Raw genomic sequence first — 56,309 nt, 5'->3', positions numbered from 1 at the left:
GGCGCCATCTCGCGCATCGCCTGTTCCAGGCTGTCGATCCCGCAAAGGCCGCAGCCCACCGGTCCCGCCATGACCCGGCGGCGTTCCTTCAGCCGGGCCTCGGCGGCGTCGCAGACCCAGAGTTGCACGTCGAGGCCCTTCTCGGTCTCGACCACCTCCAGGCTCTCGATCTCGTCGGGTTGCGCCAGACCTTCGGTCAGCGCGAACCCATAGGCAAAATCCTCGAGGTCATCGGGTGTCGCCATCATCACCGCCTGCGTCGAGCCGTTGAAGGTCAGCGCGACGGCGACCTCCTCGGGCAGGACGCGTTCGCCCGGCACGATCCCCCCCTGGGGGGAGGTGCCGAACGCCAGGCGGGGACGGGAGCGGGCACCCAGCATGACCTTACTCGGCGGCCGGCAGGATGCGGCGGGATTGCTCGGCCTGGGCCGCGTACTCCTCCTGCCATTGCGAGGGCCCGTTCGAGGGCGAGACCTGCACCGCCGTCACCTTGTATTCCGGGCAGTTGGTGGCCCAGTCCGAGAAATCGGTGGTGACGACGTTGGCCTGCGTGTCCGGGTGGTGGAAGGTGGTGTAGACCACCCCAGGCGAGACCTTGTCGGTGATCGTCGCGCGCAGCGTGGTTTCCCCCGAGCGCGAGGCGAGCCGCACGTAATCCCCGTCCCGGATGCCGCGATTCTCGGCGTCGTGGGGGTGGATTTCCAGCAGGTCCTGGTCGTGCCAGACGACGTTGGCGGTACGCCGCGTCTGGGCGCCGACGTTGTACTGGCTGAGGATCCGGCCGGTGGTCAAGAGGAGCGGGAAGCGCGGTCCGGTCTTCTCATCCGTCGCCACGTATTCGGTGCGGATGAACTTGCCCTTGCCGCGGACGAAGCCGTTCACGTGCATGGTCGGCGTGCCCTCGGGCGCCTTTTCGTTGCAGGGCCATTGCACCGAGTTCTTTTCCTCGAGCACGTCATAGCTGACCCCGGCGAACGAGGGCGTCAGCAGCGCGATCTCGTCCATGATCTGGCTGGGATGGGCGTAGTTCCAGTTGGCGCCCATCGCATTGGCCAGCATCTGGGTGACTTCCCAATCCTCGTAGCCGTTCTTCGGCGCCATCACCTTGCGCACCAGGTTGATGCGGCGCTCGGCGTTGGTGAAGGTCCCGTTCTTCTCGAGGAAGGTCGAGCCCGGCAGGAAGACATGCGCGTAATTCGCCGTCTCGTTGAGGAAGAGGTCATGCACGATGACGCAATCCATCGCCGCAAGGCCCGCCGCCACATGCTTGGTGTCGGGGTCGGATTGCAGGATGTCTTCGCCCTGGCAATAGAGGCCCTTGAAGCTGCCCTCGACCGCCGCGTCCAGCATGTTGGGGATGCGCAGGCCCGGCTCGTTGTCGATCTCGACGCCCCAGGCCCCTTTGAAAAGCGCGCGCACGTCGTCGTTCTTGACGTGGCGATAGCCCGGCAGTTCGTGCGGGAACGAGCCCATGTCGCACGAGCCCTGCACGTTGTTCTGGCCGCGCAGCGGGTTCACGCCGACACCCGGCCGGCCGATGTTGCCGGTCAGCATGGCGAGGTTGGCGATGCCGATGACGGTGGTCGAGCCCTGGCTGTGCTCGGTCACGCCCAGCCCGTAATAGATCGCACCGTTGCCGCCGGTGGCATAGAGCCGCGCGGCTTCGCGCACCGTCTCGGCCGGAACGCCGGTCAGCGATTCGACCGCCTCGGGCGCATGATGCGGCTGGCTGACGAATTCGGCGTAATCTTGGAATTCGTCCCAGTCGCAGCGCTCGCGGATGAAGGCCTCGTTCATCAGGCCTTCGGTCACGATCACATGCGCCAGCGCGGTCACGACGGCCACGTTGGTGCCCGGGCGCAGCGGCAGGTGATGCGTCGCATTGGCATGCGGCGCCTCGACCGTTTCGGTGCGGCGCGGATCGACGACGATCAGCTTGGCACCGGCGCGGATGCGTTTCTTCATCCGGCTGGCGAAGACCGGGTGCGCGGCGCTCGGGTTGGCGCCGATCACCATGATCACGTCCGAATGCTCGACGCTGTCGAAGTTCTGCGTCCCGGCCGAGGTGCCATAGGTCTGGCCCAGGCCGTAGCCGGTCGGCGAATGGCAGACGCGAGCGCAGGTATCGGTGTTGTTGTTGCGGAACACCGCGCGGGTCAGCTTCTGCACGAGGTAGGTTTCCTCGTTGGTGCAGCGGCTGGAGGTGATCACGCCCACGGACTGGCGCCCATGTTCGGCAATGATGCCCTTCATGCGGTTGGCGGCAAAGCCCAGCGCCTCGTCCCAGCTGACTTCGCGCCAGGGATCGGTGATCTTGTCTCGGATCATCGGGTTGAGGATCCGCTCCTTGTGGGTGGCATAGCCCCAGGCGAAGCGGCCCTTGACGCAGCTGTGGCCGCGGTTGGCCTTGCCGTCCTTGTGCGGGACCATGCGCACCAGCTCATCGCCGCGCAGCTCCGCCTTGAACGAGCAGCCGACGCCGCAATAGGCGCAGGTGGTGATGACCGAGCGTTCGGGCGTGCCGATCTCGACCACCGATTTTTCCACCAGCGTCGCCGTCGGGCAGGCCTGCACACAGGCGCCGCAGCTGACGCAATCCGACGATAGGAAGGTATCGCCCGACATGCCCGCCGAGACGCGGCTGTCAAAGCCCCGGCCCTGAATGGTAAGCGCGAAGGTGCCCTGCACCTCTTCGCAGGCGCGCACGCAGCGCGAGCAGACGATGCATTTGGACGGATCGTAGTCGAAATAGGGGTTCGACGTGTCCTTGGCCATGTATTGCGGGTTGGCCTCGCCGTTGTGGCGCGGGCGGAAATGGGTGTCGACGGCGTCATAGCGCACGTCGCGCAGGCCCACGGCCCCGGCCATGTCCTGCAATTCGCAATCGCCATTGGCGGCGCAGGTCAGGCAGTCGAGCGGGTGGTCCGAGATGTAAAGCTCCATCACCCCCTTGCGCAGCCGCTTCAGCGTCTCGTTCTGGGTGTGGACCTTCAGCCCCTCGGCCACCGGCGTGGTGCAGGAGGCGGGGGTGCCGTTGCGGCCGTCGATCTGCACCAGGCACAGGCGGCACGAGCCGAAGGCCTCGACGCTATCGGTGGCGCAGAGCTTGGGGATCTGGATCCCGGCCAGCGAGGCGGCGCGCATGATCGAGGTGCCTTCGGGCACCGTCACGTCGAAACCGTCGATGGTCAGCGTGACCTGCTTTTCCGACCGCGAGGCAGGGGTGCCGTAGTCGCGATCGTCCCAGGGAATGATGAAATCCTTCATGGCGTGGTCTCCCCTTGGGGTTTGGCTTTTGGCTTGGGGCAGCGGGCGATCAGCTCGCCACGCAGGAGGGTCAGAAGGTCTTTGGGGTCGGGAGGGGTCATTGGCTCCCCTCCTTTTGTGCCTTGGCATGGGCGACGATGGCATTGGCATGGCCGTGGCCCAGACCGTGCTTGGCCTTGAGCGCCCCGACCACCGCCATGTGCGGCTGGTCCTTCAGCCCCTCGCGGGCGATGGCCAGCCAATGCTCGACGGGCTTGCCATAGGTCTTCTCGATCGACGGGAAATAGGACGCAGGGCCCTTGACCTTATCGCTCATGACCAGCCCTCCGCCGCGCCGTGCCGGACGGGTTTCATTCCGCGGCCGCCTTGGCGGTGGCGAAATCGTCGGGGAAATGCGTGAGCGCCGACATCACCGGATAGGGGGTGAACCCGCCCAGCGCGCAGAGCGAGCCCGCCTTCATCGTGTTGCACAGGTCCGCCACCAGCGGCAGGGCCGAGGGATCGCCCGCCGCCACCCGGTCCAGCGTCTCGACGCCCCTCACCGCGCCGATCCGGCAGGGGGTGCATTTGCCGCAGCTCTCGATGGCGCAGAATTCCATCGCGAAACGGGCCATCTTCAGCATGTCGGTGCGGTCATCGGCGATGGTCAGACCGGCGTGGCCGATGAGGCCGTCCTTGGCCGCGAAATCCTCATAGGTGAATGGCGTGTCAAACAGCGAGGTCGGGAACCAGGCACCCAGCGGCCCGCCCACCTGCACTGCCTTGACCGGACGGCCCGAGGCCGTGCCGCCGGCGATCTCGTTGACGATCTCGCCCAGCGAAAGGCCGAAAGCGGTCTCGAACAGGCCGCCGAATTTCACGTTCCCGGCGATCTGCAGCGCCATGGTCCCGTGCGAGCGGCCCATGCCGAAGTTCTTGTAGAAGGCGGCACCGCGATCCATGATCACCGGCACCGAGGCCAGCGAGATGACGTTGTTCACCACGGTGGGCTTGCCCATGAACCCTTGCAGCGCGGGCAGCGGCGGTTTGGCGCGCACGACGCCGCGCTTGCCTTCCAGCGAGTTCAGGAGCGAGGTCTCTTCGCCGCAGACATAGGCGCCCGCGCCGACGCGGACTTCCATATCGAAGGCGTAATCCGAGCCCAGCACGCGCGGACCCAGCACCCCGGCCGCGCGGGCGACCTCGATGGCCTTCTGCATCTGGGTGATGGCGATGGGATATTCCGAACGGGTATAGATATAGCCCTTGGTCGCGCCGACCGCGATCCCGGCGATGGCCATGCCCTCGATCAGGGTGAAGGGGTCGCCTTCCATCAGCATCCGGTCGGCGAAGGTGGCGCTGTCGCCCTCGTCGGCGTTGCAGACGATGTATTTCTGGCTGGCCTTGGCGTCGTGGACGGTCTTCCACTTGATGCCGGTCGGGAAGCCCGCGCCGCCCCGGCCGCGCAGGCCGGAATCGGTCACTTCCTGCACGATGGCGGCGGGCGTCATGCCCAGCGCGCGCTTCAGGCCCTTGAGGCCGTGGTGCAGTTCGTAATCATGCAGGCTGGTCGGATCGACGATGCCGCAGCGGGCAAAGGTCAGCCGGGTCTGGCGCTTCATCCAGTCCAGCTCTTCCGTCAGGCCCAAAGCCTTGGGATGCGCCTCGAGGTCGCCGAAAAGGCCCGGCACGTCCTCAAGCGTCATCGGCCCGAAGGCGAGGCGCCCGTCTTCGGTCGCGACCTCGGCCATCGGCTCAAGCCAGACCATCCCGCGCGAGCCGTTGCGGATCAGGGTGATCGCCACGCCGCGCTTCTGGGCTTCGGCGGTGATCGCCTCGGCGATGTCGTCGGCGCCCAGCGCCACGGCGGCCGAATCGAGGGGGAGGTAGATCTTCATCAGCGCGCCCCTTCCAGAATGCGGTCCAGTTTCGCGGCATCGGCCCGACCGACCAGCTTGCCGTTGACCATCGCGGCCGGGCCGCAGGCGCAAAGCCCGAGGCAGAAGATCGGCTCCAGCGTCACCGCGCCATCGGCGGTGGTCTCGTGCCAGTCGATGCCCAGCTTGCCGCGGGCGTGATCGGCCAGCGCATCGGCGCCGACCGACTGGCAAGCCTCGGCCCGGCAGAGTTTCAGCACGGTGCGACCGGCCGGATTCTCGCGGAAATCGTGATAGAAGCTCATCACGCCATGCGCTTCGGCGCGGGTGATGTTCAGGTCCTTGGCGATGACCGGCAGCGCCTCTTGCGGGACATGGCCGAAGGCCTCCTGCACCGCGTGAAGGATCGGCAGCAACGCGCCTTCCATGCCGCGGTGGGCGTTCAGGATCTCGTGCAGGGTCTCAAGACCCGCATCGCCGAATTCTGGTGTGGCTGACATTGGCTTCTCCGGTCGGTTCATCACGGGATACCGACGAGTCGATTGCCAATCAAATTGTAAATTCCGTGGTTTGATAGAGTGTATCTATCAAACCTCCTGGGCGATGCTCTCGATGAAGGCATCGAGCAGCAGCGTGCGCCGACCCAATGGCGGCAGCAGCAGCGCCACATCGGCGATGCCCGAGACACCGCCGGTCAACGGGATGCAGACCAGATCGCGGCCGGTGGCATAGAAGACCGCGGTGCGCGAGGGCAGGATCGTGGCGCTGTGATGCTCGGTGACGTGGCTGACCAGCCCGATGATCGAATTCGATTCAAGCCGCGGCGTGACCGTGACGCCCGCGCGCTTGAGGTTGCGGTCGATGATCCGGCGGTTCTGCATGTCGGGGGTCAGGAGCCCCAGTTCGTAGCCCGCGACATCGGCCCAGGCCATGCTGGCGGGCAGGTCGGGATGCTTGCGGGTGACGAGCGCGTAGCTTTCCTCGTAAAGCGGCATGGTGGTGTAGCCGGGCAGCCGGTCGGCGGGCAGATCGGCGCTGGCATAGCTGAGGCCCGCGTCGATTTCGAACTCGGTCAGCTTTTCCACGATGAGATGGCTGTTGAGCGACAGGATCCTGAGCCGCACCCCCGGATGGCTGTCCAGAAACGGCCGCGTCAGGTCATGGACCGAGGCCAACGCGGTCGGGATCACCCCCAGCCGCAGCGTGCCAGACAGACCCTCGCGCGCCACAGCGACGTCGGATTTCAGCGCCCGCGCCTCGGCGACGATGGATTTGGCGCGGGCCAGCACCCGCTCGCCCTCGGGCGTCAGGCCGATGAACCGCGCGCCGCGCTGCACCAGCTGCACGCCCAGCTGATCCTCCAGCGACTTGATCGCCGACGACAGCGTCGGCTGCGTCACATGGCAGGTCTCGGCCGCGCGGCCGAAGTGACGTTCACGCGCCAGCGCGATCAGCATTTCGAGTTTGTCGATCATCCGGGCATCCTGCGCCAAAGCGGCGTCGGCGGAAAGGTGTCGATAGCGCCGGTTTGGGCTTCCCGAGCGGATATGTCGTATTACACTCACCCCCTGAAGGATCGGAGGAGCAGAATGCGGATCGAACCGTTCGGGGTCGAAATCTGGATGAATGAATGGGAGACGCGCTGCGAGTGGAACCTCGCCGAGACCTGCGTCGAAAGCCTGACCATCCGCGAACTGCTGCGCCTCGCCGGGCGCAATGACGAGGATCTCTCGGCGCTGCTGCCGATGCAGATGACCTATGGCGCCATCGAAGGGTCGGACCGGCTGCGGCAGGCGATTGCCGCGCTCTACCGCCGTCAGACGCCCGGGAACATCATCGTCACCCATGGCACGATCGGCGCCAACATGCTGGTTCACAAGGCGCTGGTGGAGCGGGGCGACCGCGTAGTCGCGGTGGTGCCGACCTATCAGCAGCACTACTCGATCCCCGCCAGCATCGGCGCCGAAGTCCACCCGCTGCACCTGCGGGCCGAGGACGGCTGGCTGCCGGACCTCGACCGGCTGCGGGCGCTGGCGGTGCCGGGCACCAAGCTGATCGCGCTGACCAATCCCAACAACCCCACCGGCGCCCTGATCCCCGAGGCGATGCTGCGCGAGATCGCGGGCATCGCCCGGGCCGTGGGGGCCTGGGTCCTCTGCGACGAGGTCTATCGCGGCACCGATCAGGAAGGGAGCGGGCGCACCGCCTCGATGGCCGACCTCTATGAGAAGGGGATTTCCACCGCTGGCATGTCCAAGGCCTTTTCGCTGGCGGGGCTCAGGCTGGGCTGGATCGCCGGACCCGAGGCGCTGTTGCGCGCCGTCTCGATCCACCGCGATTACGACACGATCAGCGTCGGCCGGATCGACGATCATTTCGCCACGCTGGCACTGGAAGCGGCCGATGCGGTGCTGGAGCGCTCGCGCGCCATCACCCGGGGCAATCTGGCGATCCTGTCGGATTGGATCGACAGCCAGCCCTTGCTCAGCTGGGTGCGTCCGCGCTCGGGCACCACGGCCTTCGTGCGCTATGACGCGCCGATGACCTCGCGTGAGTTCTGCGTGGATCTGTTGCAGGCGACCGGGGTGCTCTTCACCCCCGGCTCGGCGCTGGGGGTCGAGGGGCATCTGCGCATCGGCTATGCCAATGCGCCCGGGATCCTGCGGGAAGGCCTCAGGCGGACGGGCGATTTCCTCGCCCGCCTGCCCGCGCCCGGGGTGCTCTACACCCTGTGACGGATCACGAGGCCAGCGCCTCGCGCCGCGGCACCGACAGCACCGCGGCGAGCCAAGCCAGCACGCCGCAGAGCGCGATCGCCGCGGTCATGCTGGCGGCGGAATTGTCCAGCAGCAGGCCGGTCACGACGATCATCACCCCGCCGGTCAGCATCTGGATCGTACCGCCGAGCGACGAGGCCAGCCCGGCGATATCGGGATGGGGGTCCATCGCCATGACCATCGCCGTGGGGATCACCAGCCCGAGGAAGGCGTTGGCGATCAGCAGACCCGCCACCACCACCACCAGCGAGGCCAGCCCCGCCCAGCCCAGGATCGCCAGCAGCACCGTCGAGGCGCCGAAACCGGCCACCGCCACGGCGATCACCCGCTGCATCCCGAACCGCGCCGACAGCCGACCCGCCAGCTGCGAGGCGCCGAAGAAGCCCACGGCATTGATCGCGAAGGCGACGGAGAAGCCGGTCGGCGACAGGCCGAATTCGCGCGTGTAGACGAAGGCGCCGGTGGCGAGGAAGACGAAGAACGAGGCCATGCCGAAGCCGCCGATCATCGTCAGCCCCATGAAGCGCCGGTCGCCCAGCAGCCGCTTCGCCCCGGCCAGCAGCGCGCTGACGCGGACCGGGCGGCGGTCCTCGGGTTGCAGGGTCTCGGGCAGGACCAGCGTGATCAGCAGCAGGCTGACGACCGAGGCCGCGGCAAGCACGCCGAAGATCTCGCGCCAGGTGCCGAAAGCCAGCACCAGCGAGCCGGTGATCGGCGCCAGCATCGGCGAGACCGAGATGACGATCATGATCGCCGCCATCATCCGCGCGGCCTCGGGCCCCGAGGCCATGTCGCGGATTACCGCGCGCGGCACCGCCATCAGCGTGGCCGCGCCCAGCGCCTGCAGGGCGCGGGCGGCGACCAGCGTGCCGAGGTCGGGCGCCAGCGCCGCCAGCACCGAGGCGGCGAGGAAGATCGCCACGCCGATCAGCAGCGGCTTGCGGCGGCCGATGGCATCGGCCATCGGGCCCCAGATCATCTGCGCCACGCCGAAGGTCAGGAAATAGGCGGTCAGCGTCAGGCCGGCCCCGGCCTCGGTCGTGCCGAGGTCATGGGCGACCTGCGGCAGCGCCGGCAGGTACATGTCGATGGCGAAGGGCCCGACAGCGGAGAGAAGGCCCAGAACGAGGGCCATGCGGAACAGGGGATCGCGCATCGGGAAACCTATGAAGCGAATTGGAAATTGCGCCGCAGGCCCCGGGCGGGGCGGCGACAGCCGAAGGGAAATCGTCTTTTCCGGGCCGGGGTCAAGGGGCGCAGGCGAAAAAGCGCCCCGGGGGCGGGCGTTGACCTGGCCTCGCCGCCTCTGCCGCTGGGCGGACGGCCGCGCATTTCCCCCTTGCACCCCGCCGCCCGGCCGGGTCACTTGGGGCCGCGCGAAACGGTAGCCGGGAGGAGCCTGCATGCGATCCATGCCGAAAACGGCGGCCTCCGGTGCCGCGCCGACCCTGCGGGTCCCGGGCCGCGCTGAGCCATTCCCATACGACGAGGCAGTATCATGACGACCGACGGTGACATTCTGTGGCAGGCCGGGGCCGAACGGCTTGAGGGGGCGATTGCGACGCGGTTCCTGCGGTTTCTGGCCGCGCGGGGCTTGTCGTTCGATGGCTATCCCGCGCTGCATGCCTGGTCGGTCGAGGATCCCGCCGCCTTCTGGCTGGCGCTGCGCGATTTCTTCGGGATCGAGATGGACGGCACGCTCGATCAGGTGATGACCGACGCGCCGATGCCCCGGACCCGCTGGTTCACCGGCACGCGGCTCAACTACGCCGAGCAGGTGCTGCGCCATGAGGGCACCGGCGATCCGTCCCGCCCGATGCTGCACCATTGCTCGGAAACCCGGCCCGAGATCGCCTCGATGTCCTGGGCCGAGGTCGGCGGCGCGGTGCGCAAGCTGGCGACGAAACTGCGCGCGCTGGGCGTGAAGAAGGGCGACCGCATCGTCGCCTATATGCCCAACATCCCCGAGACGGTGATCGCCATGCTGGCCTCGACCGCCATCGGCGCCACCTGGGCCACCGCCGCGCCGGAATTCGGGCCGCAGACGGTGATCGACCGGTTCAGCCAGATCGAGCCCACGCTGGTCTTCGCCGTCAACGGCTACCGCTATGGCGGCAAGGATTTCGACCGGACCGGCGATCTGGCGAAGATCCTGCCGAACCTGCCGACCGCCAAGACGCTGGTCATGCTCGACTACCTGCCGGGCGCGGCCAAGGCCCCGGAATTCCACGGCGAAACGCTGAACTGGGACGACCTTTTCACCGGGTCCGAGGTTCCGCGCGAGGCTTTCAGCTATGAGCGCGTTCCCTCGGACCACCCGCTCTGGACGCTTTTCTCCTCGGGCACCACGGGGCTGCCGAAGCCCATCGTGCAGGGCCATCATGGCATCGTGCTGGAGCATCTGAAGAACGGCGGCTTCGCCATCGACATGGGCGAGGGCGACACCTACTTCTGCTATTCCACCACCGGCTGGATGGTCTGGAACACGCTGATGACCGGGCCGCTGCTGAACGGCAAGGTCACGCTCTATGACGGGCACCCGACCTACCCGGATGCGGGGGCGCTGTGGCGGATCATCGAGGCGACCAAGGTCAGCCATTTCGGCGTCTCGCCCACCTTCATGACCATGGTCCGGCAGGAGGGCATCGTCCCGGGCCGCGATTACGATCTGTCGGCCATGCGATCCATGCTGCTGACCGGCTCGCCCGCCACGCCGGAAATCCTGGCCTGGGTGCATGAGGCGGTGAAGGAAGACCTCTTCTCGACCACGCAATCGGGGGGGACGGAGCTGTGTTCGGGGATCCTCGTGGGCTCGGTCCTGATGCCGGTCCGCGCGGGCGAGATCCAGGCGCCGGCGCTGGGCTGCGACGCGGCGGCCTTCGACGAGGACGGCAAGCCGGTCATCGGCGAAGTGGGCGAGCTGGTGATCCGCAAGCCGATGCCCTCCATGCCGCTCTTCTTCTGGGGCGACACGGATTACGCGCGCTATCTCGACAGCTATTTCGACATGTACCCCGGCATTTGGCGCCACGGCGACCGGGTGCGGTTCAACGACCACGGCGGCAGCGTGGTGCTGGGCCGCTCGGACGCGACGCTCAATCGCTTCGGGGTGCGCATCGGCTCGGCCGAGATCTACCGCACCATGGAGGGGATCGAGGGCATCGCCGACAGCCTGATCGTCTGCATCGAGGACGGCAAGGGCGGCTATTACATGCCGCTCTTCGTGCAGATGCAGGCGGGTGCGGCCTTTGACGAGGCCAAGCGGGCCGAGATCGTCAAGCGCCTGCGCACCGAGCGCAGCCCGCGCCACGTCCCCGACGAGATCGTGCCGGTGCCCGAGATCCCGACCACGCTGACCGGCAAGAAGATGGAAGTGCCGATCCGCAAGCTGCTGCTGGGCGCGCCGCTGGAAAAGGTCGCCAGCCGCGATGCGACGAAGAACCCGGCGGCGCTGGACTGGTTCGCGGATTTCGCCCGCCAGCGGGGCTGAATGTCGGAAATGTGAAAGGCGGGGCCTCCCGCCTTTCGCGCCGCAGGGGGGCGGTGCGGCCGGAATCGGCCCCGCCACCTTGTTTTGCACGGCTTGCGGGCAGTCACGAATTTTCTGCCCGCTTTTCAGTCGCCTGACCGGCGCGCTGCCGGTTCCTCATGCCGATGGCGATATTCCGCTGCGCGGGTTTCTGCCGTGCAGCATCCCCCTTGTCTTTTCTTTCGCAAAAGCAAAAGCATCATCGCCCTGAGAGGCCCCGATTCTCTCTTGGAGCTGCCATTTGAAGACCCTGTCGCGCCCTGCGCCCCGCGTTCCTGTTTCGTCGTCCCTGACCCGTCGCCGCCTGTTTGCCGCTTTGGCAGGCAGCGTTGCGGCGGCTGCGCTGTTGCCTGCCTCGCGCCTGAGGGCCGAGGAGGCGGCCGAGCAGCCTGCCGAACCGGTGGCCGAGCCCTTCTCCTTCGATCTGCTGACCGAGCGGATGCGCCAGGCCGCGGCCAGCGCCGCCCCCGATCCCGAACAGGTCGAGGGTTTTCTGGCCGCGCTGGATTACGATGGCTATCAGCGGATCCAGTTCCGTACCGACCGCACCCGCTGGCAGGACCCGGGGATGCAGCTGCGCCTTCAGGCCTTCCACCTGGGCTGGCTGTTTGGCGAGCCGGTGCATGTCTACGAGGTCGTGGACGGCAACGCCCAGCCGATGACCTTCTCGACCGCGGATTTCGAATACCGCGGCGGGCTGGTCGATCAAGTCCCGGCCGACACGCCGATGCCGGGTGTCGCGGGTTTCCGGCTGCTGACGCCCCTGAACCGCGCCGACCTTTTCGACGAGCTGGTCGCCTTCCTCGGCGCCAGCTATTTCCGGGCGCTGGGCCGCGGCACGCTCTATGGCCTCAGCGCGCGGGGCCTCGCAGTCAACACCGCGCTCTCGGGTGACGAGGAATTCCCGCGCTTCACCGCCTTCTGGCTGGAACGCCCCGCGCCGGGTGAACAGAGCGTCACGCTCTGCGCGGCGCTGGAAAGCCGGTCGGTGGCGGGCGCCTATCGCTTCGTCATCCATCCGGGCGAGAATACCGAGATGGAGGTCACCGCGCGGCTGTTCCTCCGGCGCGATGTCGAGCAGCTGGGCATTGCGCCCCTGACCTCGATGTTCATGTTCGGCGGCGCCGATCCCGATGCGACAGGCGATTTCCGCGTCTCGGTGCATGACAGCGAATATCTGGTGGTCAATACCCGCGGCGGCGAGACGCTGCTCCGGGCGCTGAACAACCCGCCGCGGCTGGCGTCCTCGTATCTGACCATGGTCGCGCCGCAATCCTTCGGCCTGATCCAGCGCAGCCGTCGTTTCGACGATTATCTGGACGCCGAGGCGCATTACGAGCGCCGCCCCTCGCTGATGGTCGAACCGCTGGGCGATTGGGGCCAGGGCGTCGTCCGGCTGATCGAGATCCCCTCGACCTTCGAGGGCAACGACAACATCGTCGCCTATTGGGTGCCCTCGGCCCCGACCCGGGCTGGCGATGCGCTGGAAGTCGCCTACCGGTTGAGCTGGGGCTTGGAGCCCCCGGGCAGCGGGGGTACGGACGTGGCGCGTGTCGTGCGGACCCGGTCGGGCGTCGCCGGCGTGGCCGGGGCCGAGGTGGCGCCGGACAAGCGGAAGTTCGTCATCGACTTCGCTGGCGGACTTTTGGGGGAACTGATCGACCCCGAAGAGGTTCACCCTGATGTCAGCGCGGCGAACGGGCAGGTGACCGAGGTGGTCCTCAGCCGGGTCGGCGACAGCGAGACTTGGCGTCTGGTGATCGAGGTACAGGCCCCCGCGGGGGCGGTGGTGGAATTGCGGGCGCGGCTGTCCGGCTTTGGCCGGGCGCTGACGGAAACGTGGCTATACCAATGGGTTCGGCAATGAGCGCGCATGAAAACGTAACCGGTCAAGCAGGCATCGACGCGGTCGAGGCTCCGTTCTGGGCACCGCCCGAGGCGCCTCTCGACATGCCGCATCAGGTGTTGGAGCGGGCGCGTCCGGTGCCGTTCCTCGACCGGCTGTGGCAGGCCCTGACGCCCCGCGCCCGGGCCTGAGACCCTTGCCATGGCAAAGCCCCTTCCCCCTGACTGGCGCACTGTCGCCACCCGTACCCTTGCGCTGACGCTGTCGCTGGTCGCGGCGCTGGCGGCGACGGTTCTGTTGATCGAGGCGGCGGTTCAGGACGGGCGCGATCTCTGGGATGTGGTGCGGTCGGGGCTGATCTTCGTCTCGACCGCCTGGCTGGCCTGGGGCGCGGCGCTGGCCTTCACCGGCCTCGCCCCGGCGCGTCCGGTCGCGGCCCCCGACCTCGCCGCCGGGCCCGCGCCCCGCACCGTGGTTCTGGTGCCGATCTGCAACGAGGATCCCGTTACCACCTTCGCCCGCATCGCCGCCATGGACCAGTCGATCCGCGCGGCCGGGGTCGAGGCCGATATCGCCATCCTCTCCGACACCCGCGACGCGGGCGGCGCCTTGCGCGAGCGGCACGCCTATGTCCGTCTCTTGCAGATCACCGGCGGGACCGGGCGCATCTTCTACCGGCGGCGCAACGACAACCGCGGCCGCAAGGCGGGCAATGTCGAGGATTTCATCCGCCGCTCGGGCGGGGCCTATGACTACGCCGTGATCCTCGATGCCGACAGCCTGATGGAGGGCTCGGCCATCCGCACCATGATCGCGCGGATGCAGGCCGACCCGAAGCTGGGCCTGTTGCAGACCCTGCCGCGGATCATCGGCGCGCAATCGCTCTTCGGTCGCGCGGTGCAATTCGCCGCGGCCTTCCACGGGCCGGTCTTCACCCGCGGCCTGGCGCGGATGCAGGGCCAGACCGGGCCCTTCTGGGGCCACAACGCCATCGTCCGCATGCGCGCCTTCGCCGAAAGCTGCGCGCTGCCGGAACTGTCGGGCAAGCCGCCCTTCGGCGGGCATATCCTCAGCCACGATTACGTCGAGGCGGCGCTTCTGGCCCGGGCGGGCTGGGCGGTGCGGGTCGATCCCGCCATCGAAGGCTCGTTCGAGGAGGGGCCGGAGAACATCCTCTCCTTCGCCCGCCGCGACCGCCGCTGGGCGCAGGGCAACCTGCAGCACATCCGCCTTCTGCTGGCCCCCGGCCTGCCGATGTGGAGCCGCTTTGTCTTCCTGCAAGGCATCTTCGCCTATCTGGTCTCGGTCCTCTGGGGGGCGTTCATGATCGCCTCCATCGTCGCGACCATCAAGGCACCGCCCCCCGATTACTTCCCCGAGCCGCATCTCCTGTTCCCGGTCTTCCCCTCGGATCGCACCAAGGAGATCACCACGCTGGTCTTCGGCATCGCCGGTCTCCTGATCCTGCCCAAGGTGGCGATCCTGACCGGCGCGATCCTGTCGGGCCGGGCGCGGGGCTTCGGTGGCGGGCTGAAGGCCGGGCTGTCGGTGCTGGTCGAGATCGCGCTGACCTCGATCATCGCACCCCTGATGCTGATGTACCAAAGCCGTGCCGTGATGCAGGTCTTTGCCGGACGCGACGGCGGCTGGCCCGCCAACCAGCGCGGCGAGGGCTCGCTGACGCTGGGGCAGGGGGTGCAGGCGGGGCTCTGGATCTCGGCTGTGGGCGTCGCGGCGCTGGTGCTGGTCGCGCGGGTCGCGCCGGAGCTGACGCTCTGGCTGACGCCGGTCTGCCTGCCGATGGTGGCGGCGCCGCTGATCATCGCCCTGACCTCGCGCGCCATCGGCCGCAGCGTCTTTGCCGTCCCCGACGAGGCCGCGCCCGCGCCGGTCGTGCGCCGCTATCACGCGATCCTCGCCGCCTGGAGCGGGACCGCGCCCGCCGCGCCCGAGCCGCCGATCCGCGAGGCTGGCCATGCCCCGGTCTGACACCCCCCGGTCTGACACTCCCCGCCTGCCGCGTGCCCGCGATCCCCGCCTCGACGCCTTTCGCGGCGCGGCGCTGGTGATGATCTTCATCGACCACGTGCCGGGCAATCCCTACGAGCGCTTCACCCTGCGCAACTGGGGTTTCTCGGACGCGGCCGAGGCGTTCTTCGTCATCTCGGGCGTGGCTGTCGGGCTCGCCTATGCCGGGCGCTTTTCCGGCGAGGAACGGGCCGAGCGCGGCCTCTGGCCCGCGGTGCAGCCGGTCTGGCGGCGGGCCTGGACGCTCTATCAGGCGCAGATCCTGCTGACTTTCTGGGCCATCGCCATCTTCGCCGGGGGCTCCATCCTCTTCGGCCTGCCCGAGCTGCTGACCACGATCAACCTGCGGCAGGTGTTCCAGAATACCGAGGCCGCGCTGCTGGGCATCCCGCTGCTGACGCATCAGCTGGGCTATGTGAACATCCTGCCGGCCTATGCGGTGCTGATGCTGGCGGCCCCCGGGGCGATCCTGATCGGCCTGTGGAGCCCGCGCCTGCTGCTGGCGCTGTCGCTGTCGCTGTGGCTGGCGGCGGGGATCTGGTATCTGAACCTGCCCAATTACCCCAATCCGGGCGGCTGGTTCTTCAATCCGCTGTCCTGGCAGCTGATCTTCATGGTCGGCCTCGCCACCGGGCTTGCCATGCGCAAGGGCGAGCGGCTGGTGCCGCGCCACCCGGTGCTGATCGCGCTGGCGGCGGGGTTCCTGGTCTTCGTACTGGCCTGGCGCTATCTGCCCGGGCTGGGCGAGGTGCTGAACCACCAGATGGCCCGCGCGCAACGGCTGGGGGCGCCGCCGCTCTTCACCGCGCATGACAAGACCTATGTCTCGCTGCCCCGGCTGCTGCATATCCTGGCGCTGGTCTATCTGCTGGCGAGCCTCGCCTCGGTGAGAACGCTCTGCGGGCAGGCCTGGGCTGCGCCCCTGCGGCTGATGGGGCGCCACGGGCTTCTGGTCTTCGCCGCGGGGACGGTGCTGTCGCTGCTCTTCCAGGTGGTGATGGCGGGGTATGACCAGCCCGCCTGGATGGCCTGGCTGCTGCCGCCCCTCGGCATCGCCCTCAGCATCGCCATCGCCGCGCTGGCCGAGCGGCAGAAGGCGCAAAAGCGCCGCCCGGCCCCGGTCGCCGTGCCGGTCCCGGCCCCGGTGCCGGCCACCGTGTCGGCCCCTCTTTCGGCCTGGACGCCGCGGGCCCATCCGGCCGAGTGAGCGGCCGGGCGCCGCGCGTCACGCTCCCCGTCTTGCGCCCCGGCGGGCGCCTGCCTAGCGTGGCGCGGTGACGCAGCCGGAGGGACAGAATGGGCAAACTGACGCGGCGGGGTCTGCTGCTGGGCGGCGGGGCGGTGGCGGGCTATCTGGCCGGTCGCGGCTGGGCGCCGGGACTGGCACCCCGCGACGGGATGACCCCCTTGGGGGGCGAGCTGGCCGGGCCGACGCTGCTGAACGACGCGAGCCTGCTCTCGGCCACGCCGATCCATTCCCACATTCGCCCCGCCGCCCGGGGCGAGGCGCTGGTCGAGGTGTTCCGCACCGAACTGGCCGCCGCCCGCGCCGCCGGGCGCCCGGTCAACGTGGGTGCCGCCCGGCATTCGATGGGCGGGCAGGCGATCCCGCGAGACGGGCACGCCATCACCGTGGACGACGCCTGGATCGACCCCGACCCCGTCACCCAGACCTATCGCGTGAACGGCGGCGCGCGCTGGTCGCAGGTCATCGCCGCACTGGATGCGATCGGCTTTTCCCCCGCGGTCATGCAGTCGAACCACGATTTCGGCGTCGCCGCGACGTTTTCGGTGAACGCCCATGGCTGGCCGGTGCCCTACGGGCCGATGGGCGCGACCGTGCGCTCGCTGCGGATGGTGCTGCCCGATGGCAGCCTCGTCACCGCCTCGCGGACCGAGAATGCCGAGCTGTTCCGGCTGGCGATGGGCGGTTACGGGCTGATTGGCCTGATCGTCGACATGGAGCTGGACATGGTGCCGAACCAGCGCCTGACTCCCTCCTTTGCGGTGATGCCCGCCGGGGATTTCCCCTCCGCCTTCCTGCAGGCGGTGAACGATCCGGCGATCCCCATGGCCTATGGCCGCCTCAACGTCGCGCGCGGCTCGCTGTTCGAGGAGGCGATGCTGGTGACCTATTCCCCCACCGCCGACCAATCCGACCTGCCCGCCGCCACCGGCTCGGGGCTGACGGCGCATCTGGCCTCGTACATCTACCGCGCGCAGGTCGGGCGCGAGGCGCTGAAGGATCTGCGCTGGTGGGTGGAAAGCGGGCTCTATCCGCGGCTGGCGGGGGAGAGCACCCGCAATTCGCTGATGAATGAGCCCGTGGTGACGCTGGATGACCGCAACCCCTCCCGCGTCGATATCCTGCACGAATATTTCGTCCCGCCCGCGGCCTTCGACGGCTTCCTTGAGGCCTGCCGCGCGGTGATCCCCGACGCTTTCGTCGAATTCCTGAACGTGACCCTGCGCTATGTCGGCGCCGACCCGGACAGCGTGCTGGCCCATTCGCCGACCCCCCGGATCGCCGCCGTCATGTCCTTCACGCAAGAAATGACCCGGCGGGCCGAGGCCGATCACCGCCGCATGACGCAGGCGTTGATTGAACGGATCGGGGCGCTGGGCGGGACATACTATCTGCCCTACCGCCCGCATGCGACGCAGGCGCAATTCCTCGCCGCCTATCCGCGGGCCGGGGAATTCGCCGCGGCCAAGCGGGCGCTGGACCCGCAGCTGACCCTGCGCAACAACCTTTGGGACACGTATCTGGAGCGCTCATGACCCCCGCCCGCCTTCTTTGCCTTGTCTATGCGGTGATCCTGCTGGGCGCCGCCGCGATCAACTACATCCCCGGGCTGACCGACGAGCAGGGGCTGGCCTTCGGCATCTTCGCGCTCGACCCGTTCGATGATGCGCTGCACCTCGTCTCGGCGCTCTGGGCGCTGTTCGCGGGGCTGCGGTCGCAGCGGGCGGCGCAGACCTTCCTGATCCTGTTTGGTGCGGCCTATCTGGGCGATGGCGTCGCCGGGCTGTTCACCGGCTGGGGCTACCTCGATTTCGGGATCTTCACCAACGACAGCCTCGGCCCCGATTTCGGCTGGCTGAGGATCGCCGCCAACCTGCCGCATATCGGGCTGGGCGCGGTGGCGCTGGTCGCCGGTCTGGTCTCGGTCCGCAAATGAGGCTGATCCGGAAGCTTCTGGCCTGGCTGGCCGGGGCGCTGGCGCTGGCGATCGTCGCGCTGGCCGCGCCGGTCCTCTGGGTCGAGACGATGTGCCGGGGTGAGGTCGCGCCGGTCGCGCACACCCCGCTGTCTTCGGAAACCCGGCCCGCGATTCGCACGCTGCTGACCTATCCCGAATGGCATATCGTTCATGCCTATGACGATTACGCCGAGGTGATCCGCACCGGCGATCCCCATGACTACGGCTTCCTGCGCGGGATCGCCGGGTTCTGGACCTCGGCCTGCACCCTGACCCGCGAGAGCGCCGCGCTGGGCGAGATCGACGGCGAGACCAAGACCACGATCTACGTGATCGGCGTTTCCTTCACGCTGGAGATGGCGATGAAGGCCGCCTACGAGGAAACGCTGGGCCGCATCGCCACCCTGATCCGGGGCCCGGAACCGGCGCCGCTGGACCGGCTGTCCGCCGAACAGGCGGCGGGCTATGCGCGTTTCCTGCAGCAGGTGCCGTGGTATCGCTACGATTTCCGCGCCGATGCCGCGGCGCTGGATGCGGCGAATACGGGTGTCTTCCGTGACCGGGAACGGGCCTTTGCGCTGGGCCTCGAACACCGGACCCGGGCGCTTTACGCGGGGGCCATTGCCGGGGCGGTGGCGGCGACCGGGCAGGACGACCTGACCCTGCAAATGGTGGTGGAGGGGCTGACGCCGGAGCAACTGGCCGCCACGCCCGGTGTCACCGTGCTGCGCCCGGTCGGCGCGGGCTACGAGGTCGAGACGCCGCGCTACCGCGAACTCACCGGCATTCTGGCCGATTGGGCGGGGCAGGGGGCGCGTTTCGTCGATATGGCGGGCAACGACCGGATCCTCTTTACCGCGATCTCGGACCGGCCGCAGGAGGAGGGCGCGATGCTCGACCTGCCGCGGCAGGGCTACGGCGATACGCGGCATCTGTTTCTGGTGCCGGTGGCGGAACTGGCCGAAACCCTGCGAGGGCTCGACGCAAGGGGCCTCAGGCTGGAGCATATCCATGATTACTGAGGCGGGACCATGATCCGGCGTCTGCTCCTGGCGCTGCCCATCCTGTTTCTGGGCTGGATCGCCACGCTGGCGCTGGTCATGCGGCTGGGGGGCGAGGCTCCGGCGGCCTTCGTCCCCTTCCCGCCGCAAGGCCTGCTGTCCGCTCTGCCCGGCGATGTCGCCGTCACCGGCCGCTCGCCCGTCTCCCTGACCCTGCGGTCCGAGGCGCCGGACCTGACCGCCCGGCTCTATGCTGCCGGGGCCTGGCTGGTGCTGCCCGCGGGGCTGGAGGCCTGCATCCCCGGCTTCCTGCGTCAGCCGGTCCCGCAGGGCTGAGCCCCGGCTACTGCCCGCCGGTCCATTGATCGTAAAGCCAGGGGCAATCCACCACCGGCGGCGCCCGGACCCCGCGGCGCGCGGCCTCCATCCGCATCTCACGCATCTTTCCCCGCGGCCCCTCGGGCAGGTAGAGCCGTTCGTGACCCCAGAAGCTGGGCCCGTCATGGGTCTCAAGCGGCTCCCAAGTCGCGGGGTCGATCAAACGCCCGCCCCAGCCGCTTTCGACAAAGAACCCGGACGGGGTCTTGGCGTAGAAGGACGTCATGTAATCATTGGTGTGCCGCCCCAGCGTATAGGCGATGCGCTCGGGGTCGAGCCCGGCGATGTCATAGCCCTGACCCACATCGTCGAGGTTCTGGTATTCGACCATGAAATGATGAAACCCGGCCCCGCCTGATCCGACCATGGCAAAGCTGTGGTGCCGGGCGTTGAGGTGGAAGAAATAGAGCGGATAGGGCGTCAGCCCGTAATCCGAGACGCGAAAGCCCAGCAGGTCGCGGTAGAAGGGCAGCATCACCGCGATGTCCTTCACATGCAGGACGGCATGGCCCATGCCCAGAGGGCCGGTCTTGAACCCGTCAATCGGGCGGCCGGGGATGAAGGGCTCGTCGGTCCGGCGCGGCGCATGGACCAGCTCGATCCGGTTGCCCATCGGGTCGAGGAACCACACGAGCGCTTCCACCTGCCGCCGGTCGGCCAGCGCCGCATCGCCCGGATGGACGGCGATCCCCGCCGCGTCGAGCCGCGCGGCGAATGTGTCGAGGTCGGCCTTCGCCGCGACCTCGAAGCCGATGAAGGCGAGCGTGTCACCGGCCTCGTCACTGACCAGAAGGCGTTGCTGCCGGTCGTCCATGCGGAAGGCCAGCGCCTTGCCGCCCCGGTCGATCCGTTGCATGCCCAGAAGCCCGCTGGCGAAATCGCCCCAATCCTCCAGCCGTTCCGACCGGATGCCCAGATAGGCCAATGCCGTCAGTGCCACGCGCCGCCCTCCCGCTGCCTGGGGCGCAGGATAAAGGGTTTCGGGGACCTGTCCATGCGGCGATCAGAGGCCCAGATAGGCCTCGCGGATACGCGGGTTTTCGATCAGCCCGGCGGCGGGGCCGGAAAGCGCGACATGGCCGGTTTCCAGCACATAGCCTCGGTCGGCGATGCGGAGCGCGCCGAAGGCGTTCTGCTCGACCAGCAGGACCGTGACGCCCAGCGCCTTCATCTGCCGCACCACGTCAAAGATCTGGTCCACCAGGATCGGCGCCAGCCCCATCGAGGGCTCGTCCAGCAGCAGACAGGACGGCCGCCCCATCAGCGCCCGGGCAATCGCCAGCATCTGCTGTTGCCCGCCCGAGAGCCCCCCCGCCGCCTGCGCCCGTTTCTGCTTCAGCACCGGGAACAGGGTGAAGGCGTGATCCATGTCCGTCTGCACCCGGTCATCGGCATAGAGCCAGGCGCCGAGGCGCAGGTTCTCCTCGACCGTCAGGTTGGTGAAGATCTGCCGCCCCTCGGGGCTTTGCGCCAGGCCGCGGGACAGTCGGCGATGGGCGGGCAGGGGGCGCAGATCCTCGCCGCGGAAGGTGACGGTCCCGGCGGCGATGGGCTGCACGCCCGAGAGGCAGCGCAGCAGCGTCGTCTTGCCCGCCCCGTTCGCGCCCAGCACGCAGACGATCTCGCCCGAGGCGATCTCCAGGTCGATGCCGTGCAAGACCTCGATCCGCCCGTAGCGGGCGCGCAGCCCCTCAACCTTCAACATGCAGCACCTGTTCCTGTCCGTGCTGGCCCAGATAGGCGGCGATCACCTGCGGGTCGCGGGCGACCTGGGCGGGCGCGCCCTCGGCGATCTTGCGGCCGTGGTCCAGCACCACGAGATGGGCGGAAATCTTCATCACCAGCTTCATGTCATGCTCGACCAGAAGGATCGCCACGCCCGCGCGGGCGATCTCGGCGATCAGTCGGTCGATTTCCTCGGTCTCGACGGCGTTGCAGCCGGCGGCGGGTTCGTCCAGCAGCAGGATCTTGGGATCCAGCGCCAGCGCCCGGGCGATCTCCAGCCGTTTCAGCGCGCCATAGGACATGGTGCGGGCGGCGCGATAGGCGGCCTTCTCCAGCCCGACGCGGGCCAGCAGGGCCAGCGCGCTCTCGGCCGAGGCGCGGGTCTTGCGGCGCGAGGCGGGCAGGCCGAGGAGGTCGGACAGCACCCCGGCCTTTTCTCGCAGGTGATGGCCGACCATGACGTTTTCCAAGAGCGTCATCTCGCCGAAGACCTGCAGGTTCTGGAAGGTCCGCGACAGCCCGCGCCGGGCCAGCAGATGCGGCTCCATGGCGGTGATGTCGGTGCCCTCCAGCCGGACCTTGCCCTGCGACGGGCGGTAGAGGCCGGAAATCATGTTGAACAGGGTGGTCTTGCCTGCGCCGTTCGGCCCGATGACCGAGACGATCTCACCCGTGCGCACGGCAAAGGACACGTCGTCGACCGCCTTGATCCCGCCGAAGGCGATGCCGAGCCCGTCGATTTCCAGAAGTGCGCTCATTCGCCATCCCTCCCGCGCAGGCGTTTCATCAGGCTGGGCAGCAGGCCGTCGGGCAGGAAGATCATCACCAGGATCATGACCAGCCCCAGCACCATGTGCTCGTATTGGTGGAAGACGGTCAGCAGTTGCGGCAGCGCGGTCAGGATGGTCGCGCCGAAGATCGCCCCCAGCACCGAACCGACGCCGCCCAGCACCGCCATGGTCACCATCTGCACCGAATGCATGAAGCCCGCGACATCAGGGGTGATCAGCCGGTTCATCAGCGCCAGCAGCGAGCCCGAGACCGAGGCATAGACCGCCGAGACGACGAAAGCGTGCAGCTTGTGGCGGGCCACGTCGATGCCCATGGTCCGGGCCGCCACTTCGGAGCCGTGCAGCGCCCTGAGCGCCCGGCCGGTCGGGCTGTCAAAGAGGTTGAGCGCGAGCCAGGCGCCAAGGATCATCACCGCCCCCGCCAGCCCGTACCAAAGCTCGCCCGCGCCGACGCGCCAGCCAAAGTCCCGCAAGAGCCCCCTGAGCCCGAGGTCGGGCACGGCGATGCCATCGGGGCCGCCGGTCCATTGCGCCTCGTTCGACAGGACCATGGAGATGAGGATGCCGAGCCCCAGCGTGGCGACGCCGAGGTAATAGCCGTGCAGCCGGAGGATCGGCTTCCCGACCAGCCAGGCCAGCGCCGCCGACAGCGCCGCACCCAGCGCGATGGCGGCGACCGGGGGCAGGCCCAGATGCTCGGGCGCCAGCGCGCAGGCATAGGCGCCGATCCCGGCGAAACCCGCGTGCCCCAGGCTGATCTGCCCGGCATAGCCGATGAGGATCACCAGCCCGGTTACGGCGATGGCGTTGATGAAGATCAGCGCCCCGATCCGGTAGTAAAAGCCCGAGGGGAAGAAGAAGGGCGCCGCGACGACCAGCAGGGTCAGGATCAGCAGCGTCACGTGTTTGGGTTTCATCCGCATGGCCCTAGACCCGGTCCGTCGATTTGCGGCCCAGCAGGCCCTGCGGCATCAGCGCCAGCACCAGGATGATCAGGATGAAGGACACCGCATCCTTGTACTGTGAGCTGACGTAACCCGCGGTCAGCGCCTCCAGCACGCCCAGCAGCAGGCCCCCGGCCAGCGCGCCCAGCGGGTTGCCCAGCCCCCCCAGCATGGCGGCGGCGAAGCCCGACAGCGCCAGCGCCACGCCGGTGTTGTAGGCGGTCATGGTGATCGGCGTGACCAGCACGCCCGCCACCGCGCCGATGGCCGCCGACAGGCCGAAGGACAGCGCCATGATCGCCTTGGTGTTGATCCCGACCAGCGAGGCGGCCAGCGGGTTGTTGGCCGTGGCCAGCACCGCCTTGCCGGTCAGCGTGCGGGTGAAGAAGAGCCAGAGCGCGGCAAAGGTCAGCGCCGCGCCCGCCATGACCCACAGGCTTTGCGGCAGCAGGGTCGCGCCCGCCAGCCTCAGCGGTGCCTCGCCGGAAAAGCCCGGGTAGCGGTGGATCTGCTTGTCGAAGATCAGCCCCGCCGCGCCCTGCAGGAAGATCGCCGCGCCGATGGTGATGATGATCAGCGACACGACCGGCGCGCCGCGGGCGGGGGCGATGGCCAGCCGGTTCAGCGCCACGCCCACAGCCGCCGTGCCCAGGATCGCCAGCAGCGCCGCCAGCGGCACCGGCAGGCCCGCGGCGATGGCAAAGGCGGTGCCCATGCCGCCCAGCATGACGAATTCGCCCTGGGCGAAGTTCACCACGCCCGAGGCGTTGAAGATGATGGTGAATCCCAGCGCCAGCAGCGCGTAGACCGCGCCGACCGTCAGCCCGGACATCAGGAATTGCAGAAGATCGGCCATGGGAACCCGCGGTGGTTGGGATGGGGCCGGGCGGCGGCCCGCTTGCAAGGGCGCCGCCCGGTCTGGCGTTACTGGACCTGCGTCCAGCCGCCGTTGCGGATTTCCAGAAGCCGGAAGGCCGAGAGGTCGAGGCCCAGGTGATCCTCGGCGGTGAAGCTGTAGATCCCGGTGGTGCCGACAAGGCCCGAGGTCGCCTCGATCGCGTCGCGCAGGTCGGCCGGATCGGGCTCGGCCTCGCCGTTGCGGGTGATGGCGTCGACCAGGATCGCCAGCGCGTCATGGGCATAGCCGCCGAAGGTCGAGACCGGCTCGTTGTAGCGCCCGACATAGGCGTCGCGGTAGGCCACGACGGCGGCGCGCTGCCCGTCATCCTCGGCCAGCTGGTCGGCAATCAGCAGCGCGGTGCCCGGCAGGCGCACGCCCTCGGCATTCTCGGCGCCCGAGAGGTCGATATAGGCCTGACCCGCCACGCCATGCGACTGGTAAAGGGGCAGTTCGATCCCCAGCTGGCGGTAGTTGCGGGTGACGATGGCCGGACCCGCGCCGAAGCCCGGGTTCAGGACCGCCTGCAACCCTTCGGTGTTGCGGATGTTGGTCAGCTGCGGAACCATGTCGGCGTCGCCCGGCGCATAGCTTTCATCCGCCGCCACGGTGATCCCGTAGGTTTCGGCGACCGAGAGGCATTGGGTGCGCATCGAGGCGCCGAAGCCGTCAGTGCCCGAGATCATGCCGATCCGGCTGATCCCCTGCGCCTGCATGTCCTCGAAGATCTTCTCGCAGGCCATGCGGTCGGTATGCGGGGTCTTGAAGGTGAAGGGCTGCACCGGGTCGATGATCTCGATCCCGCCGGCGAGCGAGATGAAGGGGATCTCCTCTTCCTCGGCGACCGAGCGGATGGCGAGCGAGGTGCCGGTCGTGGTGCCGCCGATGATCGCCACCACCTCGTCATGCTCGACCAGCCGGGTGGCGAAGGTGCGGGCGTTGTTCGGGTCGCCGCCGTCGTCATAGAGCACCAGTTCCAGCGGCTCGCCCAGCACGCCGCCCGCGGCGTTGATCTGTTCGACCAGCAGGCGGAGCGTCTTGGCCTCCGGGTCGCCCAGCGCGCCCGCGGGGCCGGTTTCGGCCAGCGTCGCGCCGATGCGGATCTGCGCCAGCGCCGCCGGGGCGCCAAGCGCCGCCAGCACTGCCGCGAAGGCAAGGGTCTTGTGCGTGTTCATCGGGTCCTCCCTGACCGTGTTCTCCCAGATCTGACCCGGCGTCTCGCCATATAATCGTCAGATCGTTCGGACAATTTATACGAAGCGTGGCGATCAAGCAATCCGACATTTCGGACCTCTGTTTTTGCTCGGAAACGGCCGTATTTTCAGGAAAAAGAGCGTATTGCTGGCAGAATGAAATGAATGACGCTGTGCGGCGCCGGGTGGCGGGTGGCGCGAAATCCCCTTGACACCGGGCGCCTGATTCTCAAAAACAGAACGAACGTTCGGATAATTTGTCCGCCGATTCCCGACGAGCGAGAGAGCCCGCCATGACCGAGACAACCACCCTTCCGCGGATCGAATCCCTGATCGAACCCGCGCGCGTTCACAGCCGGCTCTATACCGACCGCGCCATTTTCGAGGAGGAGATGCGGCGGATCTGGCACCGCACCTGGGTCTATATCGGCCACGAGAGCGAGGTGCCGAACGCCAACGACTACGTCACCAAGTCCATCGGCCCGACCCCGGTGCTGATGGTGCGCGACCGGCAGGGCGAGATCCGGCTGCTGCTGAACAAATGCCCGCATCGCGGCAACCAGCTTTGCGCCTACAAGCAGGGCAACCGCGCGACCTTCACCTGCCCCTACCATTCCTGGACCTTCGCCAACACCGGCGAGCTGATGGGCTACGCGCTGCCCGACGGCTATGAGGACGTGTCGAAGACCGGCGTCGGCCTCGGCAAGGTGGCGCGGATCGGCATCTATCGCGGCTTCGTCTTCGGCTCGATGGCGGCGGAGGGGCCCTCGCTGATGGAGCATCTGGGCGGCGCCAAGGCGGCGCTCGATCAGCTGTGCGACAATTCCCCGACCGGCGAGCTGGAACTGACCGCGGGCTTCCTGCAGCACCGCACCAAGGCCAACTGGAAATTCATGCTGGAGAACGAGACCGACGGCTATCACCCCGGCTTCGTCCATTCCTCGATCTTCCAGGTGACTAAGAGCGGCATCGCCAATCTCTATGGCAAGGACTCGACGGCGCTGACCCGCGACTATGGCAACGGGCACACCGAATTCGACCTGCGCCCGGAATGGCGCCGCCTCGACACGCCGCTGAAATGGTTCGGCACCTCGGAGGAGCGGCTGCCCGACTACACCGCGGCGATGAAGGCGGCCTACGGGGAGGAACGGGCGCGGCAGATCATGATCGACGGCTCGCCGCATACCATGATCTTTCCGAACCTGTTCATCGCCGAGATCCAGATCTTCGTCCTGCAACCGATGGCCGTGGACGAGACGATCCAGCATGTCACCGCCGTCCAGTTCAAGGGCGCGCCGGACATCAACCGGCGTCTGCGCCAGCAGACCATGGGTTCGGTCGGGCCTGCCGGGCTGCTGCTGGCCGACGATACCGAGATGTACGAGCGCAACCACCGCGGGGCGCTGATCCATGATCCCGAATGGCTGGTCCTGAGCCGCGGCCTGCACCGCGAGCGGCGGGACGAGAAGGGATTCCGCATCGGACATTCGACCGACGAAGTGCCCCAGCGCGGGATCTGGCGGCACTACCTCAGCCTGATGCAGGAGTGAATGCGATGGACCCGATGCTTGCCGAGAAACCCGTGGATCTGGCGGCGCTGAGCCCCGTCGATCTGCACCACCGCGTGGCGCAATTCCTCTATCTGGAGGCCCGTTTGCAGGACACCCATGCCTATGACGCCTGGGAACAGCTTTGGGAGGACGACGCGATCTATTGGGTGCCGGCCAATGGCCATGACACCGACCCCGAGCGGCAGATGTCGATCCTTTACGACAACCGCTCGCGCATCAAGGTGCGGGTCGAGCAGCTGAAGACCGGCCGCCGCCACACCCAGACACCGCGCTCGGAACTGGCGCGGCTGATCTCGAATATCGAGGTGGTCGGGGTCGAGGGGGCCGAAGTCTCGGTTCGCGCCAATGTCCTGATCTACGAGGACAATCTGCGCGGCGAAACGATCTGGGCGGCGCGCAACGAGTATCGGCTCAGGCTGGTGGGCGGCGCCTTCCGGCTGGTGCGCAAGAAAATCGGGCTGGTGAACAACGCGCGGCCCGTCTTTACCCTCTCCTTCCTGGTGTGAGCATGATGGACTGGATTTCCGAAGGCCCCGTGCTGCTGTCCTGTGACGCGGGCGTGGCGACGATCACCCTCAATCGGCCCGCGGCCGCCAATGGCATGAACATCGCCCTGATGCAGGCGCTGCATGCGGCGGTGATGCGCTGCCACCGCGAGCCGGGGGTGCGGGTCGTGCATCTGCGGGGTGCGGGGCGGAACTTCTGCGCGGGTGGCGATGTCCGCGAATTCGCGGCGATGGGCGAGGGGCTGGGCGATTTCCTGCGTGAGGTCACGGCCTGGCTGCAGATGGCGATCGGCGCGCTGATCCGGCTGGATGCGGTGGTGGTGACCGAGGTGCAGGGCTTCGCTGCGGGCGGCGGCGGGCTGGGGCTGGTCTGCGCCTCGGACATCGTCATCGCGGGCGCGGGGGCGAAGTTCATGGCGGGCGCCACGCGGGTCGGCATGGCGCCCGATGGCGGCGCCTCGGTGATCCTGCCGCATCTGGTGGGCTTCCGCCGCGCGGCCGAGATCGTGCTGTCCAATCGCGTGGTCGAGGCGGCGGAGGCGGAACGCATCGGGCTTATCAGCCGCATGGTGCCGGATGCCGAGCTGGCGGACGAGGCCAAGGCCACCGCCGCGCTTTACGCCCAGGGCGCGCCGCTGGCGCAATCGGCGGCGAAGCGGCTGTTGTGGAACGCCCTCGATGTGGAGCGCTGTCTGCCCGAGGAGGCGCGGACGGTGGCCGGGCTCTCGGCCACGGCGGACAGCCGCGAGGGCCTGGCGGCGGTGATCGAGAAGCGCGCCCCGCGCTTTACCGGGCGCTGATGCGCCGCGCGCTGGTGACCGGCGGGGCGGCGGGGATCGGGGCGGCGACGGTGCGGCGGCTGGTTCATAGCGGCTGCACTGTGACCTTCGTCGACCGCGACGCGACGGCGGGCGGGGCACTGGCCCATGAAACCGGCGCTGGGTTCGTGGCGCTGGACGGGACCGATACGGCGGCGGTCGCGGATTTTCTGGCGGGCGAGGGTTTCGACATCCTCGTCAACAACATAGGCGCCGATCAGCACGCCTTCTTCACCGCCACAGGCCCCGCCGACTGGCAGCGCCTGCTGGCCGTGAACCTGGAGAGCGCCTTCGCCTTCTGCCACGGCGTGCTTCCCAGGATGCAGGCCCGGGGCTGGGGCCGGATCGTGCTGGTCTCCTCCGAGGCCGGGCGGCTCGGCTCCAGGGGGGGCGCGGTCTATGCCGCGGCCAAGGCCGGGCTTCTGGGCTTCGGCCGGTCGCTGGCGCGGGAGAACGCGCGCTACGGGATCACGGTCAACGCCGTGCTGCCGGGCCCGGTGCAGACGCCGATGGTCGACCGCGCGGTGGCCGAGGCCGGCACAAAGATCCTCGACGACATGGCCCGCCTGACCCTGCTGCGGCGCCTTGGCCAGCCCGGGGAAATCGCCGCCGCCATCGCCTTCTTCTGTTCCGAGGACGCGGGCTTCATCACCGGCGAGGCGCTGGGCGTCTCGGGTGGGATGGGCTGCGGCGCCTGATTTCTCACGGAGTTTCCCATGATCGAGATCCATTTCGTCGCCCCGGGCGGCGCCACGCAGGTCGTTGCGGCCGAACCCGGCCTCAGCGTCATGGAGGCCGCAAGGCGGGCCGATGTGGCGGGCATCATCGCCGAATGCGGCGGGGCGTGTTCCTGCGCGACCTGCCATGTGCATGTTGCCGCGGACTGGCTGGAGCGGGTCGGCGGCCCCGGACCCATCGAACAGGACATGCTGGATTTCGCCGAGAACGTGGGCGAGGCCTCGCGGCTTTCCTGCCAGATCCCGGTGACCGAAGCGCTGGATGGTCTGGTCCTGCATCTGCCGGGCTGAGGCGGGGCCGGGCCCCCACGAGTCGCGCCCTGCCGGATCGCCCCGCGCCGCCAGGCCCGGGGCGATCTGCCGTTTCTGCGGGGAATATCGCAGGAAATCAGTGGTCTGGAGCGATGTGGAGCCCGTCCCGGCCCGCCCCGCAAATCCGTCCAGAAAGCCCTTGTTCTCCGGCATCTTGGCCAATATACGGGGCGGTGGAGACGTGGCCGAGTGGTCGAAGGCACACCCCTGCTAAGGGTGCAGACGGGAAACCGTCTCGAGGGTTCGAATCCCTTCGTCTCCGCCACTTGCCCTAGAGAAACGTTTCTCCCGATCCGGCTGCGGCCGGATTTTCTCGTTGTATTCGAGGGTTATGCGGGAAGGGCTGAGCACCTGTTCCGGCGCGAGGATGGCCCTAAACGTTCTCTCCGGGCCAACATTCTCTGAACCTCATGACTGCGGGATTTTGGTGAATAGCTTGCAAAGTACTGAACTTTCATAGTTTTTTGGCGCGCCGATCTGACCACTTCGACGTCAGTCGTTTCGGCTTATGGAACACACATCGAACCACTGGCCAAGGTATCAGTAATCCCCGAATGGCTCTTGTAAACGTGCAACCGTTTCATTGCTTGCCCCGCCGGTTCCCGAAGTGCATCCTCATGACTCGAAAACCATACCATAGCACCAATCGAGTCCTTCAAACCGCGGCCGTTGAGTAGAACCGGGATTGACCGAAGCTGGCAACGGTCCGAGGGTAGAAGACAGAACGTTGGTCCAACAATGAGGGCTTGCGTCAAAGCCGAGCAATGCAAAGAGCAACAATGATTAGTAATGCGACGGATATTGCTTTTAGGGGGGATTTATCAAGACTCGACCTTGATACTGAATACCGCTCTACAAAGAATGATCCGGTCGAGACTTTTTACAAAAAATGCCTTCGAAATGCGGATCTATATCAAAGAGCCGTTGGCTATTTTCGATCTTCTGTTTTACTGATCATTGGACGGACACTTCTGGAGTTCGCGCGTCGCGGAGGCCGAATTCAACTGATCTGCTCGCCAAGCCTCAGTGAAGAGGATGTCAGAAGTATTTCAGGCGGTTACGCGCGTCGCGACGAAATCTTGGCCTCTGCAATCATTGAAGAGTTTGATCGATTGCTGGCTGAGCCCTCGACAGCCTTTCCTGCCAAAGCCCTAGCAACTCTTATTTCTTGTGGGGCACTAGAGGTTAGGCTAGCCGAACTGAACTCTGGAAATGGAATATACCACGAAAAGATTGGACTTTTCACGGATGGCTTTGGTCACACCGTAAGTTTCCGTGGATCAACAAATGAAACATGGAGCGGCTGGCACGCAGAAGGAAACTTCGAGGCAATTGAAGTTTTTTGCGATTGGAATGGGCCTTCCGATAGGATCCGGATCGAGAAACATCGAAACCATTTCGCGACACTCTGGTCGGGGAAGGATCCTAGCGTCACGGTCTCGGCGTTCCCCGAGACGGCCGAAATCTATCTACGCAAATACGCCGCTAAGAGCATCGAAGAAATCATGGAAAGCGTCCCAGTCACCCCGACGTCTCGCCGACAACCCCTGCCACACCAAACCGAGGCACTTGATGCTTGGCGAACGCAAGGTTGCCGCGGCATCTTTGAGCACGCTACTGGAACTGGCAAAACCTTCACAGCGATCGTAGCAATTAGGGATCACGTCAAGACCGGCAAACCTGCCCTTGTTCTCGTGCCGAGCAGGCTGCTGCTGCATCAGTGGGCTGAAGAGATCAGCGATGAGATACCAGACGCGGCCTTGATGCTGGCTGGTGATGGTCAAAACCGTTGGAAGTTGCACGGTAGGCTCAAGAGCATGACAGCTGCAGATCTGGAATTAGGACCACGGGTGACATTGGCGATGATGCCCACCGCTGCAACTGATCTCTTTCTGGCAGGGGTCGCTGAGAGCGACGAACTGCTGCTGGTTGTTGACGAAGTTCATCAAATAGGCAGTCCCATTAATTCGCGTGCGCTCAAGATAGCGGCGGGCCTAAGACTTGGACTGAGCGCGACACCACGGCGCTACGGCGATACTGAGGGAACAAAAAGGCTCATGGACTACTTCGGCGGTGTTGTGCCTCCACCAATCACGCTTGGAGATGCCATGAAAGCCGGTCGCTTGGTGCCTTATCAGTATTTCCCGCACGCTATCAGCCTTAACGCGGATGAAGCGGACCAATGGCTTGATTTCACAAATCGAATAAAAAAGGAAATCGCAAGAAGCAGCACTGATGCCAATGGAAAAAAGCTGTTAAGCGAACGAGCAAAAATGCTGCTCATTCAACGTTCGAGGATTGCCAAGAAGGCGACAGCGAAGGTGGATCTTGCAGTTCGTACAATCAAACGAGAGTACCGCGACGGTCAGAGTTGGCTGATCTACTGCGAGGACAGTGAGCAACTTGGCGATGTTGTAAACGCGCTTCGGGTGACGGGAATTGAAACTATCGAGTACCACTCAAACATGATTGGCGATCGAGTGGCCACGATGGAATGGTTCCACAAGTTTGGCGGCATTCTGGTTTCAATCAAGTGCCTCGACGAGGGAGTAGACATACCCAAGGTTTCCCACGCTCTGATTTTAGCGTCGTCTCAAAACCCAAGGCAATTCATTCAGCGACGAGGAAGAGTATTGCGGATTTCTCCTGGTAAGAACATGGCACAGATTCATGACGCCATCGTGCGACCATTGAACTCGGAGTCTGAACCCGAGCAACTTGGCCTCCTCCGTGGGGAACTGATACGTGCTATTGAGTTCGCTAATGGTGCCATCAATAAGTCAGCTGGAGCAGAATTGAGGGCGATTGCCATGGAAATGGGCATCGACATAGACGACCTCGCAGCTCGAGACGGAGTAGAAGAAGATGACTGAACGGTCAGGACCAGACATTGCACTCGAAATACTTTTGGCACAACGCTTGGAGGTTGCCCCAGACTTGCCGGAAGAGCTTATTCGAGCATGCTACTTTGTTCAAAAGAACAATCAGTTTACTTCTGACCGCTCGCTGCCGATGGCTGAGATGGAAAGACTAATTGACTCCGAAGTTGAGAAACTGTCAGCCGAACCCGAGGTTTTGAAATGAAGCTAATCCGTCTGACAATGAAAAACTTCATGCCTTACAAAGACCAGGCAGTTATTGATTTTCCTAAAGACGGGTCCCGAAATGTGATGCTCGTTTTTGGCGACAATATGAGAGGGAAGACTTCGCTTCTCAACGCACTTCGATGGGGCTTCTATGAAAAGGCGTTGGGAAGGCATTCCCGCCTCATCCCTCTGATAGATATCGTCAATAAGGACGCATTGCTCGAGGACAACTGGCGCGTCGAAGTGTTTGTTGAATTCGAAGCTAACGGTGATGTCTTCGAGCTTCGCCGGACGGCGGACCGCCGCTCCCCAGTCGTGCGTCCTTCCCGTTCGGAAGACCTGCAGACTTCAGTATTACTGAAGAAAAATGGCTCTGTCGTCGCGGGCAACCAAGTTGCCTATGAACTCGATCAAGTTGCCCCCGAGCAGACGTCGCGATTCTTCCTTTTTGACGGCGAGCTGCTTCAGGAGTATGAGGAGCTTCTGTTCGAAGGGAGCGAACAAGGGCGCCAGATCAAAGACGCGATTGAGCAAGCTTTAGGTGTTCCGACTCTCGTCAGAGGACGCGATGAACTCGGCACCATTCTAAAGAACGCTTCGCGAGCCCAAACCAAGGCACTGGCTCACATCCAGGGCCTGAAAGCACAAGCATTGCGCACTGACGCTTTGAACGAGAAGCTAGAGGCCTTTGAAGCCGATCAAAAGTATCTTGAAGCGTCGATCTCCGGGATTCGCGAAGAACGCGAAAACCTCGAAGACGAAATTGAGGCTGCTGCGACGGTTCTTGCGTTAAAGGCCAAACTTGACGCCGCTCGAGCAGACCGTGACGAAAGCCAATCCACCATTGCTCGGAAGTACACCGAGCGCCATGAAGTACTAGCCTCTGCTTGGAAGGACATGCTTGACGCACGACTGGGCGAAAAGAAGAGAAAACTGCGGGAGGAGCAGCTTCGCATAACTGGAGAAATAAAGACAACCTCCCGATTTGAGGCGGACATTGATCGTCTCCGGGAGTTGATTGACACAGACTCCTGTCCAACGTGTCTGCAGCCGGTCACGGGTAAAATTCGCGAAACTCTAAAGACGACACTCGGTGAAATGCAAGCTGGGCTTATGGCTCAGAAAGACGTAAGCGCCCGACTTAATGAAATATCAGCTCAACTTGGCAACCTGGAAAAAATTCGTGGATCTGGGGCGGGTCAGCGGTTGTTTCAGATCCAGAAGGACGTGAATCTCGCGCAGATCAAGCTTCAGAAAGCGGAGAACGAGATTGAAGACATTGAGGATAAAATCGATGAGCAGGACGCAACCGAAATCGCTCGAAAACGGTCGCGGATTGCGGATCTCCTGAAGGAAGAAGGAAAGCTCAACAGCGATGTTGACAGTGTGAGGACCAATATCCGGAAAGTTAAGGAAGACCTCGCGATTGCAAGAAAGGCAATTGAAGGCGTGGCATCTGCACGGGCCGACAAGACCACAAAGAAAGTTGCGCTAACCTCCAATTTGGAAAGAGCTTTCTCTGCCAGTATTGAAAAGCTTCGTGATCGGCTTCGCGGCAAGGTCGAACAACTGGCAAGCGACGCTTTTCGCGAAATGACGACGCAAGACGCCTATCAAGGTCTCCAGATAAACGAGAATTATGGTCTGAGTATCATCGATAGCCATGGGCGCACCGTTTCAATGCGAAGTGCCGGTGCTGAACAGATCGTCGCACTATCATTAATAGATGGCCTCAACAGGACGGGCCGATCGGCAGGACCAGTGGTAATGGACACTCCATTCGGCCGCCTCGACCCTAAGCACCGGAACAACATCTTAGGCTACCTACCGTCGGTGACCACTCAGTTCGTTTTGTTCGTTCATGGCGGCGAGATTCGTCGAGAAACAGATCTTGAGTCCATTAAGGACCGTATCGGCGCGGTTTACGATCTAATCGAGGTCTCAGAGACACAGACGAAAATCGAAAGGTCCAAACTATGATTGAATCTGAAGTCACAACGGTCGGTCTTTCCGAGAACGCCGACGATCTCCTTGATCAGATGAAAGAGCAAGAAATCTTTGCCGAGAAATTGGACGGCTATCGATTTGCGATCAGTCTTGCTGTTGCTTCCGGTATTGTTCCCTCGGAGATCGGAAAGCGTAAGACACTGTTTAACGTGGGATCGCTTGACCCGGGGCAGTTGATACGGAGCGCTATTGAAGCATTGTACGAAGATGAACTAGAGACGACCTCAGTCTATCGAATCGCCGAGCGCCTGGCGGATTGGGGCGTTCGTGAACTGTATGAACAGGCCTCGCAGGGGCAGCTGGATTTTACAGCCCTTCTGAAGAGTGTGGACGACGCATCAGCCCAATGAACTCTCCGCTCAGACTCTTTTTGATGACCCAAAAACGAGGGTCAGAATGGAAAATCTTTGTCTCCCAGAAATTGGAAGAGGTTCACGAGGAATGGACCAAGTTACTGGCGGATGGAGCACTTGCAGGTGTCATACATGTAGGTTTCGGGCGCCCGCCGGCACGCGTTTTCAATGAAGTTGCTAGCAACAACGAAGGGCGGATGCTCGTGACTCAGGGCGCCAGATTTGTGCTGCCGCAGCCTTTTAAATGCTCAGTAGCAAAGGTCGCCGAAGTGGATGACTTGCCTATATTTCTCGCTCTTGAAGGCTGGGGATACAGTATTGAGGATCCAACTGTACCTTCGATTTCTCAAACAGGATTTTCAGGCAAGGGTGACACGGCAAGCGGTGTTAATCAAGTACCCGTTGCGAGTGGATGGGTGTCTGAATTCTTGTCAGTGGCTCCAGAGATTGAAGGAAACTTGAATCAGTTGGGTATCTATGATGAAGAAAGCTACCTTGAGAGAGAGGGAGAGTTGCAGGATTCAATTCGAACCTCGCTAGGGCAGTTTCGCTATGACTCTTTGATTCATGACCCAAACGATCCGTTGGACATTGTGCGCTGTGCGCCGCCGTGGCTCCGGTCTCTTGAAGTCGGAAGATTGTCTCTGACGGTTCGTCTAGGGAACGTTTTTAGCAACAACCGGATAAAGATCGTCTCCGATCTAGACCACTATTCAGAGGCGGAACTTTTTCGCCTGAAAAACTTTGGACGCCATTCAAAAAAGCACTTAGCCGAAGCTCTTCTTGAGGGCCTCCGTCGTGGAGCGGTCGATACACACGCCTCAATGACCTTATTTGACCGGGGATCGGGACATACCCGAGAAAAGGATGTCGTACGTGGCCAGACTGGCGAACCATCCGCGGCTATCTCGCTCGGATTGATTGGAAACCTTCTCAAAACATTAAATGAAATCGAAGAACGGGATCGCAAGGTTCTCCTCGGTCGAATGGGTTTCAATGAACCGCCACGAACACTCGAGGATCTCGGCGGCGATTATGGCATAACACGCGAACGAATTCGTCAAATCGAGAAGCGATCACTTGAGCGTATCATCACAAAAGAGCTCTGGGATGATGTGATGCGACACCGGCTAAGCGCTATTTTGGAGTCTCGGGAAGAACCATTGCCTCTCTTCGGGTTAGAGGTCGTGGACGACTGGTTTAGAGGCACTTCCGGAAAACAAGACGTCCTTGCGTATCTGATAGACACGATTTGCGAAAAGCGTTTCCATGTTTTGAAAATCGGCACTGTTAGTTATGTATCCCGTGTCGATCAGGAAACTTGGAACGAAAAACTAAGGGAAGCACGGCAATTGCTCGAGAGCGCGGTCGACCTGAATTGGTCGGAGAACGAATGCCGCCTGACAGTTGAAAGCTTCTTTCATGATCAAGGGAAAGAACTGGCGCCACTTCTCTGGGCTGAAGCATCACGCCTTTGTCATTTTTCCGGATCTACGGACTCGCGGACCCTTACTGCCTACGGGCGTGGCATAGAGCAACTGGTTCAGGTTGCCCTAGAGGATAGTCCAAACCCGCTCCATACGAGCGAGGTTGCCCAGATGGTTAGTGAGATCTCGGGCAGGCAAATCAGTGAGTCTCAAATTCGCAACGCTCTTGCTAACGTAGGCGTTCTTCTTGGTCGAGGAACCTACGGCCTCCGGAAACATGTTCCTTTATCCGATGCCGAGATTGAGAAGGTGGCGGAAATGGCATTCGATATAGTGGCGGACCAGGTCGATGGCCGTCAATGGCACGCGTCCGAATTGGTGTCGGAGTTGCAAGAATTAGATGGCGCTCTAAGCGGAAGACTGGATAAATACGGGCTTAATTTTGCGCTACAGATGAAATCGCCATTGAAGTACCTTGGTCGACTAGTCTGGGTGCTACCCGAAGCGGATGAACAGCATCGCGTTGACCTTAGAGATGCCGTCATTGGGATCCTAGATGCCGCTGGCGGGCCACTTTCAACGGGCGAAATCAACAAGCGACTTTCTGAATTCAGAGGAGTAAACAGCACCTTTCAGATATGGAACCGTGATCCAGTACTGCGAGTGGGACGAGGTCTTTGGGGGCTAAACGACCGAGATCTTGTAGTGAAGCGAGACCAACAACCAGCGCTCGTGGACGGGGTTTTCAGCGCGCTTTGGAAAAAGGGGGCCGGAATACACCTGGACGAGGTGAAACAGTACATCGATTGCTCGCCTTCGATGGACGCGGAGGCCATCTTCAGCATTGCTGCATTAGATGATCGAATAGCAATCGGCGTTGGCCGCTTCGCCTACTTGAAGGAATGGGGCGGCTCGAGGCGGGTTACACTTAAAGCTGCGCTCGATAGGCTGATGCAACAGGTTCCGGGTCCAATGAAAATTTCGGACATTAAGGACTGGCTAGAATTCATCACTGAACGGCAGATAGACAAGAGTATTGTGTCGCATGCGCTTTCGTCGTCGGGTACGCGGTACCTTGGAGATGGTATCTGGGAGATGAAGGAGCGAGATTTGGCTGATGAAGCTGATGAAGCTGATGAGTAAATAACTATCGGTGAGCTTTGGGGAATGTCGGATTTCCGGCGGAATTGACGCACCTGCGCATGGCTGATTCTTTCCTATGCAGTTGAAGTTATTCATCGTCAACTCCGGCGAGGTTCGAACGTGATTCCTTGACACGTGGATAAGAGGCTAGTTGGAGAAAAGCGGCCTATTGAATGCGCTGCGTATTTCCAATCGGCTTCAACCGCGAGCCATTTGCGTCCGAGATCCTCGGCAACCGCGCCGGTCGTGTTGCTACCTGCAAATGGGTCGAGTACCATATCGCCCTCGTCGGTAAGAAACCGTACAAAAAAATCTACCAGACTCCTTGGCATTCTTGCTGGGTGAACCTGAGTTCCTTGATCGAGACAAAATTTGCGATAGCCATCGCTTGATACTGTGTTGGCAGCCCTGATTAGGTTCGTGGCTCCCTCAAACTCAGAGACAAGTTGCAGCGTTTGTTCGAACTGCTCTTGCGAGATCATTCCGTCAATCGAAGGAATGCCGTCAACATCACCAACATTTGGCGGGATCGCCCCCTTGTTGTCGGTCTTAAAGCTCTCTGCCCCGATATTGTGAGCTGAGGGCCGTGGCCCGGCGTTGTACTTTCCAGACTTGATCAAGCGCTTCATGCTAGGACTGTATTCGCGCAGAACTTTTCGATTGTCGGCTTTCGGCCGCTCGTTCGGCGACATCCACCAAATGCGGGTGAATGCATCTTTGACTCTAGATCGTTCTTTATTGACCCATTCTACAGGTGACGGAAGCCGTGCAGGATTGTACCAAATGAACTCCTGGCAAAGATGTAAATCACCCTTTTCCAGAAATTTCAGAAAAGCCTTCATGACGTGGACTGACATTACGGGACGGCCAGGCATCCACGCGTTGCCGATTTCAATTACAATCGACCCGTCTTCGGTCACCATATCGCGCAAAATCGGCGCAAAATCGGCGAACCATTCAACGTATTCATCCTGCGTTCGATTCCCGTAAGCCTTCTTGGTGTTTAAAGGGAAAGGTGGTGAGGTCATCACAAGTTGAACCTGGCCCGCATATTTTTTTACAGGTTTGGTGCGAAGAACGATCTCGGACTGTCCCTGATACATTTCACCAAGTTTGGTGGAATAGACGGGCAAAGAGGCGTCATGCGCAACTGGTCGGTCAGCCACGATACTCGCTGTGTGTGTTTCAAACCAATCCGACATTCCAAGCTTCCTTTCGAGTATTCCGCCTACCATATTATCGAATTCATGCACCAGCCACCTCAAAACCTAGAGTTCCACGCAACCGCAGCGTCAAGCGTCTGGTCTTCCCACTCAATTGGAAATGGTTCCAGAATCCGCGCCAGTGTCATTTCGGCCCCTTGCCGCCCGTCGAGGATAGTCCGAACTATTTCCGGCGCGAGCAGTGTCATCCGTAGTAATCGGGTCATGTAGGACGGTGCAATCCCCTCGTGCGCAGCCAACTCGGCGATTGTCGCGAACGCGCCTGTTTCCAGCATACGTTTCCACCGGAAGGCGCGGGCCAGCGCCTTGACCAGTGTGCTGTCGGTCCGCCGCTGCTGGGGCGCGCCTTCGGGCAGCTGTATCTCCTTGCGCCCGCCGCGCTTAACCAGTCGGAACGGGATGTGCACTGTCACCGTTTCCGGCGTTGGCTTCGCGCGAGTCATGTTGCTGCTCCGAGATCGGCCATCATTTCGCGCGCGAGCTCGGTCAACCCGTCGATGCGCAGGCGAACATCGAGGCCATCGGTGCCGATGTCGATCCGCTCGACCAGCAGCGACGCGATACGCGCCTGCTCAGCGTAGAAGAGTTCGTCCCACAGTGGATCAAGACGAGTCAACGCGTCACGGGCGTCGGCCTCGGTGATGTTTTCGTCGTGGACTCGCGCCGCCTTCCACGTCCCAGCCACGATCTCCGGCTGGCGGAACACGGCGCGCAGTTGGTCGATGACGGCGGCCTCGATCTCGCCCGCAGGCACGCGGCCGATGGGACTCGCCCCCGCGCCGTGCTTCAGCACCGTCTGGCTAACGTAGTAGCGGTAGAGTTTGCCGCCTTTGCGGGTGTGTGTCGGCGAGAACGCAGCGCCATCGGGACCGAAAAGAAGCCCCTTCAGCAGCGCGGGTGTATCGGCGCGGGTCCGAGCCGCCCGTTTGCGCGGACTCTCTTGCAGGATCAAATGTACCCGGTCCCATGTCTCACCGTCGATGATCGCATCGTGCTCGCCGGGGTAGCTCTCGCCCTTATGGACCGCCTCGCCAATGTAGGCGCGATTGCTCAGCATCCGGTATAGGTACTTCTTGTCGATCCTATTGCCGCGCGGCGTCCGGATGCCGCGAGCGCCGACGTCTCGCGCCAGTTCCGTGCAAGACCCGATCTCGAGGAAACGGGCAAAGATCCAGCGCACATGCGCGGCGGTGTCCTCGTCGACCAGCAGCTTCCGGTCTTCCACCCGGTAGCCGAAGGGCGGCACCCCGCCCATCCACATCCCTCTCTTCCGACTGGCGGCGACCTTGTCGCGGATGCGCTCGGCCGTGACCTCGCGCTCGAACTGGGCGAAGGAGAGCAGGATGTTCAGCGTCAGCCGTCCCATCGACGTGGTCGTGTTGAAGCTCTGCGTCACCGAGACGAAGGTCACGCCATTTCGGTCGAACACCTCGACCAGTTTGGCGAAATCGGCCAGCGAGCGGCTGAGGCGGTCGATCTTGTAGACCACCACCACGTCGACCAGCCCGTCGTCGATGTCGGCCATCAGGCGCTTCAGGCCGGCGCGCTCCAGCGTCCCGCCGGAGATGCCGCCGTCGTCATATTGATCGCGGACCAGCACCCAGCCCTCAGATCGCTGGCTGGCGATATAGGCCTCGCAGGCCTCACGCTGGGCGTGGAGGCTGTTGAATTCCTGATCCAGCCCTTCCTCGGAAGATTTCCGGGTGTAGACCGCGCACCGCAGCTTACGGATGAGGTTCGATTTTTCGGGCGGTTTCGTCATGTCCGCCCCCTGTGGTTCTTGAGACCGAAGAACACCCAACCGTTCCAGCGGGTGCCTGTGATGGCGCGGGCGATGGCGGACAGCGACTTGTAGGGCCGCCCCTGCCACTCAAAGCCGTCGGCGGTGACGGTCACGACGTATTCGACGCCCTGCCACTCACGCAGGAGGCGCGTGCCGGTGATGGGGCGATCGCGGTCGAGGCGCATACCGCGCTTCTTCTTGTCCCCGCCATCGAACTCCTCGCCCAGCCTTTCCAGCCGCCGTATGGTCTCAGGCTTCAGCCCGCCATAGGCGAGTTCCTGGATGCGGTAGGCCAGACGGGATTCAAGGTAGCGCCGGTTGAACGGCGGCGGTTCGCTGTCGAACAGATCGCGCCACAGCTTCTTCAGCTCTGGTGTCGGCGTAGTCTTCAGCGCGGCCAGGCGCGCGGGGATGGGGTCGTGCGTCGTCATGCTTTCTCCATTGGCTTACGGGTTGCATGACGGCATTGGTCGGCCGGATAGTGTAGGTGAATTTCTCCAGTATCGTCAGAAGGTTCGCCGCGTTCTCGCTGCATCAGCTGGACCAGCCCTAGTGCAAGCAGCCCGCACAATTCGGCGCGGCGTTCGGCGGGCGTCATCTGGGCGGGAGGCAGTGGATTGGGGCGTTTCATGCGGGGATCGGCCGTGTTCGGTAGAGTTGCTACCGATCAAAAGCCATCCGGCCGATGGATACGGGACATCACAGCTCCACGAGCTTCCTGGATGCGAACAGGTTAAGAACATCGGGTCTTGCAGGGCGCGGTTTTGTCCACGATTATCGGAAGTTGAATCAATCAAGAGAATGTATTCGTTGAGGTGGTTTCATGGCTCGAAAGGCATCCCCGGTTGGCCCGCACATCCATAGCTTGATCGAGGATGCCCGCATTGACCTCGTCCGGGCTGTCCTCGCGGTGCGAGAGGGCGACAACGAGCCCGATTTCGGCCTGCCCACTGATATTCCAGATCCCTCGGACGAGGAATTGGCTCACGGGTTTCGGCAGAGCCTGTTGCAGATCCTGTCGAAATTCGATGCCGACGAGTTGCGGCCCGCCGAGCAGAGATCACGCCGCGTCCTTGCACTCGCCGAAGGCAAGGGTATCGACTCCCTGACGGCAATCACCGAACAACAACTCGACGATGAGCAATCGCTCGAGTTCGATCGACAACCCGATCCGCTCTGCAAGAGCATCTGGGCATTTCTGAACGCCCGCCAAACATTCGAGGACGCCGAGAGTTTCCACTTCGCCCGCAAATTCAGGGACTATGGCAAGCTCTACGATGCCTTCGAGGTGGAACTCGAAAAAGCGGTCAACCTCAATTCGGGGTCGATCGACGAAGCGGCTCTGGCAGCGAAGATCACGTCGGTTCTGCAACTTAAAACCGCCTGCTCGGTGAAGGCGCTGGATCTGCCCGCCACTGCCGCGCACCCAGCGTCGATCATGCTGATCGTTCGCCATGGCGGGCCGCTGTCGAGCGTCCATGACCATCGTGACGACGGGCGCCGGGGCACGATCTATTATCGCCCGCCGAACGAGGCCACTCTCATCTACACGCCCGCCATCCGACAGATCGAGGTCTGCGCGGACAGCCCGGTCGTGCGGCAGGGCGTTGCAGGGTCATTCGCCGAGGAGGCGCTGGGGCACGACGTTTCCCAGAAACCGCTGACCTGGAAGCGCTACAACCTTTCGCGTTTCCGCAGTTCACTGCGGCTCGATCTGCCGCGTGTTTCTGGCTACGAGATCACGGATGCGCGCGTCCTTGAGGCCGAAATCCGCCTTGGCTCATGGAGCCGGAAGCTTCTTCTGAAGGTGGCGGCCGACGACGACATCGAGGAGGTAGCCGACCGCTATCTGAAGCCGAACAATATCTTCCGGCGCGCCGACGGCTTCAGCCGCGTGGGGATCGCCGTCACCTACAACCGCATCGGTGACGAAAAGGTACGCACGCTCAACATCACCATTTCCGGCTCAAAGAGCTGCAACCTCCAGAGCAACAAGGATCCGTATGAGCGCAACCTGGGGTTTGCGCTTCTCGACGCCTGGGGCATTCTCAGCGCCTTCAAGCAGATCGAGCCCACCGACCTGCGCGGGATATTCCCGCAACTGGTCATGCTTCATGACCGGACCGAGGATGATGTCAGCGGAGAGCATCTGCGCGAACTCGGTCTCGATCCGGACCGCATGATCCAGGGCGGTCTTCTTGACCGGCGGGGTCGGCAGGACATCGTGCTTATCGACGATGACGACATGGGCGGGGAAGCCGATGTCAAGCCGTCCGGCATTGAGGGCATGTCGCGCGTTGTCGGTGCCTTTGGAACAGATGGGGGCCTGAGGCCGACATCGGATCTCGAGATGTACGAGATCAACCGCGAGTGGCTGCACGAAACCGTGGTGGGGCTTCTGAAGCCGATGCTGAACAAACTCGCAGCGCAGGTACTTGATCCGGATCTGTCGATGCTCGGCTCCATGCGGATCGACGGTGCCGATGTTCCGATCTACTTCGCCCGTCGTCTTCACGACCTCAAGACGATTTCGCGCATTGATCAGCTGATGCGCGCACGCAACGCGGCCAGTGTCGGGATCGTGCTGTCGGCCAGCACTGACGGTCCTGGATACCTCGGGCCAAACCTCGTCGTCCCCGTTTCTGGCTGCATGTCCAAGGGCGCCGACGATCTTCTTCTCTCCCGAGATGCGCTTGAGCTTGCCTACCGAACCAATCGTTCGCTGGCGCGGGGAGGTGCGACGCCGCAGGTCCTGCGATCGGGCACGCAATCGGCAACATTGCACATTCCCGGCAAGACATCGCTCGCGCTGACGGGGGCGGATCAGATCACGATCTTCGAACGTCTTGTCGCCGCAGAAAAGACCGGCAGCCCCGATGTCCAGGTCAAGCAGCTGATGGACGGGCTTGGGTCGCGCAGTCCGCAGCAGGCCTTCCGAAAGGAAACCTGGGACAGCATCCGCGACGTTTACATCGGCGCGGGCGCGAAACGGGGATACTGGCGCCTTCTGGTTGAAGCACAGCCAGTCAAAGACGCGGCCGAAGCCTCGGTCGAGGAACCCGTCTAACAACGGTCTAACATGCGACGGGGGACGGTCTAACAAACCGCTGATTATTGGAAGGGCTCCACATAGAGGAGCACTTCCATGCCGACTCCCTTCCCCCCGCGCCAGGCAGCCCAGATGAGCTGGTCCGGCGCCGCGAAGACCAAGCCCACCACCCACGACTCGGAATGGCGCTGCACGCGCTGTGACAAGTTGCTCGGCGTCTGCCGGGACGGCCGCATGCACCTGCGCTTCGCGCGGGGGCACGAGTATCTCGTGGGCTTTCCGGTTCAGGCCACCTGCCGCGGCTGCGGCACGCTGAACAACGCGACCGCGCCCGCGCGCTGACGCGCGCATTCACCCAACCCCCTGAGATCGCAGAGACGCGCGACGTCCTGACCTGGCCACGAGAAGGCGCCGGACGCCTGGCCGCAAGGCAGGCGTCCGATGTCCTTCGCGTGGCACGAGATCCGTGATCACCTCATGCATTCCTCCTCCAACCTTCACTTCCAGCGCAGCTTCGACGCTGTCCGGCGCGGACAGGCTGCCCTCACGCCGTTCCGGGATCCGGCGGCTCTGCTCGACGGGCTGCACCGCACGCCCGGCGATCAGGGTCAGAAGAACGTGATCCTCGCTGCGCTCGTCAGGGCGGCGCAGGGAGACGGGCCCGCGTCCGACTGCGCCCTGACAATGCTGTTGCTGGCGCTCTGGCCCGGTCTCGACGCCATCCGGCGCCGGTCGATCTGGCGCAGGCTCGGCACCGCCGACGAGGTCGTATCCGATATTCTGGCGCGTACCGCCGAGGCTGTCCGCCGCCTCGACCTCGGGCGCGTCAACTGGATCGCGGCAACGGTGCTGCGGAATGTCGAGCGCGACATGATCCGCGTGCGCCAGCGCGACCAGGCACGCGAACATCTCGCCAGCGGGCCCGACCCCGACGAGGTGGCGGACAGCGGTGACAGCGGGATCGGCGCAACCGGGTATGCGCGCCTGAACGGCACCGTGCGGAAGCTGCTCGGCGATGACGCCCTTCTCGTGATCCGCGTGGCGATCGAGGGCTTCTCCCAGGCCGAGGTCGCCGTCGAACTGGGCCTGACCGAGGCCGCCGCCCGAAAGCGGTACCAGCGCGCGATGCGCCGGCTGCACGACGCCCTCGAGGAAATCCCCTGAGCCGATGTCCCGATCCGGTCCCGCCGGTGGCTTTTCCCATTCGAGCGCCACGAGCGCCTTCCCTCCAACCGAAAGCAGACACGCATGAACCGCACTGCCGATCTGTCGCTCGAGGATTTCAGGCGTCTTCCGGGGCTCTATCGCCGCTGGGAGTTGACCGAGGTCTGCGAACCCAACCGCAACTATCAGATCGAGGACGCCGGCGCCCACGCCGACGGGACGCCGCTGCTGGCGATCTACGTCGCCGAGCCCGCGCCCGACGTTCGCGAGGCCGCGTGATGCGCCTCCTCGATCACCTCATCTCACGGAGAAAAGCCATGCCGGACCAGCCGGACGACATCACCCGTCTTCGCAAGGCGAGCTACGCCCTCGAAGACCTCCCTGAAACCATCGCTCTCCCGCAGCGCGCCGATGACGAACCGCGTGAGCCGCTGCCGGTCGTCGAGGCAACCGTCGACGAGATCGCCTTCGCGATCGTGGAAGCGGAACGCGAGAGCACGGTGGCCTACCGCCGCGCAGACGCGCTGAAGCGGCTCTACAAGCTCGCCCGCGAGGCGGGGTGCATCGGCGCCGACCGTGCCGCCACGGCGGTTATGAAGAAGGAGGGCCAGTGATGGCCCTTCCCATCATCAGCGCCGACGAACGGCTTGCGCAGCGCAAGGGGATCAAGGGCGTCATCTTCGGCCGGTCCGGCATCGGCAAGACCAGCCTGCTCTGGACGGTGAACGCCTCGACCACGCTCTTCCTCGATCTCGAGGCCGGGGATCTGGCGGTAGAGGGGCTGGAGATCGACACGCTCCGGCCCCGCACCTGGAAAGAATGCCGCGACTTTGCGGTCTTCATCGGCGGGCCCAACCCGGCGCTGCGCGAGGATCAGCCCTACAGCCAGGCGCATTTCGACGAGGTCTGCGGGCGCTACGGCGATCCGGCGGTGATCGGAAGATACGAGACCGTCTTCATCGACTCGATCACCGTGGCCGGGCGGCTCTGCTTCCAGTGGTGCCGCGGCCAGCCCGAAGCGTTCTCGGAGAAGACCGGCAAGCCCGACATCCGCGGCGCCTACGGCCTGCATGGCCGCGAGATGATCGGCTGGCTGACCCACCTGCAGCACACGCGCGGCAAGCATGTCTGGTTCGTGGGCATCCTCGACGAGCGGCTCGACGACTTCAATCGCAAGGTCTTCCAGCCGCAGATCGACGGCTCGAAGACCGGGCTCGAGCTGCCGGGGATCGTCGATCAGGTCATCACCATGGCCGACATCCCGGACCCGGGCGGCCAGCCGCAGCGCGCCTTCGTCTGCCAGACGCTGAACCCCTGGGGCTATCCGGCCAAGGACCGCTCGGGCCGTCTCGACAGGGTCGAGGCCCCGCATCTCGGCCGGCTGATGGAGAAGATCCAGCGCCCCGCGGCGCCTGCCTCCGAACGCCTGACCTGGCCGCCGGTGACCCCGGCCGATCCCGCGCCCGCGCAGGAGCCCGGACATGACTGAGCGCCTCTCGCCATGCCTGGTGTCCCGATCCGGTCGCCGGGGTGGCTTTTCCCTTCTGACGCCGCTGCGCGTCCCATCCTCAACCTGAAAGGAGCCGCGCAATGTCCGGACCCTGGAACGACTTCAACTCCGCCCAATCCAACACCAACGTCATCCCCAAGGGCACGCTCGCCAAGGTGCGCCTGACGCTCCGCCCCGGCGGCTTCGATGACCCCTCGCAGGGCTGGACCGGCGGCTGGGCGCGCCGCGCCACCACCGGCGCCGTCTATCTCGACGCTGAATATACCGTCGTCGAAGGGCCCTTTGCCCGGCGCAAGATCTGGTCGCTGATCGGCCTCTATAGCCCGAAGGGCCCGGACTGGGCCAACATGGGACGCGGTCTGATCCGCGGCATCCTCAACTCGGCGCGCGGCGTGTCCGACAAGGACAACTCGCCGGAAGCGCAGTTGCGCCGCCGCATCAACGGGTTCGGCGATCTCGATGGGGTCGAGTTCGTCGCCCGCATCGACATCGGCACCGACACCAACGGCGAGGACAAGAACGAGATCCGCGCCGCGGTCACCCCCGATCATCGCGACTACGCCGCGCTGATGGGCACGGTCGCGCCGCAGTTCGCCGCCGCACCGGCGCAGGGCCACGCCCCGCAGCAGCCCACCACGGCGACCCAGCCCAGCCAGCCCGCGTCCGCCCCCGGCGCCGCCGGTCGGCCGAGCTGGGCGCAGTAAGGGGGAGACCGGCCATGCGCTTGCGCCCCCGCCAGAAGGCCTTCGTCGAGCGCAGCGTGGCTGCGCTCGCTTCCCGCGGCAACACGCTGGGCGTGGCGCCCACTGGCGCGGGCAAGACCATCATGCTCTCGGCGGTCACCGGCGAGATGATCGGCGACGGCGCCAAGGCCTGCGTGCTGGCCCATCGCGATGAACTGACCGCGCAGAACCGTGCCAAGTTTCAGCGCGTGGTGCCGGGCGTCGCCACCTCGGTCATCGACGCCACCGAGAAGTCCTGGAACGGCCAGGTCGCCTTCGCCATGGTGCCGACGCTGGCGCGGGCCTCGAACCTCGCGGACATGCCGCGCCTGGACCTGCTGGTCGTTGATGAGGCGCACCACGCCGTCGCCGACAGCTACCGGCGGATCATCGACCGTGTGCGCGAGGCCAATCCCGACGCCCGCATCTTCGGGGTCACGGCGACGCCGAACCGGGGCGACAGGAAGGGCCTGCGCGAGGTCTTCGACAATGTCGCCGATCAGGTGCGGCTGGGCGAGCTGATCGCCTCGGGCCATCTCGTTCCGCCGCGTACCTTCGTCATCGACGTGGGCGTGCAGGACGAGCTCCGTTCGGTCCGCAAGACCATGTCGGATTTCGACATGGCGGAAGTGGCGGGCATCATGGACCGCGCGCCCGTCACCGACGAGGTGATCCGCCACTGGAAGGAAAAGGCGGGGGACCGGCAGACCGTGGTGTTCTGCTCCACTGTCGCCCACGCCGAACACGTCACCGATGCGTTTCGGGCGGCGGGCGTGTCCGCCGCGCTGATCCATGGCGATCTGGCGGCCGAGACCCGCAAGGCGATCCTTGCCGACTACGCGGCGGGCAGCATCCGCGTCGTGGTCAACGTGGCCGTGCTGACCGAGGGCTGGGACCACCCGCCCACATCCTGCGTCGTGCTGCTGCGGCCCAGCTCGTACAAGTCAACCATGATCCAGATGGTCGGGCGCGGCCTGCGCACCGTCGATCCCGAGGAACATCCCGGCATCGTCAAGACCGACTGCATCGTGCTGGATTTCGGCACCTCGAGCCTGATCCACGGCACGCTGGAACAGGACGTCGATCTCGACGGCAAGACCGAAACCGGCGAGGCGCCGACGAAGACGTGTCCTGCTTGCGAGGCGGAAATCCCGCTGGCCGCCACCGAATGCCCGCTCTGCGGCGAGGCATTCCCGCGCGAGGATCTGGATGCGGGCGAAGGCGGGGCCGCCGCGCCGCTGTCGGGCTTCATGATGACCGAGATCGACCTGCTGAAGCGGTCCAGCTTCGCATGGGTCGACCTCTACGGCACGGACGACGCGCTGATGGCCACGGGCTTCGCAGCCTGGGGCGGCATCTTCTGGCTGGATGGGGTCTGGTACGCCATCGGTGGGGCGAAGGGCGAACGCCCGCATCTGCTGGGCGTGGGCGAACGCACGGTCTGCCTCGCACAGGCGGACGACTGGCTGAACACCCATGAGACCGACGAGAGCGCCTTCAAGACCCGCTCCTGGCTGCGCCAGCCGCCGACCGAGAAGCAGCTGCAGTACCTGCCGCCCGAGTGCCGCCATGACTTCGGCCTGACGCGCTACCGCGCCTCCGCGCTGATGACCTTCGGCTTCAACAAGCGCGCCATCCGGCAGCTGATCGACACGGCCGCCCGGCCCGAACGGAGGGCGGCATGACCCATGTCCACATCCACCCCCATCACGGCCGAGGACCGGCGGCGGCTCTGGCATCCGCGTGGAACGCTCTGTGCTGTCTGCCGGCAACCCACCCGTGGTTTTGGCTGGTTCGATCCGCACCGGTCGAAGCGGCCCCGGCCCTCGGTCTGGTTCTGCTCGATGCCCTGCCAGTCCTTCTGGACGCGCTTGGCGCGGGAGCGTTTCGCCATGGTTGACCTGACCGAGGAAGAGCGCGCCGCGATCACCGCCACCATGAAGCGCGTGGCGCTGCTGATGGACGAGATTGGCTGGGCCACACCGCTCGCCGACCTGACCGAGGCGCAGGTGCGCGCGCTGATCGAGGAAGCCGTCGAGGGCTTCCGCGAGGCCATGTCCGACATCGCCCGGGCGCAGACGCCGGAGGTGCCGTTCTGATGCTGGACTACAATCACCGCCCCAGTTTCGCGGAGCATGTCAACGCCGCCGTCGATCGGGCGCTCATCGCCGATCAGGCCACGCGGCCGCCCCGCGACTATCTGGGCGGCTCGCGTCTCGGCCATGCCTGCGAGCGCGCCTTGCAGTTCGAGTTCACGGCGACGCCGAAGGACGAGGGCCAGGACTTCAGCGGCCAGTCGCTTCGCATCTTCGCCATCGGCCATGCGCTCGAGGATCTGGCGGTCGCCTGGCTGCGCGGCGCGGGGTTCGATCTCTACACCCGGAAGGGCAACCGGCCCGACGGCGGCCAGTTCGGCTTCTCGGTCGCCAGCGGGCGCATCCGCGGTCATGTCGACGGCATCATCGCAGCGGGGCCCGAAGGCTTCGAGCTGGCCGTTCCCGCTCTCTGGGAATGCAAGACGATGAACGCGAAGAACTGGCGCGCCTGCGTCAAGGACGGCGTGACGAAGTCGAAGCCGGTCTATGCCGCGCAGATCGCGGTCTATCAGGCCTACATGGAAACCAGCGTGCCCGGAATCTCGGCCGCGCCCGCGCTCTTCACTGCTATCAACAAGGACACGGCCGAGATGCACCATGAACTGGTGCCTTTCGACGCCGATCTCGCGCAGCGCATGTCCGACCGGGGCGTGCGGATCCTGCAGGCGACCGATGCGGGCGAGCTTCTGCCGCGCGTCGCCACCACGTCCGACTTCTTCGAATGCCGCTTCTGCCCGTGGTCCGAGCGCTGCTGGGGGCTTCCCTCATGAGCGACGACGGCATCCTACACTTCAACCCGTGGATGGACTTCAACGACGGGCCGCCGTCCGAGAACCCCTTCGGCTGCGATCCCGACCCCGAGCAGATCGCCGTCTTTCTCGACACCGTGTTCAGCTGGTGCGAAGGGCTGATCCCGCTCCGCGGCTTCGTCGACAAGGGTCAGGGCCGGGACGGCAAGCCGCACAACATCTGGATCCCGGCCGACGCCACCGCACCCGGCAAGCTCGCGACCTTCGCCGCATGGGCGAACCGCGAGGGCGCGGCGGTCTATGTCATCCCCGGCACGGTCGAGGAACAGGGCGAGGCACGCGCCGCCGATGTGCTGCAGATGCAGGCCGTCGTGGTCGATCTCGACGCGGGCGATATCCCGGCCAAGCTGGACCATGTCACCCGCCACCTCGGCGCGCCGACGCTGATCATCGAAAGCGGCGGGCGCACGCCCGAGGGCGCCGCGAAGCTCCATGTCTGGTGGCAACTGACCGAACCCGCCGAGGGCGAGGATCTGGTCACACTCTGCCGCCTGCGGGGCGAGATCGCGGTCAAGGTCGGCGGCGACACGCATTTCCGCTCAGCGCACCAGCCGATCCGGGTGCCGGGCACGGTCTATCACAAGCACGGCCATCAGCGCCTCGTGCAGATCCGCGAGCATCGCGCCGTCGAGGTCGACCTTGCGGATTTCGCCGAGAAGGTCGCCGAGATGCCGCCGCTGCCCGGCGTGGGCTTCGCCAGCGACGCCACCGCGCCGACCGAGAAGCCCGGCATCGACGCTGTGCTCACCACGCCGGTGCGCGAGGGCGCGGTCGATGACTGGTCCCGTTTCCAGGGGGCCAGCGCCGCCATCGGCCATTACGTACGCCTCGTCCACGAGGGCCGCCTCGACCCCTTCGCGGGCTGGGAGGCGATCTGCGGTTACAACGCCGCCATGCTGCGCCCGTCCTGGCCGCTCGATCGGCTGATGGCCGAGTCCGAACGGCTCTGGGCGCTGCATGTGAAGCGCAACGGTCCGCCGCTCCTGCGCGCAGCCCACGCGGGTGTCCCGATCAGGCCGCTGCCGACCTTCAGCCTCGGCGCGCTGCTCGACGACACGAGCCCCATGCCCGAGGACATCATCGGCCCCCGCGTGTTGACCCCGGGCGGTCTCCTGGTGCTGGGCGGCGCGCCAAAGGTCGGCAAGAGCGACTTCCTGATCTCCTGGCTCGTGCACATGGCGGCGGGCGTGCCGTTCCTCGGCTTCACGCCGCCCCGGCCGCTGCGCGTGTTCTATCTGCAGGCCGAGATCCAGTATCACTACCTGCGCGAGCGCATGCAGCAGATCGCGCTGCCCGCCGCCGTGATCGCCGCCGCGCGCGACACCTTCATCGCCACGCCGAAGCTGAAGTTGCTGCTCGACGCGGAGGGCGTCGCCCGCGTGGCCGAGGCGATCCGGGCCGCATTTCCCGACGCGCCACCCGACATCATCGTCATCGACCCGATCCGCAATCTCTTCGACGGCGGTCCCGAGGGCGGTGGCGAGAATGACAACACCGCCATGATGTTCTTCCTGAAGGACCGGGTGGAGCTTCTCCGCGAAGCGGTCAATCCGGACGCGGGCGTCATCCTCGCCCACCACACCCGCAAGGCCAGCAAGCACCAGGTCAAGGACGATCCCTTCCTCGCGCTCTCGGGCGCCAGCGCGCTGCGCGGCTTCTACACCTCGGGGCTGCTCATGCACCGGCCCGACGAGGACAGCACCGTCCGCAGGCTGGAGATCGAGCTGCGCAACGGCCCCGCGCTGCCGGGCAAGCTCATCGACAAGGTGAAAGGCGAATGGGTCGAGCTGAACCCGCTGAACGAGCGCCTTGTGCGCAAGGAGGTCGGGGCCAAACTCGATGCCGAACGGCTGCGCAAGCACGATGTCATCCTCGGCATGCTGCTGGATGAGGCGGCGGGCGAGCGCCTCTACACCGCCATGCAGTTCGCCGAGACCTTCGAGAACCGGGGCGGGCTGGGCAGCAAGCACACCATCCGCGAGCGCCTCAGCGTGCTGGCCACCAAGGGCTTCGTGAAGTTCCTGCGCGACCCCTCGGGGTTCGGCTTCCCCGTCACCCGGTCGCGGTTCGGCTACCTCTGCGTCGAGGGCATGCAGTTCGGCGCGCCCGTCGAGGAGATCGATCCGGCCACCGGCGAGGTCACCACGACCGCCCGTCCGGTCCTGCCCAGCCACTTCAAATGCCCCCAATCCGGGCTCTGCCTGCAGGTCGAAAACCCCGCCGTCTGGGTCTACCCGGAGGGGCTCGAGGACGACCTAACTCATATGAGTGAGGCCTGACTCATATGACAGCGCAAACTGTGCACTTAACGAAATCAACGGGTTACGGGCAAATAAGAGTCAGGTCCCGAACTCATGCCCGAAGACTTCATGAAGTCTTATTCCGTAATGATTTCAGCGACTTGACCTCCCCGGAACAGTTAGGTGTCAAACCCCCATACTACGTATGGGAGGGCCACCCCACGGGGTTGGCCACTCCTCCCATACGTCCGGGCCAGCCGCGCGCGCCGCCGTGACGCTCCCTTGCGCTTCCCGATCCGACGACGGCGGCCCCGTACCGCCAAGCACCAGACCGCCGTCGTCTTCCACCACCACAGGCCACCGGCAAAGGAGACCCATCATGGCTCAGCCGACTCTGATCCCGAATTGCGACGGCGCAAGGTTTGAATCGCTGCCGCTCGACACGCCCCGCAACCGCTGCATCCTCGCGCTCGACCTCGGCACCTCGACCGGCTGGGCGATCCGCGGCCATGACGGTCTGATCACCAGCGGCACCGTCTCGCTGCGCCCCGGCCGCTTCGATGGCGGCGGCATGCGCTACCTGCGCTTCACCAACTGGCTGACCGAGATCGACCGGCTGTCGGGGCCCGTCGCGGCCATCTGGTTCGAGGAAGTCCGCCGCCACGCGGGCACCGACGCGAGCCACATCTATGGCGGGCTGATGGCCACGCTGACTGCATGGGCCGAGCTGCGCGGCATCCCCTACCAGGGCGTTCCGGTCGGCACGATCAAGCGCCACGCCTCGGGCAAGGGCAATGCCGACAAGGCCACCATGGTCGCCGCCGTCCGCGCCCGAGGCTTCAGCCCCTCCGATGACAACGAGGCCGACGCCATCGCGATCCTGCTCTGGGCGATCGAGACGAAGGGAGGTGTCGCATGAGATGGCACCCCCATGGCTACGGCGGCCGGCGCCGGGATCCCGAGCAGGTCAAGCGCGAGGGCTGGCACGAACAAGGCGTCCTCGCGGTCTCCGCCGATGACGACCGCCTCACCTGGCCCGAGCGTGAACTGGTCCGCCAGCTGGGCGAGAAGCTCTACGGCCCGCGCCTTTCCGACAGGGAGGCACGCCATGGCTGATCGCGAATGGACCGCCGACTGCGTCGCCGATCATTTCGAGGAGGCGTTCCGCACCCTGCGCAAGCTGCCGCCGGTCAAGGCGCAGGGCTACTTCAACACCTGGCCCGACATCGTGCGCACCAGCCGCGAGATCGCGGCAATGGAGCCGCAGCCGATGCGGGTCTGGCCCTCGGCCGCCGCGATCACCCGGCTCGAGCAGACCTTCGACTGGGTGCTCTGGATCGAGGAGGCGGAGCGCAAGCTGGTCTGGTCTCGTGCCGCCCGCGTGCCATGGAAGCAGATCAGCGGCGAGCTCGGCTGCGACCGCACGACGGCTTGGCGGCGCTGGCAGCTGGCGCTGACCAAGATCGCTGCGCGCCTGAATGCGCAGTGACTCCAATGTGTTGCAACACTTTTTCCTTCGACATCTGCAACAGATCCATGCTATTCCGAAGGCAAGATGGGGAGAGTGCGCTGGAAAGCTCGCTCTCCCCTTTGCGTTGACGGGGGCCACCTGGACCCCGGTATCCAGCGAGGGTCCGGCCGGGGTCCAGCCCACGGCAGTTTCCGGTTCCTTCCTGGCGACATTCGTATGCTGGCGGGCGAAGCGCGGAATATCGCCAGCGACAGGGCCGGTTTTTTGGGAAGCCACCCGGAAGCCGGAGCCACGCGCGGCCCGCGCAAAAACCAATGAATGCTGGCCTTCGGACCGGACACCGCTGGTGGCCGCTGGACCCCATGTGGAGTCCAGCCTGGCATCCGGAGTCCGGAAGCCACCGGCATCCACCCGCCCCAAGGAACCTTGCCCAACATGACGCTGAGCTTCGCCCCGGACGCGATCGAGACATGGCCGCTTGCGCGCCTGCAGCCCTACGCGAAGAACGCGAAGGCCCATGGCGCGGACCAGGCCGCGAAGATCGCCGCCAGCATGGCCGAGTTCGGCTGGACCGTGCCCTGCCTCGTGGCCGAGGATGGAGAGCTGATCGCCGGGCATGGTCGCGTTCTGGCCGCGACGCAGCTCGGGCTGACTGAGGCCCCGGTGATCGTGCTGGGCCACCTGACCGAGGCGCAGCGGCGGGCGTATCGCATCGCGGACAACAAGCTGACCGAACTTGGGACCTGGGACGAGGCGCTGCTGTCGGCCGAACTGAACGACCTTCTGGCCGAGGACTTCGACCTGTCGTTGGTTGGGATTTCCGATGGCGAACTCGACAAGCTGCTAGCCTACGTCGCGGAAGACGACGGGGAAGAAGGTGGCGCCGGGGGCTCCGTGCCTCCGGTGACCATCCCCGAACCGCCGCGTAACCCGGCCTCGCGGACGGGCGACCTGTGGATCCTCGGCGACCACCGGCTGCTCTGCGGCGACAGCACAAGCGACGACGATGTGCGCCGCGTGATGAACGGCGAGCGGGCGGTGCTGTTCGCGACCGATCCGCCGTATCTCGTCGACTACGACGGCTCGAACCATCCGACGCGGAACAAGGATTGGTCCGCGTCCTACGGCACGACATGGGACGACAGTTCGCAGGGCGCGGAGCTCTACGACGGCTTCATCGCCGCGGCGGTCGCCGAGGCGATAACCGAGGATGCGGCTTGGTACTGCTGGCATGCCTCCCGCCGCCAAGCGATGCTCGAGGCATGCTGGGAGAAGGCGGGCGCCTTCGTCCATCAGCAGATCATCTGGGTGAAGGACCGCGGCGTCCTGACCCGGTCGCATTACCTGTGGAAGCACGAGCCCTGCTTCATGGGCTGGCGCCGCCCCAACCGTCCGCCGAAGGTTGCCGAGCAAACGCTGCCCTCGACCTGGGAGATGCCGTCCTTCGCCAAGGACGAACGCCCCGATCACCCGACGCCGAAACCGCTCGACGCCTTTGGTATCCCGATGCGCCAGCATGTGGCGCGGGGCGGGCTTTGCTACGAGCCGTTCTCGGGGTCGGGCTCGCAGATCATGGCGGGCGAAGCCAACGGCCGGCGCGTCTTCGCGATGGAGATCAGCCCAGCCTATGTCGATGTCGCCGTGGAGCGGTGGCAGGCCGAAACCGGCCGCGACGCGATCCTCGAAGGCGACGGCCGGACCTTCGCGCAGGTGAGAACCGAGCGGCTCGGCAACGACATCGACGCCCCGGCCGATGCCCCGGCAATGGACGCAGCCCCCGAACCCGCGCGAAAGCGCAAGACCGCCGCGTGACATGCATGACCTGGCTTTACCTTCCTCCGGAGACACTTCCGGAGCCGGAGACGCATGCCTCTTCGGCCTCTCCCTCTGCTCCGGCGCGGGCGGGCTCGACCTCGGGCTGCACCTCGCGTAGACGGGATATCTCACAGTGAGTCACGTCGAACGGGACGCCTACGCCGCGGTCATTCTCTTGGCGTGGATGAAATACGCGGACCTGGATCCAGCGCCTGTCTGGGACGACGTTGCCAGCTTCAACGGCAAACCGTGGCGTGGCGCGTTGGACATCTTCACTGCGGTATATCCGCGCCAGCCGTTCTCCGTCGCGGTCGAACTACTACGCGCGGCCGAGCATCACTCAGCCGCAAGTTCTTCAGCGTCACTCGCCGGCTAGGTAGCAACCGCCTTCAAGCGCACCTATGCCAACCGCGGTGACGGCGGCAGGAATCCACACGAATGGGTTGAGTACGACGCCCATCACGGCTGCGCCGGCACCCGCGGTGCCACCCATAATCCCGACTGTGCCAGCGGCAGAAGCCCCTCCGGCAGTCGATCCAAGCATCACCGCGCCAGAAGTTGCGTGTGTCAGGGTGTAGAGACCGGCTGCTGTGCCGGCACCACCTGCTCCTGCCACGGCCCCACTTCCAGCTGCGACAGCTGCGGTGCCTCCGTTTCCGATCAAATTACTCGGTTTGTAATCACAGACACCTGCAAGAGCAGCTTGGCTACCAAACGCAAGAGCCGCAATAGCGCCAAAAATGGTTTTCTTCATGGGGTAAGCCTCCACCTATCGGTAGCGAGAACGTGGGGTGCCACAGCACCGGGTTCAAGTATCCGTGATCAGAATCTGAAGAACTTGAAGCCATCACTCTGCCAGAGAATGGGCTTCTTGGTCGCCAGTCGCATGTTACGCCGACGACTGACTGGATCCTCTGTGACGCGCCCCGCACCCTTTAAGCTGCATTCGTCAAGGCGCTGATGGGCTGGGCCACCGGGTGGACCGGCTTCGGCTCTGTGGCAACGGAGTGGTCCCGCCGGTCTCGGCGCTT

General features: G+C 65.0%; 52 protein-coding genes and 1 tRNA gene (1 of these 53 cut by a window edge). 36 read left to right on the top strand and 17 right to left on the bottom strand.

Annotation, left to right across the window (positions count from 1 at the left end):
• The 6 genes from fdhD to VDQ18_RS01870 all read right to left on the bottom strand — a co-directional run.
• Window positions 1-380, bottom strand: the 5' end (the start) of a protein-coding gene (fdhD, locus tag VDQ18_RS01895) for a formate dehydrogenase accessory sulfurtransferase FdhD (RefSeq protein WP_416235078.1). It extends 451 nt beyond the left edge of the window; 380 of the gene's 831 nt are visible here — the first part of the coding sequence; it begins with the start codon at window positions 378-380; the stop codon falls past the left edge of the window.
• A 4-nt stretch (window positions 381-384) separates the two neighbouring features.
• Entirely contained in the window at window positions 385-3,267 is a 2,883-nt protein-coding gene (gene fdhF, locus VDQ18_RS01890; RefSeq protein WP_323019323.1) for a formate dehydrogenase subunit alpha, read from the bottom strand.
• Window positions 3,268-3,364: 97 nt separating this feature from the next.
• Window positions 3,365-3,583 carry a DUF4287 domain-containing protein gene (locus VDQ18_RS01885; protein WP_323019322.1) on the bottom strand — a complete coding sequence of 73 codons (219 nt, stop codon included), beginning with the start codon at window positions 3,581-3,583 and terminating at the stop codon, window positions 3,365-3,367.
• Window positions 3,584-3,617: 34 nt separating this feature from the next.
• Window positions 3,618-5,144: an NADH-quinone oxidoreductase subunit NuoF gene (locus tag VDQ18_RS01880; protein WP_323019321.1), complete on the bottom strand. Its 1,527-nt coding sequence runs from the start codon at window positions 5,142-5,144 to the stop codon at window positions 3,618-3,620.
• Window positions 5,144-5,623, bottom strand: coding sequence for a formate dehydrogenase subunit gamma (locus tag VDQ18_RS01875; RefSeq protein ID WP_323019320.1), 480 nt, complete (start codon window positions 5,621-5,623; stop codon window positions 5,144-5,146). Before VDQ18_RS01875 ends, VDQ18_RS01880 begins: the two co-directional genes overlap by 1 nt.
• An 87-nt stretch (window positions 5,624-5,710) precedes the next feature.
• Window positions 5,711-6,598 (bottom strand): LysR family transcriptional regulator, encoded by an 888-nt coding sequence (locus VDQ18_RS01870; protein WP_323019319.1) that lies wholly within the window; start codon window positions 6,596-6,598, stop codon window positions 5,711-5,713.
• A 114-nt stretch (window positions 6,599-6,712) separates the two neighbouring features.
• Between VDQ18_RS01870 and VDQ18_RS01865 the strand changes: the two genes are divergently transcribed.
• On the top strand, window positions 6,713-7,858 hold the full coding sequence (locus VDQ18_RS01865; RefSeq protein ID WP_323019318.1) for an aminotransferase: 1,146 nt from the start codon (window positions 6,713-6,715) through the stop codon (window positions 7,856-7,858).
• Between the two features lie 4 nt (window positions 7,859-7,862).
• On the opposite strand, the gene VDQ18_RS01860 is transcribed toward VDQ18_RS01865, so the two are convergent.
• Window positions 7,863-9,056 (bottom strand): multidrug effflux MFS transporter, encoded by a 1,194-nt coding sequence (locus VDQ18_RS01860; RefSeq protein WP_323019317.1) that lies wholly within the window; start codon window positions 9,054-9,056, stop codon window positions 7,863-7,865.
• A gap of 342 nt (window positions 9,057-9,398) precedes the next feature.
• Between VDQ18_RS01860 and VDQ18_RS01855 the strand changes: the two genes are divergently transcribed.
• The 9 genes from VDQ18_RS01855 (at window position 9,399) to VDQ18_RS01815 (ending at window position 19,843) form a co-directional block, all read left to right on the top strand.
• Window positions 9,399-11,390, top strand: coding sequence for an acetoacetate--CoA ligase (locus tag VDQ18_RS01855; RefSeq protein WP_323019316.1), 1,992 nt, complete (start codon window positions 9,399-9,401; stop codon window positions 11,388-11,390).
• A 355-nt stretch (window positions 11,391-11,745) separates the two neighbouring features.
• The gene (locus tag VDQ18_RS01850) at window positions 11,746-13,296 is read left to right on the top strand and encodes a glucan biosynthesis protein (protein ID WP_416235080.1); all 1,551 of its coding nucleotides are present in this window, start codon (window positions 11,746-11,748) and stop codon (window positions 13,294-13,296) included.
• Complete coding sequence (locus tag VDQ18_RS01845; RefSeq protein ID WP_323019314.1) at window positions 13,293-13,466, top strand: hypothetical protein; 174 nt, start codon at window positions 13,293-13,295, stop codon at window positions 13,464-13,466. The genes VDQ18_RS01850 and VDQ18_RS01845 overlap by 4 nt, the downstream gene beginning before the upstream one ends.
• Window positions 13,467-13,476: 10 nt before the next feature.
• On the top strand, window positions 13,477-15,264 hold the full coding sequence (gene mdoH / locus VDQ18_RS01840; RefSeq protein ID WP_323019313.1) for a glucans biosynthesis glucosyltransferase MdoH: 1,788 nt from the start codon (window positions 13,477-13,479) through the stop codon (window positions 15,262-15,264).
• Entirely contained in the window at window positions 15,251-16,510 is a 1,260-nt protein-coding gene (locus tag VDQ18_RS01835) for an OpgC domain-containing protein (protein WP_323019312.1), read from the top strand. The genes mdoH and VDQ18_RS01835 overlap by 14 nt, the downstream gene beginning before the upstream one ends.
• An 89-nt stretch (window positions 16,511-16,599) precedes the next feature.
• Window positions 16,600-18,084 carry an FAD-binding oxidoreductase gene (locus tag VDQ18_RS01830; RefSeq protein ID WP_323019311.1) on the top strand — a complete coding sequence of 495 codons (1,485 nt, stop codon included), beginning with the start codon at window positions 16,600-16,602 and terminating at the stop codon, window positions 18,082-18,084.
• Window positions 18,081-18,485 carry a DUF4383 domain-containing protein gene (locus tag VDQ18_RS01825; protein ID WP_323019310.1) on the top strand — a complete coding sequence of 135 codons (405 nt, stop codon included), beginning with the start codon at window positions 18,081-18,083 and terminating at the stop codon, window positions 18,483-18,485. The genes VDQ18_RS01830 and VDQ18_RS01825 overlap by 4 nt, the downstream gene beginning before the upstream one ends.
• A complete protein-coding gene (locus VDQ18_RS01820) occupies window positions 18,482-19,528 on the top strand; it encodes a hypothetical protein (protein ID WP_323019309.1) in 1,047 nt (348 codons plus the stop codon). Before VDQ18_RS01825 ends, VDQ18_RS01820 begins: the two co-directional genes overlap by 4 nt.
• Window positions 19,529-19,537: 9 nt before the next feature.
• Window positions 19,538-19,843 (top strand): hypothetical protein, encoded by a 306-nt coding sequence (locus VDQ18_RS01815; protein WP_323019308.1) that lies wholly within the window; start codon window positions 19,538-19,540, stop codon window positions 19,841-19,843.
• Window positions 19,844-19,850: 7 nt separating this feature from the next.
• Here the strand turns inward: VDQ18_RS01815 and VDQ18_RS01810 are convergent, their stop codons facing one another.
• The 6 genes from VDQ18_RS01810 to VDQ18_RS01785 form a co-directional block, all read right to left on the bottom strand.
• Window positions 19,851-20,825, bottom strand: a complete 975-nt coding sequence (locus VDQ18_RS01810) for a VOC family protein (RefSeq protein ID WP_323019307.1) — start codon at window positions 20,823-20,825, stop codon at window positions 19,851-19,853.
• A gap of 63 nt (window positions 20,826-20,888) precedes the next feature.
• Window positions 20,889-21,590 (bottom strand): ABC transporter ATP-binding protein, encoded by a 702-nt coding sequence (locus VDQ18_RS01805; RefSeq protein WP_323019306.1) that lies wholly within the window; start codon window positions 21,588-21,590, stop codon window positions 20,889-20,891.
• Window positions 21,577-22,368 carry an ABC transporter ATP-binding protein gene (locus VDQ18_RS01800; RefSeq protein WP_323019305.1) on the bottom strand — a complete coding sequence of 264 codons (792 nt, stop codon included), beginning with the start codon at window positions 22,366-22,368 and terminating at the stop codon, window positions 21,577-21,579. Before VDQ18_RS01800 ends, VDQ18_RS01805 begins: the two co-directional genes overlap by 14 nt.
• Window positions 22,365-23,324: a branched-chain amino acid ABC transporter permease gene (locus tag VDQ18_RS01795; RefSeq protein ID WP_416235077.1), complete on the bottom strand. Its 960-nt coding sequence runs from the start codon at window positions 23,322-23,324 to the stop codon at window positions 22,365-22,367. Before VDQ18_RS01795 ends, VDQ18_RS01800 begins: the two co-directional genes overlap by 4 nt.
• Window positions 23,325-23,328: 4 nt before the next feature.
• The gene (locus VDQ18_RS01790) at window positions 23,329-24,201 is read right to left on the bottom strand and encodes a branched-chain amino acid ABC transporter permease (protein WP_323019303.1); all 873 of its coding nucleotides are present in this window, start codon (window positions 24,199-24,201) and stop codon (window positions 23,329-23,331) included.
• A 68-nt stretch (window positions 24,202-24,269) separates the two neighbouring features.
• Window positions 24,270-25,418: an ABC transporter substrate-binding protein gene (locus VDQ18_RS01785; protein WP_323019302.1), complete on the bottom strand. Its 1,149-nt coding sequence runs from the start codon at window positions 25,416-25,418 to the stop codon at window positions 24,270-24,272.
• Window positions 25,419-25,729: 311 nt separating this feature from the next.
• Between VDQ18_RS01785 and VDQ18_RS01780 the strand changes: the two genes are divergently transcribed.
• From VDQ18_RS01780 to VDQ18_RS01730, 11 genes are all read left to right on the top strand, one after another.
• Complete coding sequence (locus VDQ18_RS01780) at window positions 25,730-26,986, top strand: aromatic ring-hydroxylating dioxygenase subunit alpha (RefSeq protein ID WP_323019301.1); 1,257 nt, start codon at window positions 25,730-25,732, stop codon at window positions 26,984-26,986.
• Between the two features lie 5 nt (window positions 26,987-26,991).
• On the top strand, window positions 26,992-27,513 hold the full coding sequence (locus VDQ18_RS01775; RefSeq protein ID WP_323019300.1) for an aromatic-ring-hydroxylating dioxygenase subunit beta: 522 nt from the start codon (window positions 26,992-26,994) through the stop codon (window positions 27,511-27,513).
• A gap of 2 nt (window positions 27,514-27,515) precedes the next feature.
• Window positions 27,516-28,313, top strand: a complete 798-nt coding sequence (locus VDQ18_RS01770; RefSeq protein ID WP_323019299.1) for an enoyl-CoA hydratase/isomerase family protein — start codon at window positions 27,516-27,518, stop codon at window positions 28,311-28,313.
• On the top strand, window positions 28,313-29,029 hold the full coding sequence (locus VDQ18_RS01765; protein ID WP_323019298.1) for an SDR family NAD(P)-dependent oxidoreductase: 717 nt from the start codon (window positions 28,313-28,315) through the stop codon (window positions 29,027-29,029). The genes VDQ18_RS01770 and VDQ18_RS01765 overlap by 1 nt, the downstream gene beginning before the upstream one ends.
• An 18-nt stretch (window positions 29,030-29,047) precedes the next feature.
• Window positions 29,048-29,359: a 2Fe-2S iron-sulfur cluster-binding protein gene (locus VDQ18_RS01760; RefSeq protein WP_323019297.1), complete on the top strand. Its 312-nt coding sequence runs from the start codon at window positions 29,048-29,050 to the stop codon at window positions 29,357-29,359.
• Between the two features lie 196 nt (window positions 29,360-29,555).
• Window positions 29,556-29,645, top strand: a tRNA-Ser gene (locus tag VDQ18_RS01755).
• 514 nt (window positions 29,646-30,159) lie between these two features.
• The gene (locus VDQ18_RS01750; protein WP_323019296.1) at window positions 30,160-32,253 is read left to right on the top strand and encodes a DEAD/DEAH box helicase family protein; all 2,094 of its coding nucleotides are present in this window, start codon (window positions 30,160-30,162) and stop codon (window positions 32,251-32,253) included.
• A complete protein-coding gene (locus tag VDQ18_RS01745) occupies window positions 32,246-32,464 on the top strand; it encodes a hypothetical protein (protein WP_323019295.1) in 219 nt (72 codons plus the stop codon). Before VDQ18_RS01750 ends, VDQ18_RS01745 begins: the two co-directional genes overlap by 8 nt.
• Window positions 32,461-34,446, top strand: a complete 1,986-nt coding sequence (locus tag VDQ18_RS01740; protein WP_323019294.1) for an AAA family ATPase — start codon at window positions 32,461-32,463, stop codon at window positions 34,444-34,446. Before VDQ18_RS01745 ends, VDQ18_RS01740 begins: the two co-directional genes overlap by 4 nt.
• A complete protein-coding gene (locus tag VDQ18_RS01735) occupies window positions 34,443-34,823 on the top strand; it encodes a hypothetical protein (RefSeq protein WP_323019293.1) in 381 nt (126 codons plus the stop codon). Before VDQ18_RS01740 ends, VDQ18_RS01735 begins: the two co-directional genes overlap by 4 nt.
• Before the next feature lie 23 nt (window positions 34,824-34,846).
• On the top strand, window positions 34,847-37,396 hold the full coding sequence (locus VDQ18_RS01730) for a sigma factor-like helix-turn-helix DNA-binding protein (RefSeq protein ID WP_323019292.1): 2,550 nt from the start codon (window positions 34,847-34,849) through the stop codon (window positions 37,394-37,396).
• Between the two features lie 98 nt (window positions 37,397-37,494).
• Here VDQ18_RS01730 and VDQ18_RS01725 read toward each other — a convergent pair whose 3' ends face one another.
• Genes VDQ18_RS01725 through VDQ18_RS01710 form a run of 4 tightly spaced genes read right to left on the bottom strand, consistent with a single transcriptional unit; the run spans window position 37,495 to window position 40,833 of the window.
• Window positions 37,495-38,649, bottom strand: a complete 1,155-nt coding sequence (locus tag VDQ18_RS01725; protein WP_323019291.1) for a site-specific DNA-methyltransferase — start codon at window positions 38,647-38,649, stop codon at window positions 37,495-37,497.
• Between the two features lie 8 nt (window positions 38,650-38,657).
• The gene (locus VDQ18_RS01720) at window positions 38,658-39,062 is read right to left on the bottom strand and encodes a hypothetical protein (protein ID WP_323019290.1); all 405 of its coding nucleotides are present in this window, start codon (window positions 39,060-39,062) and stop codon (window positions 38,658-38,660) included.
• The gene (locus tag VDQ18_RS01715; protein ID WP_323019289.1) at window positions 39,059-40,381 is read right to left on the bottom strand and encodes a recombinase family protein; all 1,323 of its coding nucleotides are present in this window, start codon (window positions 40,379-40,381) and stop codon (window positions 39,059-39,061) included. Before VDQ18_RS01715 ends, VDQ18_RS01720 begins: the two co-directional genes overlap by 4 nt.
• Complete coding sequence (locus VDQ18_RS01710) at window positions 40,378-40,833, bottom strand: DUF2924 domain-containing protein (protein WP_323019288.1); 456 nt, start codon at window positions 40,831-40,833, stop codon at window positions 40,378-40,380. Before VDQ18_RS01710 ends, VDQ18_RS01715 begins: the two co-directional genes overlap by 4 nt.
• 392 nt (window positions 40,834-41,225) lie before the next feature.
• Here VDQ18_RS01710 and VDQ18_RS01705 point away from each other — a divergent pair, with 392 nt between their 5' ends.
• The 15 genes from VDQ18_RS01705 to VDQ18_RS01635 all read left to right on the top strand — a co-directional run bounded on the left by VDQ18_RS01705 (window position 41,226) and on the right by VDQ18_RS01635 (window position 55,275).
• Complete coding sequence (locus VDQ18_RS01705) at window positions 41,226-43,469, top strand: hypothetical protein (RefSeq protein WP_323019287.1); 2,244 nt, start codon at window positions 41,226-41,228, stop codon at window positions 43,467-43,469.
• Window positions 43,470-43,547: 78 nt separating this feature from the next.
• Window positions 43,548-43,793, top strand: coding sequence for a hypothetical protein (locus VDQ18_RS01700; RefSeq protein WP_323019286.1), 246 nt, complete (start codon window positions 43,548-43,550; stop codon window positions 43,791-43,793).
• A 99-nt stretch (window positions 43,794-43,892) separates the two neighbouring features.
• Window positions 43,893-44,615 (top strand): sigma-70 family RNA polymerase sigma factor, encoded by a 723-nt coding sequence (locus VDQ18_RS01695; protein WP_323019285.1) that lies wholly within the window; start codon window positions 43,893-43,895, stop codon window positions 44,613-44,615.
• Between the two features lie 84 nt (window positions 44,616-44,699).
• Window positions 44,700-44,894, top strand: a complete 195-nt coding sequence (locus tag VDQ18_RS01690; protein ID WP_018303655.1) for a hypothetical protein — start codon at window positions 44,700-44,702, stop codon at window positions 44,892-44,894.
• Window positions 44,895-44,932: 38 nt separating this feature from the next.
• Window positions 44,933-45,229 (top strand): hypothetical protein, encoded by a 297-nt coding sequence (locus tag VDQ18_RS01685; RefSeq protein ID WP_323019284.1) that lies wholly within the window; start codon window positions 44,933-44,935, stop codon window positions 45,227-45,229.
• Window positions 45,229-46,104, top strand: a complete 876-nt coding sequence (locus VDQ18_RS01680) for an ATP-binding protein (protein WP_323019283.1) — start codon at window positions 45,229-45,231, stop codon at window positions 46,102-46,104. Before VDQ18_RS01685 ends, VDQ18_RS01680 begins: the two co-directional genes overlap by 1 nt.
• A 101-nt stretch (window positions 46,105-46,205) precedes the next feature.
• Window positions 46,206-46,829: a hypothetical protein gene (locus VDQ18_RS01675; protein ID WP_323019282.1), complete on the top strand. Its 624-nt coding sequence runs from the start codon at window positions 46,206-46,208 to the stop codon at window positions 46,827-46,829.
• 14 nt (window positions 46,830-46,843) lie between these two features.
• Window positions 46,844-48,532, top strand: coding sequence for a DEAD/DEAH box helicase (locus VDQ18_RS01670; RefSeq protein WP_323019281.1), 1,689 nt, complete (start codon window positions 46,844-46,846; stop codon window positions 48,530-48,532).
• 3 nt (window positions 48,533-48,535) lie between these two features.
• A complete protein-coding gene (locus tag VDQ18_RS01665) occupies window positions 48,536-48,946 on the top strand; it encodes a DUF6511 domain-containing protein (protein ID WP_323019280.1) in 411 nt (136 codons plus the stop codon).
• On the top strand, window positions 48,946-49,713 hold the full coding sequence (locus tag VDQ18_RS01660; RefSeq protein WP_323019279.1) for a hypothetical protein: 768 nt from the start codon (window positions 48,946-48,948) through the stop codon (window positions 49,711-49,713). Before VDQ18_RS01665 ends, VDQ18_RS01660 begins: the two co-directional genes overlap by 1 nt.
• The gene (locus VDQ18_RS01655; protein ID WP_323019278.1) at window positions 49,710-52,031 is read left to right on the top strand and encodes an AAA family ATPase; all 2,322 of its coding nucleotides are present in this window, start codon (window positions 49,710-49,712) and stop codon (window positions 52,029-52,031) included. Before VDQ18_RS01660 ends, VDQ18_RS01655 begins: the two co-directional genes overlap by 4 nt.
• Before the next feature lie 340 nt (window positions 52,032-52,371).
• Window positions 52,372-52,911, top strand: coding sequence for a hypothetical protein (locus VDQ18_RS01650; RefSeq protein WP_323019277.1), 540 nt, complete (start codon window positions 52,372-52,374; stop codon window positions 52,909-52,911).
• Window positions 52,908-53,108, top strand: coding sequence for a hypothetical protein (locus VDQ18_RS01645; protein WP_323019276.1), 201 nt, complete (start codon window positions 52,908-52,910; stop codon window positions 53,106-53,108). Before VDQ18_RS01650 ends, VDQ18_RS01645 begins: the two co-directional genes overlap by 4 nt.
• A complete protein-coding gene (locus VDQ18_RS01640) occupies window positions 53,101-53,481 on the top strand; it encodes a DUF6362 family protein (protein ID WP_018303644.1) in 381 nt (126 codons plus the stop codon). Before VDQ18_RS01645 ends, VDQ18_RS01640 begins: the two co-directional genes overlap by 8 nt.
• A 417-nt stretch (window positions 53,482-53,898) precedes the next feature.
• On the top strand, window positions 53,899-55,275 hold the full coding sequence (locus tag VDQ18_RS01635; RefSeq protein WP_323019358.1) for a site-specific DNA-methyltransferase: 1,377 nt from the start codon (window positions 53,899-53,901) through the stop codon (window positions 55,273-55,275).
• Window positions 55,276-56,309 lie beyond the last annotated feature (1,034 nt).

The sequence above is a fragment of the Pararhodobacter sp. genome (assembly GCF_034676075.1).
GTDB lineage: Bacteria > Pseudomonadota > Alphaproteobacteria > Rhodobacterales > Rhodobacteraceae > Pararhodobacter.
This window is presented reverse-complemented; position numbering and strand designations above follow the sequence as displayed.

Excerpts from the sequence above, each read along its gene's own strand:
- fdhF (WP_323019323.1), bottom strand. The coding sequence starts at position 3,267 with ATGAAGGATTTCATCATTCCCTGGGACGATCGCGACTACGGCACCCCT.
- VDQ18_RS01885 (WP_323019322.1), bottom strand. The coding sequence starts at position 3,583 with ATGAGCGATAAGGTCAAGGGCCCTGCGTCCTATTTCCCGTCGATCGAG.
- VDQ18_RS01880 (WP_323019321.1), bottom strand. The coding sequence starts at position 5,144 with ATGAAGATCTACCTCCCCCTCGATTCGGCCGCCGTGGCGCTGGGCGCC.
- VDQ18_RS01875 (WP_323019320.1), bottom strand. The coding sequence starts at position 5,623 with ATGTCAGCCACACCAGAATTCGGCGATGCGGGTCTTGAGACCCTGCAC.
- VDQ18_RS01870 (WP_323019319.1), bottom strand. The coding sequence starts at position 6,598 with ATGATCGACAAACTCGAAATGCTGATCGCGCTGGCGCGTGAACGTCAC.
- VDQ18_RS01865 (WP_323019318.1), top strand. The coding sequence starts at position 6,713 with ATGCGGATCGAACCGTTCGGGGTCGAAATCTGGATGAATGAATGGGAG.
- VDQ18_RS01860 (WP_323019317.1), bottom strand. The coding sequence starts at position 9,056 with ATGCGCGATCCCCTGTTCCGCATGGCCCTCGTTCTGGGCCTTCTCTCC.
- VDQ18_RS01855 (WP_323019316.1), top strand. The coding sequence starts at position 9,399 with ATGACGACCGACGGTGACATTCTGTGGCAGGCCGGGGCCGAACGGCTT.
- VDQ18_RS01845 (WP_323019314.1), top strand. The coding sequence starts at position 13,293 with ATGAGCGCGCATGAAAACGTAACCGGTCAAGCAGGCATCGACGCGGTC.
- mdoH (WP_323019313.1), top strand. The coding sequence starts at position 13,477 with ATGGCAAAGCCCCTTCCCCCTGACTGGCGCACTGTCGCCACCCGTACC.
- VDQ18_RS01835 (WP_323019312.1), top strand. The coding sequence starts at position 15,251 with ATGCCCCGGTCTGACACCCCCCGGTCTGACACTCCCCGCCTGCCGCGT.
- VDQ18_RS01830 (WP_323019311.1), top strand. The coding sequence starts at position 16,600 with ATGGGCAAACTGACGCGGCGGGGTCTGCTGCTGGGCGGCGGGGCGGTG.
- VDQ18_RS01825 (WP_323019310.1), top strand. The coding sequence starts at position 18,081 with ATGACCCCCGCCCGCCTTCTTTGCCTTGTCTATGCGGTGATCCTGCTG.
- VDQ18_RS01820 (WP_323019309.1), top strand. The coding sequence starts at position 18,482 with ATGAGGCTGATCCGGAAGCTTCTGGCCTGGCTGGCCGGGGCGCTGGCG.
- VDQ18_RS01815 (WP_323019308.1), top strand. The coding sequence starts at position 19,538 with ATGATCCGGCGTCTGCTCCTGGCGCTGCCCATCCTGTTTCTGGGCTGG.
- VDQ18_RS01805 (WP_323019306.1), bottom strand. The coding sequence starts at position 21,590 with ATGTTGAAGGTTGAGGGGCTGCGCGCCCGCTACGGGCGGATCGAGGTC.
- VDQ18_RS01800 (WP_323019305.1), bottom strand. The coding sequence starts at position 22,368 with ATGAGCGCACTTCTGGAAATCGACGGGCTCGGCATCGCCTTCGGCGGG.
- VDQ18_RS01795 (WP_416235077.1), bottom strand. The coding sequence starts at position 23,324 with ATGCGGATGAAACCCAAACACGTGACGCTGCTGATCCTGACCCTGCTG.
- VDQ18_RS01790 (WP_323019303.1), bottom strand. The coding sequence starts at position 24,201 with ATGGCCGATCTTCTGCAATTCCTGATGTCCGGGCTGACGGTCGGCGCG.
- VDQ18_RS01785 (WP_323019302.1), bottom strand. The coding sequence starts at position 25,418 with ATGAACACGCACAAGACCCTTGCCTTCGCGGCAGTGCTGGCGGCGCTT.
- VDQ18_RS01780 (WP_323019301.1), top strand. The coding sequence starts at position 25,730 with ATGACCGAGACAACCACCCTTCCGCGGATCGAATCCCTGATCGAACCC.
- VDQ18_RS01775 (WP_323019300.1), top strand. The coding sequence starts at position 26,992 with ATGGACCCGATGCTTGCCGAGAAACCCGTGGATCTGGCGGCGCTGAGC.
- VDQ18_RS01770 (WP_323019299.1), top strand. The coding sequence starts at position 27,516 with ATGATGGACTGGATTTCCGAAGGCCCCGTGCTGCTGTCCTGTGACGCG.
- VDQ18_RS01765 (WP_323019298.1), top strand. The coding sequence starts at position 28,313 with ATGCGCCGCGCGCTGGTGACCGGCGGGGCGGCGGGGATCGGGGCGGCG.
- VDQ18_RS01760 (WP_323019297.1), top strand. The coding sequence starts at position 29,048 with ATGATCGAGATCCATTTCGTCGCCCCGGGCGGCGCCACGCAGGTCGTT.
- VDQ18_RS01750 (WP_323019296.1), top strand. The coding sequence starts at position 30,160 with ATGATTAGTAATGCGACGGATATTGCTTTTAGGGGGGATTTATCAAGA.
- VDQ18_RS01745 (WP_323019295.1), top strand. The coding sequence starts at position 32,246 with ATGACTGAACGGTCAGGACCAGACATTGCACTCGAAATACTTTTGGCA.
- VDQ18_RS01740 (WP_323019294.1), top strand. The coding sequence starts at position 32,461 with ATGAAGCTAATCCGTCTGACAATGAAAAACTTCATGCCTTACAAAGAC.
- VDQ18_RS01735 (WP_323019293.1), top strand. The coding sequence starts at position 34,443 with ATGATTGAATCTGAAGTCACAACGGTCGGTCTTTCCGAGAACGCCGAC.
- VDQ18_RS01730 (WP_323019292.1), top strand. The coding sequence starts at position 34,847 with ATGACCCAAAAACGAGGGTCAGAATGGAAAATCTTTGTCTCCCAGAAA.
- VDQ18_RS01720 (WP_323019290.1), bottom strand. The coding sequence starts at position 39,062 with ATGACTCGCGCGAAGCCAACGCCGGAAACGGTGACAGTGCACATCCCG.
- VDQ18_RS01715 (WP_323019289.1), bottom strand. The coding sequence starts at position 40,381 with ATGACGAAACCGCCCGAAAAATCGAACCTCATCCGTAAGCTGCGGTGC.
- VDQ18_RS01710 (WP_323019288.1), bottom strand. The coding sequence starts at position 40,833 with ATGACGACGCACGACCCCATCCCCGCGCGCCTGGCCGCGCTGAAGACT.
- VDQ18_RS01705 (WP_323019287.1), top strand. The coding sequence starts at position 41,226 with ATGGCTCGAAAGGCATCCCCGGTTGGCCCGCACATCCATAGCTTGATC.
- VDQ18_RS01700 (WP_323019286.1), top strand. The coding sequence starts at position 43,548 with ATGCCGACTCCCTTCCCCCCGCGCCAGGCAGCCCAGATGAGCTGGTCC.
- VDQ18_RS01695 (WP_323019285.1), top strand. The coding sequence starts at position 43,893 with ATGTCCTTCGCGTGGCACGAGATCCGTGATCACCTCATGCATTCCTCC.
- VDQ18_RS01690 (WP_018303655.1), top strand. The coding sequence starts at position 44,700 with ATGAACCGCACTGCCGATCTGTCGCTCGAGGATTTCAGGCGTCTTCCG.
- VDQ18_RS01685 (WP_323019284.1), top strand. The coding sequence starts at position 44,933 with ATGCCGGACCAGCCGGACGACATCACCCGTCTTCGCAAGGCGAGCTAC.
- VDQ18_RS01680 (WP_323019283.1), top strand. The coding sequence starts at position 45,229 with ATGGCCCTTCCCATCATCAGCGCCGACGAACGGCTTGCGCAGCGCAAG.
- VDQ18_RS01675 (WP_323019282.1), top strand. The coding sequence starts at position 46,206 with ATGTCCGGACCCTGGAACGACTTCAACTCCGCCCAATCCAACACCAAC.
- VDQ18_RS01670 (WP_323019281.1), top strand. The coding sequence starts at position 46,844 with ATGCGCTTGCGCCCCCGCCAGAAGGCCTTCGTCGAGCGCAGCGTGGCT.
- VDQ18_RS01665 (WP_323019280.1), top strand. The coding sequence starts at position 48,536 with ATGTCCACATCCACCCCCATCACGGCCGAGGACCGGCGGCGGCTCTGG.
- VDQ18_RS01660 (WP_323019279.1), top strand. The coding sequence starts at position 48,946 with ATGCTGGACTACAATCACCGCCCCAGTTTCGCGGAGCATGTCAACGCC.
- VDQ18_RS01655 (WP_323019278.1), top strand. The coding sequence starts at position 49,710 with ATGAGCGACGACGGCATCCTACACTTCAACCCGTGGATGGACTTCAAC.
- VDQ18_RS01650 (WP_323019277.1), top strand. The coding sequence starts at position 52,372 with ATGGCTCAGCCGACTCTGATCCCGAATTGCGACGGCGCAAGGTTTGAA.
- VDQ18_RS01645 (WP_323019276.1), top strand. The coding sequence starts at position 52,908 with ATGAGATGGCACCCCCATGGCTACGGCGGCCGGCGCCGGGATCCCGAG.
- VDQ18_RS01640 (WP_018303644.1), top strand. The coding sequence starts at position 53,101 with ATGGCTGATCGCGAATGGACCGCCGACTGCGTCGCCGATCATTTCGAG.
- VDQ18_RS01635 (WP_323019358.1), top strand. The coding sequence starts at position 53,899 with ATGACGCTGAGCTTCGCCCCGGACGCGATCGAGACATGGCCGCTTGCG.